Origin of the sequence: Crenobacter intestini, assembly GCF_004919095.1 — a bacterium.
Classification (GTDB): domain Bacteria; phylum Pseudomonadota; class Gammaproteobacteria; order Burkholderiales; family Chromobacteriaceae; genus Craterilacuibacter; species Craterilacuibacter intestini.
The window spans coordinates 53,699-108,626 of the sequence record NZ_STGJ01000011.1 but is presented as its reverse complement, the minus strand read 5'-3'; the positions used below and the strand labels follow the sequence as shown (position 1 = coordinate 108,626).

56 protein-coding genes and 3 tRNA genes (2 of these 59 cut by a window edge) are annotated in these 54,928 nt (G+C 66.9%); 8 read left to right on the top strand and 51 right to left on the bottom strand.

Annotated features, from left to right (window positions below; genetic code table 11):
* Both rimO and phaR read right to left on the bottom strand, forming a co-directional pair.
* Positions 1-56, bottom strand: partial view of a 30S ribosomal protein S12 methylthiotransferase RimO gene (gene rimO / locus E5K04_RS11075; protein ID WP_136554012.1) — the beginning only. The gene continues 1,270 nt to the left of window position 1, outside the view; 56 of the gene's 1,326 nt are visible here — the first part of the coding sequence; the start codon lies at positions 54-56; its stop codon lies beyond the left edge, outside the window.
* 108 nt (positions 57-164) lie between these two features.
* Positions 165-731: a polyhydroxyalkanoate synthesis repressor PhaR gene (phaR, locus tag E5K04_RS11070; RefSeq protein WP_136554010.1), complete on the bottom strand. Its 567-nt coding sequence runs from the start codon at positions 729-731 to the stop codon at positions 165-167.
* 251 nt (positions 732-982) lie between these two features.
* On the opposite strand from phaR, the gene E5K04_RS11065 reads away from it, so the two are divergent.
* Positions 983-1,531 (top strand): phasin family protein, encoded by a 549-nt coding sequence (locus E5K04_RS11065; RefSeq protein ID WP_136554056.1) that lies wholly within the window; start codon positions 983-985, stop codon positions 1,529-1,531.
* A 125-nt stretch (positions 1,532-1,656) separates the two neighbouring features.
* Entirely contained in the window at positions 1,657-2,784 is a 1,128-nt protein-coding gene (locus tag E5K04_RS11060; RefSeq protein ID WP_136554008.1) for a M14 family metallopeptidase, read from the top strand.
* A 60-nt stretch (positions 2,785-2,844) separates the two neighbouring features.
* Here E5K04_RS11060 and E5K04_RS11055 read toward each other — a convergent pair whose 3' ends face one another.
* The 3 genes from E5K04_RS11055 to ygfZ all read right to left on the bottom strand — a co-directional run bounded on the left by E5K04_RS11055 (position 2,845) and on the right by ygfZ (position 6,087).
* The gene (locus E5K04_RS11055; RefSeq protein ID WP_136554006.1) at positions 2,845-4,536 is read right to left on the bottom strand and encodes a hypothetical protein; all 1,692 of its coding nucleotides are present in this window, start codon (positions 4,534-4,536) and stop codon (positions 2,845-2,847) included.
* Between the two features lie 159 nt (positions 4,537-4,695).
* Positions 4,696-5,001 (bottom strand): H-NS histone family protein, encoded by a 306-nt coding sequence (locus tag E5K04_RS11050; protein WP_136554004.1) that lies wholly within the window; start codon positions 4,999-5,001, stop codon positions 4,696-4,698.
* A 78-nt stretch (positions 5,002-5,079) separates the two neighbouring features.
* Positions 5,080-6,087 carry a CAF17-like 4Fe-4S cluster assembly/insertion protein YgfZ gene (gene ygfZ / locus E5K04_RS11045; protein WP_168929211.1) on the bottom strand — a complete coding sequence of 336 codons (1,008 nt, stop codon included), beginning with the start codon at positions 6,085-6,087 and terminating at the stop codon, positions 5,080-5,082.
* A 172-nt stretch (positions 6,088-6,259) separates the two neighbouring features.
* On the opposite strand from ygfZ, the gene E5K04_RS11040 reads away from it, so the two are divergent.
* From E5K04_RS11040 to E5K04_RS11030, 3 genes are all read left to right on the top strand, one after another.
* A tRNA-Asn gene (locus E5K04_RS11040) sits at positions 6,260-6,335 on the top strand.
* A 139-nt stretch (positions 6,336-6,474) separates the two neighbouring features.
* Positions 6,475-6,933: a large-conductance mechanosensitive channel protein MscL gene (gene mscL, locus E5K04_RS11035; protein WP_136554000.1), complete on the top strand. Its 459-nt coding sequence runs from the start codon at positions 6,475-6,477 to the stop codon at positions 6,931-6,933.
* 222 nt (positions 6,934-7,155) lie between these two features.
* Positions 7,156-7,713, top strand: coding sequence for a TMEM165/GDT1 family protein (locus tag E5K04_RS11030; RefSeq protein ID WP_136553998.1), 558 nt, complete (start codon positions 7,156-7,158; stop codon positions 7,711-7,713).
* A gap of 170 nt (positions 7,714-7,883) precedes the next feature.
* Here the strand turns inward: E5K04_RS11030 and E5K04_RS11025 are convergent, their stop codons facing one another.
* The 28 genes from E5K04_RS11025 to uvrB form a co-directional block, all read right to left on the bottom strand.
* Positions 7,884-9,677 (bottom strand): methyl-accepting chemotaxis protein, encoded by a 1,794-nt coding sequence (locus E5K04_RS11025; RefSeq protein WP_136553995.1) that lies wholly within the window; start codon positions 9,675-9,677, stop codon positions 7,884-7,886.
* Between the two features lie 146 nt (positions 9,678-9,823).
* Entirely contained in the window at positions 9,824-11,434 is a 1,611-nt protein-coding gene (locus E5K04_RS11020; protein ID WP_136553993.1) for a methyl-accepting chemotaxis protein, read from the bottom strand.
* A 155-nt stretch (positions 11,435-11,589) separates the two neighbouring features.
* Positions 11,590-11,847: an acyl-CoA-binding protein gene (locus E5K04_RS11015; protein ID WP_136553991.1), complete on the bottom strand. Its 258-nt coding sequence runs from the start codon at positions 11,845-11,847 to the stop codon at positions 11,590-11,592.
* Between the two features lie 78 nt (positions 11,848-11,925).
* On the bottom strand, positions 11,926-12,630 hold the full coding sequence (locus tag E5K04_RS11010) for an energy transducer TonB (RefSeq protein WP_136553989.1): 705 nt from the start codon (positions 12,628-12,630) through the stop codon (positions 11,926-11,928).
* 3 nt (positions 12,631-12,633) lie between these two features.
* Positions 12,634-13,389 carry a DsbC family protein gene (locus E5K04_RS11005; RefSeq protein ID WP_136553987.1) on the bottom strand — a complete coding sequence of 252 codons (756 nt, stop codon included), beginning with the start codon at positions 13,387-13,389 and terminating at the stop codon, positions 12,634-12,636.
* Positions 13,390-13,400: 11 nt separating this feature from the next.
* Positions 13,401-14,558 carry a UbiH/UbiF family hydroxylase gene (locus E5K04_RS11000; RefSeq protein ID WP_136553985.1) on the bottom strand — a complete coding sequence of 386 codons (1,158 nt, stop codon included), beginning with the start codon at positions 14,556-14,558 and terminating at the stop codon, positions 13,401-13,403.
* Positions 14,555-15,700: an FAD-dependent monooxygenase gene (locus tag E5K04_RS10995; RefSeq protein ID WP_136553983.1), complete on the bottom strand. Its 1,146-nt coding sequence runs from the start codon at positions 15,698-15,700 to the stop codon at positions 14,555-14,557. Before E5K04_RS10995 ends, E5K04_RS11000 begins: the two co-directional genes overlap by 4 nt.
* Positions 15,697-16,992, bottom strand: a complete 1,296-nt coding sequence (locus E5K04_RS10990) for an aminopeptidase P N-terminal domain-containing protein (RefSeq protein ID WP_136553981.1) — start codon at positions 16,990-16,992, stop codon at positions 15,697-15,699. Before E5K04_RS10990 ends, E5K04_RS10995 begins: the two co-directional genes overlap by 4 nt.
* Positions 16,993-17,018: 26 nt before the next feature.
* On the bottom strand, positions 17,019-17,387 hold the full coding sequence (locus tag E5K04_RS10985) for a VanZ family protein (protein WP_235844347.1): 369 nt from the start codon (positions 17,385-17,387) through the stop codon (positions 17,019-17,021).
* Between the two features lie 71 nt (positions 17,388-17,458).
* The gene (locus tag E5K04_RS10980; protein ID WP_136553979.1) at positions 17,459-18,184 is read right to left on the bottom strand and encodes a YebC/PmpR family DNA-binding transcriptional regulator; all 726 of its coding nucleotides are present in this window, start codon (positions 18,182-18,184) and stop codon (positions 17,459-17,461) included.
* Between the two features lie 84 nt (positions 18,185-18,268).
* Positions 18,269-19,060: a flagellar biosynthetic protein FliR gene (fliR, locus tag E5K04_RS10975; protein ID WP_136553977.1), complete on the bottom strand. Its 792-nt coding sequence runs from the start codon at positions 19,058-19,060 to the stop codon at positions 18,269-18,271.
* A 4-nt stretch (positions 19,061-19,064) separates the two neighbouring features.
* Positions 19,065-19,334 (bottom strand): flagellar biosynthesis protein FliQ, encoded by a 270-nt coding sequence (fliQ, locus tag E5K04_RS10970; protein WP_136553975.1) that lies wholly within the window; start codon positions 19,332-19,334, stop codon positions 19,065-19,067.
* Between the two features lie 19 nt (positions 19,335-19,353).
* Complete coding sequence (gene fliP / locus E5K04_RS10965; protein ID WP_136553973.1) at positions 19,354-20,091, bottom strand: flagellar type III secretion system pore protein FliP; 738 nt, start codon at positions 20,089-20,091, stop codon at positions 19,354-19,356.
* Positions 20,088-20,516, bottom strand: a complete 429-nt coding sequence (gene fliO / locus E5K04_RS10960) for a flagellar biosynthetic protein FliO (RefSeq protein WP_136553971.1) — start codon at positions 20,514-20,516, stop codon at positions 20,088-20,090. Before fliO ends, fliP begins: the two co-directional genes overlap by 4 nt.
* Complete coding sequence (gene fliN / locus E5K04_RS10955; protein WP_136553969.1) at positions 20,513-20,968, bottom strand: flagellar motor switch protein FliN; 456 nt, start codon at positions 20,966-20,968, stop codon at positions 20,513-20,515. The genes fliO and fliN overlap by 4 nt, the downstream gene beginning before the upstream one ends.
* Complete coding sequence (gene fliM / locus E5K04_RS10950; RefSeq protein WP_136553967.1) at positions 20,946-21,956, bottom strand: flagellar motor switch protein FliM; 1,011 nt, start codon at positions 21,954-21,956, stop codon at positions 20,946-20,948. Before fliM ends, fliN begins: the two co-directional genes overlap by 23 nt.
* Positions 21,957-21,962: 6 nt before the next feature.
* Positions 21,963-22,451, bottom strand: coding sequence for a flagellar basal body-associated FliL family protein (locus E5K04_RS10945; protein ID WP_136553965.1), 489 nt, complete (start codon positions 22,449-22,451; stop codon positions 21,963-21,965).
* 99 nt (positions 22,452-22,550) lie between these two features.
* Positions 22,551-23,459: a flagellar hook-length control protein FliK gene (locus tag E5K04_RS10940; RefSeq protein WP_136553963.1), complete on the bottom strand. Its 909-nt coding sequence runs from the start codon at positions 23,457-23,459 to the stop codon at positions 22,551-22,553.
* Positions 23,460-23,526: 67 nt separating this feature from the next.
* The gene (gene fliJ, locus E5K04_RS10935; protein WP_136553960.1) at positions 23,527-23,967 is read right to left on the bottom strand and encodes a flagellar export protein FliJ; all 441 of its coding nucleotides are present in this window, start codon (positions 23,965-23,967) and stop codon (positions 23,527-23,529) included.
* Positions 23,968-23,971: 4 nt separating this feature from the next.
* Positions 23,972-25,360: a flagellar protein export ATPase FliI gene (gene fliI / locus E5K04_RS10930; protein WP_136553958.1), complete on the bottom strand. Its 1,389-nt coding sequence runs from the start codon at positions 25,358-25,360 to the stop codon at positions 23,972-23,974.
* Positions 25,353-26,204 (bottom strand): FliH/SctL family protein, encoded by an 852-nt coding sequence (locus tag E5K04_RS10925; RefSeq protein ID WP_136553956.1) that lies wholly within the window; start codon positions 26,202-26,204, stop codon positions 25,353-25,355. The genes fliI and E5K04_RS10925 overlap by 8 nt, the downstream gene beginning before the upstream one ends.
* Complete coding sequence (gene fliG, locus E5K04_RS10920; protein ID WP_136553954.1) at positions 26,194-27,192, bottom strand: flagellar motor switch protein FliG; 999 nt, start codon at positions 27,190-27,192, stop codon at positions 26,194-26,196. The genes E5K04_RS10925 and fliG overlap by 11 nt, the downstream gene beginning before the upstream one ends.
* The gene (gene fliF / locus E5K04_RS10915) at positions 27,185-28,906 is read right to left on the bottom strand and encodes a flagellar basal-body MS-ring/collar protein FliF (RefSeq protein ID WP_136553952.1); all 1,722 of its coding nucleotides are present in this window, start codon (positions 28,904-28,906) and stop codon (positions 27,185-27,187) included. The genes fliG and fliF overlap by 8 nt, the downstream gene beginning before the upstream one ends.
* Before the next feature lie 49 nt (positions 28,907-28,955).
* Complete coding sequence (fliE, locus tag E5K04_RS10910) at positions 28,956-29,276, bottom strand: flagellar hook-basal body complex protein FliE (protein ID WP_136553949.1); 321 nt, start codon at positions 29,274-29,276, stop codon at positions 28,956-28,958.
* Between the two features lie 15 nt (positions 29,277-29,291).
* The gene (locus E5K04_RS10905; RefSeq protein WP_136553947.1) at positions 29,292-30,608 is read right to left on the bottom strand and encodes a sigma-54-dependent transcriptional regulator; all 1,317 of its coding nucleotides are present in this window, start codon (positions 30,606-30,608) and stop codon (positions 29,292-29,294) included.
* Positions 30,605-31,303: a chemotaxis protein CheB gene (locus E5K04_RS10900; RefSeq protein ID WP_136553945.1), complete on the bottom strand. Its 699-nt coding sequence runs from the start codon at positions 31,301-31,303 to the stop codon at positions 30,605-30,607. The genes E5K04_RS10905 and E5K04_RS10900 overlap by 4 nt, the downstream gene beginning before the upstream one ends.
* Complete coding sequence (locus tag E5K04_RS10895) at positions 31,300-31,779, bottom strand: low molecular weight protein-tyrosine-phosphatase (RefSeq protein ID WP_136553943.1); 480 nt, start codon at positions 31,777-31,779, stop codon at positions 31,300-31,302. The genes E5K04_RS10900 and E5K04_RS10895 overlap by 4 nt, the downstream gene beginning before the upstream one ends.
* A gap of 5 nt (positions 31,780-31,784) precedes the next feature.
* Positions 31,785-33,803 (bottom strand): excinuclease ABC subunit UvrB, encoded by a 2,019-nt coding sequence (gene uvrB, locus E5K04_RS10890; protein WP_136553942.1) that lies wholly within the window; start codon positions 33,801-33,803, stop codon positions 31,785-31,787.
* A 119-nt stretch (positions 33,804-33,922) separates the two neighbouring features.
* On the opposite strand from uvrB, the gene E5K04_RS10885 reads away from it, so the two are divergent.
* A complete protein-coding gene (locus E5K04_RS10885; RefSeq protein WP_136553939.1) occupies positions 33,923-34,783 on the top strand; it encodes a serine hydrolase in 861 nt (286 codons plus the stop codon).
* Positions 34,784-34,961: 178 nt separating this feature from the next.
* On the opposite strand, the gene E5K04_RS10880 is transcribed toward E5K04_RS10885, so the two are convergent.
* From E5K04_RS10880 to E5K04_RS10850, 7 genes are all read right to left on the bottom strand, one after another.
* Positions 34,962-36,011: an ABC transporter ATP-binding protein gene (locus E5K04_RS10880; protein ID WP_136553937.1), complete on the bottom strand. Its 1,050-nt coding sequence runs from the start codon at positions 36,009-36,011 to the stop codon at positions 34,962-34,964.
* Positions 36,008-37,621: an ABC transporter permease gene (locus tag E5K04_RS10875; RefSeq protein WP_235844345.1), complete on the bottom strand. Its 1,614-nt coding sequence runs from the start codon at positions 37,619-37,621 to the stop codon at positions 36,008-36,010. The genes E5K04_RS10880 and E5K04_RS10875 overlap by 4 nt, the downstream gene beginning before the upstream one ends.
* A 129-nt stretch (positions 37,622-37,750) precedes the next feature.
* Complete coding sequence (locus tag E5K04_RS10870) at positions 37,751-38,743, bottom strand: extracellular solute-binding protein (RefSeq protein WP_136553932.1); 993 nt, start codon at positions 38,741-38,743, stop codon at positions 37,751-37,753.
* Positions 38,744-38,839: 96 nt separating this feature from the next.
* The gene (locus E5K04_RS10865) at positions 38,840-40,111 is read right to left on the bottom strand and encodes a flagellar assembly protein T N-terminal domain-containing protein (RefSeq protein WP_136553930.1); all 1,272 of its coding nucleotides are present in this window, start codon (positions 40,109-40,111) and stop codon (positions 38,840-38,842) included.
* Between the two features lie 2 nt (positions 40,112-40,113).
* Positions 40,114-40,836, bottom strand: coding sequence for an LPP20 family lipoprotein (locus E5K04_RS10860; protein WP_136553928.1), 723 nt, complete (start codon positions 40,834-40,836; stop codon positions 40,114-40,116).
* Positions 40,837-40,911: 75 nt separating this feature from the next.
* Positions 40,912-41,538, bottom strand: a complete 627-nt coding sequence (locus E5K04_RS10855; protein WP_136553926.1) for a response regulator transcription factor — start codon at positions 41,536-41,538, stop codon at positions 40,912-40,914.
* Positions 41,520-44,174, bottom strand: coding sequence for a PAS domain S-box protein (locus E5K04_RS10850; protein WP_136553924.1), 2,655 nt, complete (start codon positions 44,172-44,174; stop codon positions 41,520-41,522). The genes E5K04_RS10855 and E5K04_RS10850 overlap by 19 nt, the downstream gene beginning before the upstream one ends.
* A 131-nt stretch (positions 44,175-44,305) precedes the next feature.
* Between E5K04_RS10850 and E5K04_RS10845 the strand changes: the two genes are divergently transcribed.
* Positions 44,306-45,496: an ABC transporter substrate-binding protein gene (locus E5K04_RS10845; RefSeq protein ID WP_235844344.1), complete on the top strand. Its 1,191-nt coding sequence runs from the start codon at positions 44,306-44,308 to the stop codon at positions 45,494-45,496.
* Positions 45,497-45,550: 54 nt separating this feature from the next.
* On the opposite strand, the gene E5K04_RS10840 is transcribed toward E5K04_RS10845, so the two are convergent.
* From E5K04_RS10840 to E5K04_RS10790, 11 genes are all read right to left on the bottom strand, one after another.
* On the bottom strand, positions 45,551-46,219 hold the full coding sequence (locus E5K04_RS10840; protein WP_136553920.1) for a GntR family transcriptional regulator: 669 nt from the start codon (positions 46,217-46,219) through the stop codon (positions 45,551-45,553).
* 213 nt (positions 46,220-46,432) lie between these two features.
* Positions 46,433-46,509 (bottom strand) — tRNA-Pro (locus tag E5K04_RS10835).
* 29 nt (positions 46,510-46,538) lie between these two features.
* Entirely contained in the window at positions 46,539-46,886 is a 348-nt protein-coding gene (locus E5K04_RS10830; protein ID WP_136553918.1) for a MerR family transcriptional regulator, read from the bottom strand.
* Complete coding sequence (locus tag E5K04_RS10825; protein WP_136553916.1) at positions 46,873-47,169, bottom strand: integration host factor subunit alpha; 297 nt, start codon at positions 47,167-47,169, stop codon at positions 46,873-46,875. Before E5K04_RS10825 ends, E5K04_RS10830 begins: the two co-directional genes overlap by 14 nt.
* Before the next feature lie 78 nt (positions 47,170-47,247).
* Complete coding sequence (gene pheT, locus E5K04_RS10820; RefSeq protein ID WP_136553914.1) at positions 47,248-49,608, bottom strand: phenylalanine--tRNA ligase subunit beta; 2,361 nt, start codon at positions 49,606-49,608, stop codon at positions 47,248-47,250.
* Positions 49,609-49,626: 18 nt separating this feature from the next.
* Positions 49,627-50,610: a phenylalanine--tRNA ligase subunit alpha gene (pheS, locus tag E5K04_RS10815; RefSeq protein WP_136553912.1), complete on the bottom strand. Its 984-nt coding sequence runs from the start codon at positions 50,608-50,610 to the stop codon at positions 49,627-49,629.
* 114 nt (positions 50,611-50,724) lie between these two features.
* Positions 50,725-51,081, bottom strand: a complete 357-nt coding sequence (gene rplT, locus E5K04_RS10810; protein WP_136553910.1) for a 50S ribosomal protein L20 — start codon at positions 51,079-51,081, stop codon at positions 50,725-50,727.
* Between the two features lie 10 nt (positions 51,082-51,091).
* A complete protein-coding gene (gene rpmI, locus E5K04_RS10805; protein ID WP_136553908.1) occupies positions 51,092-51,289 on the bottom strand; it encodes a 50S ribosomal protein L35 in 198 nt (65 codons plus the stop codon).
* 156 nt (positions 51,290-51,445) lie between these two features.
* Positions 51,446-51,970 carry a translation initiation factor IF-3 gene (gene infC, locus E5K04_RS10800; protein ID WP_136553906.1) on the bottom strand — a complete coding sequence of 175 codons (525 nt, stop codon included), beginning with the start codon at positions 51,968-51,970 and terminating at the stop codon, positions 51,446-51,448.
* A gap of 32 nt (positions 51,971-52,002) precedes the next feature.
* A complete protein-coding gene (gene thrS / locus E5K04_RS10795) occupies positions 52,003-53,904 on the bottom strand; it encodes a threonine--tRNA ligase (RefSeq protein ID WP_136553904.1) in 1,902 nt (633 codons plus the stop codon).
* 176 nt (positions 53,905-54,080) lie between these two features.
* Positions 54,081-54,157, bottom strand: a tRNA-Val gene (locus E5K04_RS10790).
* Positions 54,158-54,314: 157 nt separating this feature from the next.
* On the opposite strand from E5K04_RS10790, the gene tgt reads away from it, so the two are divergent.
* On the top strand, positions 54,315-54,928 hold the 5' portion of the coding sequence (gene tgt / locus E5K04_RS10785) for a tRNA guanosine(34) transglycosylase Tgt (RefSeq protein ID WP_136553902.1). 499 nt of this gene lie beyond the right edge of the window; 614 of the gene's 1,113 nt are visible here — the first part of the coding sequence; the start codon lies at positions 54,315-54,317; its stop codon lies off the right edge, out of view.

Here is a 54,928-nt window from a genome sequence, read left to right as displayed (position 1 = left end):
AGCGCCTTCGGGCAACCGAGGCTGACGAGGCCGACTTTTGGGGAGGATTGAGACATGGGCGGGTCCGCAAACATTCAAACGCAAGCGGCCGGGAAAAACCCGACCGCTTATGGAAACAAGGCGCTGAATGATAAACGAAAACCTTGGCGCAGGTAAGCTTGCCGCTAGCGCTTTTCGTCGCTGTCCTTGCCGCCTGCAGGCGGGGTCGGGAAGGAGAAGCCGGCGAACAGCTGCTTGGTCTGTTCCTGCATGCGGTTTTGCATGTCGAGGAACATGCCGGTGCTCTGTTCCATGTAGTTGGACATCATGTTCTGCATGGCCGGCCCCTGGAACTTCATGTACTCGCCCCACAGGTTGGAGCCCAGGTTCGGGTTGTCGCCGTACAGCGCGCGGCTCTGCTCCTGCATCTTCTTCTGCAACTGGCCGAAGATCTCCAGGTTCTTCTCGAGGAAGGGCCCCATCATGCCCTGCATCGCCTGCCCGTAGAAACGGATGAACTGGGTCAGCACCTCGTAGCTGAACATCGGCGAGCCGTTGCCCTCCTCTTCGAGGATGATCTGCAACAACACGCTGCGCGTGATGTCTTCCTGCGTCTTGGCATCGACCACCTGCAGTTCGACATTCTCGAGCACCAGCTTCTTGACGTCCTCGAGCGTGATGTAGGAACTGGTCGCCGTGTCATACAGACGGCGGTTCGGATACTTCTTGATGACCCGTTTTTCGGTGTCCATTGGTCTCTCCCCCTTGATTGCGCAGTGCAGTGCCCTTGGCCCAATAATGTACGCGCACGATTACCTTAGCATAAAAACAACATTCTAGAGCAAGACTTCTAGCCGCATGCTGCACTGCGTGATAGATTGAAACTCGATTGTGCACAGCACCATCCCATCCCGCAACAGCTTGCCTTGTAGACAAAGACAGCCCGGATCAACGGGCGGCGACTTCCGTGACCAAATCCAACCCCGAACGGCAAAGGACGATCATGAACGCGACGACCGAACAGATCAGCAAATTCTCCCTGGGCAACTACGAAGCCGCCCTGCGCATCGCCCAGATCACGCTCGACAGCACCGAGCGCCTGGTGAAATTCAACCTCGAACTGTCCAAGCAGTCGCTCGAGGACAACGCACGCTTCGCGCGTGAACTGTCGGGCTGCACCGACGCGCAAGGCGCGTCGCAGCGCTTCAAGGAACTCGCCGGCGACGCCGTCGAGAAGGGCGTGGCGAACGCGCGCGGCTACTACGAACTGGTCTCGCAGACGCAGGGCGCGCTGACCCAGCTGGCCGAAGAGAGCATGGGCGAATTCAACAAGCGCCTGATCAGCCAGATCGAGACGCTGGCCAAGGACGCGCCGGCCGGCAGCGACGTCGCCGTCAACGCGGTGAAGACCTCGATCGCCGCGACCGCCGCGACGCTCAACAGCGTCGCCAAGAGCGCGCAGCAAGTGGTGCAGTTCGCCGACAGCAGCGTCAAGAACGCGGCCGAAGTGACGGCCGAAGCGGTCAAGGCCGGCGGCAAGCGCTCGGCCTGATCGCCCCCCAGTCCTCCCGCACACCCTGCCGACGGCAGGGTGTTTTGCTTGCGGGGTGCCCCCGGACGCGCGCAGGCAGTACAATTGGCGTTTATACCCGTCTTTTCGCCCGAGGTTTTATCCGGATGAACATCAGCAGCCAGTTCGACGCCGGCAGCGTCGAAGTCGTGAAGTGCGACGATTTTTCAGACATCCAGCTGAAAATCCGCCAGGACAACGCGGCCTCCTTCGCCCAGTGGTTCTACTTCCGATTGCAAGGCGCGGCGTACCAGCCGTGCACGCTGCGTTTTCTCAACGCGGCCGCATGCACCTACCCGGAAGGCTGGCAGGACTATCAGGCCGTCGCCTCCTATGACCGCAGCAACTGGTTCCGCGTGCCGACCCGTTTCGAGAACGGCGAGCTGATCATCGAGCATGTCCCGCTGTCGGGCAGCGTCTACTACGCGTACTTCGAGCCCTATTCCTACGAGCAGCACCTGAACCTGGTCGGCCAGGCGCAGGGCTCTGGCCTGTGCCAGGTCGGCAGCCTGGGTTCGACCGCGGAAGGGCGCGACATCGACCTGCTGACCATCGGCCACGAGGTCGAGTCCGACCTGAAGATCTGGGTGATCGCCCGCCAGCACCCAGGCGAGACCATGGCCGAATGGGCGGTCGAGGGCCTGCTCAACCGCCTGCTCGACCCGCAGGACGCGAGCAGCCGCCTGCTGCTCGACGCTGCGACCTTCTACATCGTCCCCAACATGAACCCGGACGGCTCGGTGCACGGCAACCTGCGCACCAACGCGGTCGGTGCCAACCTCAACCGCGAGTGGAACGCGCCGTCCGCCGAGCGCAGCCCTGAAGTGCTCGCGGTGCGCGAAAAGATGCGGGAAACCGGTGTCGACCTCTTCATCGACCTGCACGGCGACGAGGCCCTGCCTTACGTGTTCGTCGCCGGCACCGAAGGCGTGCCCGCGTACAGCGAACACATCGAGATGCTCGAGGACCTCTTCAAGGACCAGTTCCAGCTGGCGTGCCCGGAGTTCCAGGACGAAGTGGGCTACCCGAAGCGCGAGCAAGGCAGCGCCGACCTGTCGTGGGCAACCGCGTGGGTCGGCCAGGAATTCAACTGCCTCGCCTTCACGCTGGAGATGCCGTTCAAGGACAACGCGAACCTGCCGGACGACGACTACGGCTGGAGCGCACAGCGCAGCCTGCGTCTGGGCGAGGCGCTGCTCACGCCAATGCTCGCCGTGCTGCGCTACCTGCGCTAAGCATTCGGCACACCAAAAAGCCACGCTTTCGCGTGGCTTTTTTACTGGACGGCTAGCGGATCAGGGCTTGGGCAGCGCTTCGACCGGTCGGATCAGCTCGATCTCGCACAGGCACCAGTCGGCGCCCTTCTCCAGCACCCGCCCCAGCGCGATCAGGAAATGCTTGCCGCGCGCCGACATGTACTGCTGCTTGCCCAGCGCGTACGAGGCGCTGGCGAGGATCAGGGCGTTGACTTTGCGCCCCTCGCGCACGCAACCGACGAACAGCGCGATCTCGCCGCCTTGCCACACCCTTTCGGCCGGCATCTGGGTCTCGGCGACCACCGGCCGGCCATCCTCGGCGCGCAAGGAAGCCGCGACCGGACGCTCGCTGACGATTTCCAGCCCGACAAACAGCTTCTCCGGGGCCGGACGCTTGATGCGGCGCACGATCCCCAACCCCCACGTGTCCGCCTCCCGGTAGCCGATCAGCGAACCCAGGTTGACCCACTCGCTGCCGGTCGAGGCCAGCGACAGGCCAAGACCGGTCGTGCTCTGGTCTTCGACATGCCAGGTCGGCAAGCTATCGGCCAGCGTGGCCGTCGCCTCCGCAGCCGGCGAGGCAGGCGCCTGGCGCAACCGGCTGCGGCTGGTGACAAAGCCGTAAATGCGCAGCGCACCCGCGTCGTCGAACGATGCATCGTCCTGCTTGGCACGTACCTCGTCGGGCTGGCGGATCAGCTTGTGCAACACCGCCAGGCGATGCGCAACCTCGAAAGAACGGCCATTGACCGACTGGCGGTCCGCCCGCTGGTAGGGGGTCGGCCGATCAGCCCACTCGTGCACCAGCCTGTGCAGCAAGCCGCCGTCCAGTCCGTCGATATTCAGCCGCCGCAATTCGTCAGGCATGCGCCCGCTGTCGTAGACGATGCGCCACGCGTTCATCGGCTCGCAGATATCGGCCGTCCGCCAGTAGCGCTGCTGCCCCTGCGCGCCGCCGGCACGCGGCCGCGCAGGCGGCGCCCCGCGGGCCAGATCAACCATAAAGCTTGCTTCGGCAGGATCATTCAGCAGATGGGTACGGTTGGCCAGCCTCAAGGCAAGCTGGTGCGCGGCGTAGACCTGCCGTGCAGAGAGGTTGCCCGCGTCAAGCAGCGCCGTCATCAGCAGCGCGATGTACTCGTCCTGGATCGTCGTACCGGCACGGTCGTCGTACAGCACCAGCGGCAGGCTTTCCAGCCCGGCCCGCTCGGCCCATGCGTACAACTGGTTGACGTTCAGCCAGAACACGGGGTCGGGCGAGAAATGGCGGAAATACAGCCACAAGGCGTGGTCGGCGCGGAACGCCAGCACCCGCGCCACCGCAAGCGGCAACAGGGGACGCACCGACGCGTCTGCGAGCGCGTCGGCACAAAAGAAACGCTGGTAGGCGGTACTGAACACCTCGGCATAGCGGAGAATTTGTACGCGCAACTGCTCTTCGAGCACCCGGGGCATCCGGTTATTGAGCAAATATTGTGCGCGCACGGCCTGCAACTGCGGCCAGGACAGGCTGTTGAGCGCCAGCAACGACTCGAGCTCGGCCAGCCCCAGCCTTGCATTCGCGCTTTCAGCGCTAAACAGCGCGATGCGGGCGCACAAGGCTTCGACGAGCGAGCCGCCTTGCTGGGGCGCCCACTCCTCGTACCAGTCTGAGGCCGCCTGCGCTCCGCCGAACGGATCACCGGCCTTGCGTTTTGCGGCGCCGAACGACAGGAAATCAAGCTTACTCAAAATGCCACCTCCATTACCCTTATACCCCGACAATGATAGACAAATCCCGTGTCAATGATAGCAACTTCGCTTGCCGATAGCTTAAGCAGGGTCAAGCCTGCCCGTAAAAAACAAAAGCCGCGACCGAAGCCGCGGCTTTTTGGCAAATACCCGGTCCGATCAGATCGCCAGTTGCTCCAGCGTCTTGCCTGCGGCCAGTAGCTCGACCACCCATACCGGCTTGCGGCCGCGACCGGTCCAGGTCAGCGATGCGTCTTCCGGATGGCGGTATTTGGCCTCGACCGGCTTGCGGGTAGCTGCCGGTTTGGACAACACGTCTTCAACGCTCAGACCGAAATTGCGAGCAATTTCAAGGATCTGCTTGCGGGCTTTCGCCTTTTCTTCCTGCTCGCGGCGGGCAATTTCTGCCTCGACGTCGGTTTTCAGCTGGACGAGTTCGACATAAGACAGCGAATCGAGCTGCATATTGGTTTCCTTTGGTGAACAACTCATATATCGACAAATTAGCGAGCAGCTTCAAAAAGGTCAAGAACCCCCGCCAAATTAATTCTCCAAATCCGGAATTTCGTACGGCAATTGCAGCCTTGTCAAAGCTGAATCAACACTTGCGCAAATGATTCCCTTCTCCCAAGCGGAAACCATCACCACGACCAGGGCTTCACACCCCTGATCGGGTAATTCGGCCGCGTAGGCAACTTGACCGATTTCCGTTTCCGGAGAATCCACGCACTGCAACGCCATGCCTGGCGCCAGCGCAGCGGCGGAATATACCCGAAACAGTCGCCGCTTGGTTTTACCCAGATACTGCATGCGGGCGACGATTTCCTGCCCCGGGTAACAGCCCTTGCGGAAATTGACCGCACCCAACAACTCCATATTGGCCATTTGCGGCACAAACGCTTCCTGGGTCGCCTGTACGATCCAGGCAAACCCCGACGCAACAAACCGTGCGTCAGCCCAGTTGCACCCCGCCACGCCTATCTTGCTATTTTCAAGCGCAGAGGACAAAAGCCTGCCGTCACCCTCCGTAGCGACGACCAGTACGCCGGCGTGTGGCAGGCGGATCACGGCCACGCCATCTACGCCGGCTTGCTGCATCGGATCGGCAGGCATTACCAAACCGAGCGCCGTCGACAGGCGTTCCGCCCCCGGCTCGTCGAGCAGCAAGGGGAGCGTATCGAGCGCCTGGAAATTGACACGCGAGCGCATTACGAACATGCGCAAGCGGCGTACCACCTGCTCAGCCAGGTCGGCAGCCAGCATCATGTAAAAACCGTCGCCGTCTCGCCAGAGCAGCATATTTGCCAGCATCCGGCCCTTGGCGTTCGAGTACGTCGTATATTGCGCGCGTGCGCCGTCCAATTGCCGCACATCATTGGAGAGCTGCCCTTGCAGAAAGGCCTCCGCGTCCTCGCCGACAATCTTGTACAGGGCAAAATGTGCAAGCGGCGCACACTGCCCCGCATCGCCGCCCTCATTTGTCCCCAACCATTTCCCGTCGACCTTGCGGGCGCCCAGAGCCTCAAGACAGGCCTCGATCAGATTTGCCATTGTCGCCATCCTTTGTCTGCGCGCGGCGGAAAACCCGCCCGCACTTTGCATCGCACTAGTAAAACAAGATGCCACACAGATGCGGGCGGGTGCCGGCATTTCAATCACCCGGCAGCCGGCACGAGGGGGTTGACAGTGCAAGCCAGCGCCAGTATAGTTCGCCTCCACCAATTCCCTGATAGCTCAGTTGGTAGAGCGACGGACTGTTAATCCGCAGGTCGCAGGTTCGAGCCCTGCTCGGGGAGCCAGATTCAAAAAGCCGCGCACACCAGCGCGGCTTTTTTCATGCCTGCGTGCAAAGCTTGCTTGCCGCCAGACCGGATGCCCCACTACGATAGGGAAGTTTCAACCCTATCTTGCATCTGATCCCTGCGGAGATTTCAAATAATGGCCATCCTCAAGGAATTCCGTGAATTCGCCGTGCGCGGCAACGCACTGGACCTGGCTGTCGGCGTGGTGATCGGTGGCGCCTTCGGCACCATCGTGAAATCGCTGGTCGACGACATCATCATGCCTCCGATCGGCATCCTGCTCGGCAACGTCGACTTCTCCAACCTGTTCTTCGTCCTGAAGGAAGGCAGCAAGCAGGCCGGCCCGTACGTTTCGGTCGCCGCGGCGAAGGAAGCCGGCGCCATCACGCTGAACCTCGGCCTGTTCATCAATGCGGTGATCAGCTTCACCATCATCGCCTTTGCCGTGTTTGCGCTCGTCAAGGTGATCAACCAGTTGCGGCGCGAGAAGCCGGCCGAAGCCCCGGCGCCGGACACCAAGGCCTGCCCGTACTGCTGCTCGCAGGTCCCCGTCGCCGCGACGCGCTGCCCGCAGTGCACATCGGCCCTCGATTGAGGCGCTTGCCGCGGATGCGGCTTTCAAATATCATGCGTCCCGTTCTGGGGGAGTAGCCTCGGCGCGAACGCGACGCCGGCCGGTATCAACAGACTTGGCGCAAGCCATGGTACCGGCAACCTGATCCAGGTCTGGCAAGACCCATGACGCCACGGGGTGCCCATGCGGGGCTGCCACGCCGTCGCGTCATGGCCTACCTGCAGCCCCCTGGACCCCTCCTCCATGGAAGCCCTCTTCTTCTCCACCGGCATCGTCGCGCTGGCCGAAATCGGCGACAAGACGCAACTGCTCGCGCTCCTGATCGCCGCCCGCTACAAGAAACCCGTCCCCATCATCCTCGGCATCCTGGTCGCCACCGTGCTCAACCATGCCGGCGCCGCCGCCCTGGGCAGCTGGATCACCGCGCTATTGGGGCCGGACACGCTGCGCTGGATCCTCGGCGCGTCGTTTATCGCGATGGCGCTGTGGATGCTGGTCCCCGACAAACTCGACGACGACACCCGCCTGAGCGAGCGCTTCGGCGTGTTCGGCGCGACGCTGATCGCATTCTTCCTCGCCGAGATGGGCGACAAGACGCAGGTCGCCACCGTCGCGCTGGCCGCCCGTTACCACGAGACGGTGATGGTCGTCCTGGGCACCACGCTCGGCATGATGATCGCCAACGTGCCGGCCGTACTGCTGGGCGAAGTCGCCGCCAACAAGCTGCCCAAGCATGTCGTCCACCGTTTCGCGGCCGGGCTGTTCGCGGTACTGGGCGTGGTCACCCTCGCGCTGCGCTGAGCCTTGCAGGCAAAGAGCCCCGGCGTCGTCGGGGCCCGGATGGCTGGCATGGCCAGCCCCACTCAAGCGGCGCCCCCGCCCTTCCTCTGCGCAAAAAAACCCTGCTTGCGGGACAAGCAGGGTTGAGCATCCTTAGCCACGGCAAGCGCCGGGCAGCTTGGGGGCCGGTGTCAGTCGCCCAGCAGGCGCTGCGGGTCGAAACCGATGCGCAGCGCGCCCCAGTGCCGGCCGGCGACACGCACCGGCAGCGCAAGCTCGGACAGTACCTCGCCGGTGTCGCGCGCGTAAGTCTGCATCAGCAGCGGCGCTTCGTTGCGCGCCGAGCGCAGGCCGACTTCGTCGCCAAAGATGCGCTTGTCGCGGCTATGCACGAGGTCGAGCGCAGCGTCGCCGCTGGGCGGCCGCGAGAAGGCGGCATTATGCGTCGGCGCGTAGCCGTTGGCGTCGACCAGCAGGCAGTAGCAGGCGCCCCGGTGGCCGGCGAGCAGGGCGTCGAGCAGCCCCTGCAATTCGCGCTCGATCTGTGCGTCGTACGCGGTGTGGTACTTGACCGGGTTGGTACCGGCGATCGGCCGGTACTGCCTGTCGTCGATGGCGACGCCGGCCGTGCGCCACAGCGCCAGCCGTGCTTCCAGCGTCTGGCGCAGCGCCTTTCCGGCACCCACCAGCGCGTCGAGCGCGCCCTCGCCCAGCACGAAACGCGACACCAGCGCCTGCACGTCCTCGGCGGCGCCGGAAAGCTGGCGCGACACCTGCGTCGATTCACCCAGCTGACGGCTGACGTCTTCGCTCAGCGCGTGCACCGTCATCACGTTGTGGTTGACCTGGGTGTTGGCGACCGAGAAACGCTCCATGGTCACCGCGATCTCGGCGAGGCTCCGCGTCGCGCCCTCGAAGTCGCCGACCATCTTGCCGAAATGGCTGGACGCCTTGTCGACCGCCTCGCGGGCGTTGACCGTGTCCTGCGAGATCAGGCGCGTCTCGTCCAGCGTGCGGCCGACCAGGTTCAGCATGCCGTCGATATTGCCCGAGATGTCCTCGGTGGCGACACGCACCTTCTCGGCGAGCTTCCTCACCTCGTCGGCGACCACCGCGAAGCCGCGGCCGGACTCGCCGGCGCGCGCCGCTTCGATCGCCGCGTTGAGCGCCAGAAGGTTGGTCTGGTCGGAAATGTCCTTGATCAGGGTGACCACCTGCAAGATGGTCTGCGAACGCTCGTTCAGGCTGCCGACGGTCTCGCTGAATCGGCCGACCTGGCCGTTGATCTCGCCGATGCGCTGCGCGACTTCGCACAATTCCTGATAGGACGCGCGGGCGACGGCAAGGTTGTCCTGCGTGGTCGTCGAGATCGCCATGGTCTGCCCGCTGACCTGCTCGATGCCGACCGCGTTCTGCGCGCTGACCGACTGCACTTCGGCGGTCAGCGCGTCCTGCTCGCGCGCGACCGCGAGCGACGCGCCCAGATTATTGCGCGTACGTACCGAATCGACCGCGATGCGGATGGTCGTCGCCTGCACCTTGCCGATGATCTCGCGCATCTTGTGCAGGAACTGGTTGTGCGCGTCGGAGAGCTCGCGGATCTCGTCGTAGGTGGTCGCCGGGATGCTGCCGGAGAGGTCGCCCTCGCCGGCGGCGATCTGGCGGAAGATGCCGATGATCATCCTGAGCGGGCGCACGATCAGGTAGCGCAGATACCACACCATGAAGGCGGTCAGCACGAAACACAGGAGCCAGGTCGCGAGCGACAGCCACTGCGTGCGCTCGATCAGGGCGAGCGCACCGGCGCGCGCGTCGCCGGAAAGCCCGCTGCCCACCAGCGCGCGGATGTCCTCCAGCGCAAAGTAGAGGTAGGCGACCATCGCCAGCTGGAACAGGCTGACGAAGAAGAAACTGCACAGCTTGCGCCCGAGCGTGAACCAGAAGGTCCGCTCGACCCATTCGTACGCGCGCATCCAGAATTGCATGGTATCTACGCTCCCCTTTTATAGCTTTCCATGCATAAAGGCATGGTGCCCGCCGAGTGTATATCCAAATTGGATTAGCTGCATCCCGAGGAAATACCTCGCGGCGGAACACGGCCGCCCAACATCTTCCGGACGCGCAACGCCGCTCAGACCCGGTAGCGCGCCGCCTCGGCGCGCATCTTGCCGGCCAGGGCCTCCAGCGCCTGCGAACGCGCGGCAGCCTGGGCCGTCGCCGCCGAATTGGCTTCGGCCATCTGCGCGACCTGCTCGACCTGGCGGGCGATGCTGGCCGTCGCCTGGCTCTGCTCGCCGATGGCGACCGCGATCTCGCCGACCAGCCGCCCGCTTTGCGTCGCGGCAGCCAGCACTTCGTCCATGCGCGTGCGGGCGCCGCCGGCGCCCGCCAGCCCGCTCGCCACCTGCAGCTCGGCCGAGCGCATGCGCTCGAGCGCACCGCCGGAGACGCGGCGCACTTCGTCGATGATTTTCGCGATATGGCTGGTCGAGCCGGCGGTACGCTCGGCCAGTTTCCTCACCTCGTCGGCGACCACCGCGAAGCCGCGCCCCTGCTCGCCGGCGCGCGCCGCCTCGATCGCCGCGTTGAGCGCCAGCAAGTTGGTCTGCTCGGCGACGTCGCGGATGATGTTGACCACCGCGATCACCTCGCCCATCTGGCGGTCGAGTTCGGCCAGATGCCCGCCCGCCTCGCCGACCGACACGGCAACCGCCTCGACACCCGCCGCCGTCTCGCCGATCGCCGTGTGGCCGTCCCCCGCCTGCTCGCCCACCTGGCGGCACAGGGTGTCCGCCTCCTGCGTGCGCTGGGCGACCATGCCGATGCTGACCGTCACCTCTTCCACCGCAGCCGCCATTTCGGCGGCCGACGCGCTTTGCTGGCTGGATGCCGTCGACACCGCGTGCGCGCCACCTACCAGTTCGCCAGCGGCAGCCGACACCTCATCCGCGCCGCTGCGCAGCGTCGCCAGGCTCTGCTGCAACTGCCCGAGCAGGCCGTTGAGCGCGGCAAGCATCGCAGCGACCTCGTCGTTGCCCGACACGTCGAGCCTGCGGGTGAAGTCGCGCGTGTTGGCGATTTCGCACACGTCCTGCCCGGCACGGCGCAGACTGCCGGCAACCTGCCGGCCGAGCAAGGTGCCGATCACGCCCAACAGCAGCAAGGCCGCGACGAAGGCGCCGCCTACCAGCCACTGCGCCTGGCGGTACGCAGAAGCCGCGTCGGCCTTGCCCACCGCCACCCAGTCAAGGTTGTACTTCAGATAGTCGGCCATCACCTTGTCGAGCGCGTCGGACTTGGCAATCGACCCCAACAGCAAGGCGGCAGCCTCCTCGTCCCGGTGCTGCCGCGACAGATCCCGCACCTGGTCCAGCACCTGATCGAGCGCGGCGAGCTGCCGTTTGAGCTCGGCGTACAAGGCGCGGTCCTGGTCGTCCCACAGCAAGGGCTCGTACGCGGCAAGCTGCTGTTGCAGGTCCTGCTCGAGCTTGGCAATCTCCGACTCGAGTCCGCTCATCTGCGCGTCGTCCTGGCTCATCAGGTGGAACTGGGTATGCTGCTGCAGCGCCAGATAGTCGGCCCGCACATTGCCGAGGATGGCGACACTCGGCAGCGTGCTGTCGAAGGCATCATCCACCACCTTATCCATTTTGGAGAGCTGGTACAGCCCGATGGAGCCGGTCAGCGCGGTGGCCGACACGCCGACGGCGACCAGCGCCGCGAGTTTGCTTACGATCTTCATGCTGCGAAATCCCCTGATTATTTATTAGGTCTGGTGCGATCATTCTACCTTCAATGACAATGACAAAGCACGCCGCCGCAGCGCTACTTGAGCTGGATCAAGCCCATGCAAAACGGCCCCTCGCGAGGGGCCGTTTTGCATGGGGTCTTACCGGATCAGGCCTTCAGGCTTTCCACCAGGTCGACGTATTTCTGCATCGCCTCGTCGGCGGTCAGGCCCTTGCACTTCTCCCACGCCTCGAACTTGGCGCGGTTGATGAAATCCATCATGCCCGGCTTCTCGCCCTGCACGTCACCGCTGGTCGCCTGCTTGAACAGCGAGTAGAGCTGCAGCATGGTCGCGTTGTCCGGACGCTCGGCGAGCGAGGTCACGTCTTTTTGTGCTTGTTCGAAAATGTTCTTCAGATCGGACATGGTGTTTCCTCGTGAGTCTGCATTATTGATGCGCGGCGGTGATCCGCCTGCGTGCTGCCATCTTAACCCAACCATCAATTACATGGACATACCCACCGCGATCCGCTTGTAGTGGCGGACCGCGACGCCACCCTTGATGCCCGGCTCGAAACGCGCGCGGCCGAACACGTCGAGCGCCACCGCCTCGAGCACGCCCGGCGGCGACGCACTGACCACCTCGACGGCGTCGACGCTACCGTCGGCGGCGACGTACACCAGGAGTTCGAGCCGTGCGCCACCTTCGGGTGTTGCGGCCGGCGTAGGCAGCTCGATCGGCGAGAGCGGCTGCGAGGGCGCATCGAGCAGGCGCGCGGGCCAATACTCGACGGCACCGAAGCCGCGCGGCGCGTCCGGTGCTGCAGGCGCGCCAGGCGGGTCGGCCACCGCGGCTTCTTCGCCAGGCTGCGAAACCGGCGGCAAGGCGTCCGTCCCGGCAGGCGCGTCTCGGGGTTCTGCGGGCTGCACGGCGTCCGGCGCCTGCGCTTCCGGCGGCAAGGCCGCGTGGGAGGACGACAAAGCGCCCGCCCGCTCAGGTCTAAGCGGCGCTGCGGGCAAAGGCTCGACCGCCGCTTGAGTCGCCGCGGCCGGTGCCGGCACGGGCGCGGGAGGGAGAGGCGCAAGCACGCGCAAGGGCGCCCCCGGCGAGCCGCTGGCCGCCTGCGGCGCCGCCCACAGCCGGACGACGGCCCAGTGCACGGCCAGCGACGCGGCCAGCGCGATCAGCAGCCCCCTGCCCTCAAGCACGCGTCACTTGCGCGCGAGGCGCTTCTCGATTTCCTCGGCGGGGATCGCGCCGGCGACCAGCTCGCCGCTCTCGAACACCAAGGCCGGCGTGCCGGAGATGCCGTACTGTTCGGCCAATTGGGCGACTTCGGCGATCGGCGCTTCGCACTTGCCGTCGCCCTCAGGCTGCTTGCCCTCGCGCATCAGCGCAGTCCACGCGGCGGCCGGGTCGGCACTGCACCAGACCGCGCGGCTCTTGCGCTCGGCGTCCGGGTGCAGCTGCGAGAGCGGCATCAGGAAGGTGTAGACGGTCACGTTGTTAAGCTTGGCGATGCTGTCCTTCTCCAGGCGCTTGCAGAACGGGCAGTCCGGGTCGGAGAACACCACCAGCTTGCGGCTGCCGTCGCCGCGCACGTCCTTGACCGCCTTGGCAAGCGGCAGCTTGGCGAAGTCGACGCTCACCTTGTTGAGCGCCTCCATGCGCGCCTCGGTCAGGCTCTCGCGCTTCTTGGCGTCGATCAGGTCGCCGACCAGCAGGTAGTCGGCCTTGCCGTCGCTGTAGACGACGGTGAACGCGTCGCGGCCGCGGTTCTGCCCCTTGATCACCACCTCGTAGAGGCCGGCGACCGGGCTGGGCGCGACGCTGACCACTTCGCGGTCGGGGAAGCGCGCGGTGAACGCCTTCTTGACGGCGTCGGCGCTCGGCGCGGCGTCGCTGGGCGAGCAGGCCAGAAGCGGCAGGGTCAGCAGCAGGGTGCTCAACAGGCGGGAAGGGCTCATGCAGTATCCTTTCAGAAGCCGACCGCACGGCGCGCGAGTTCGCGCCGCACCATCGGCAGTTTGTCGGTCAGGGTCAGCCCGGTATTGCGCAGCCAGGAGAGGCCGGGCAAGTCACGGGTGGTAAACAGGGTGAACAGGCCGTCGCAGGTGGCCTGCATGGTGCGCACCGCCTCGCGCCGGCTGCGCTCGTAGCGGCGCAGCAACAGGTGGCTGCCGGCGTCGGGCACGCGGGACAGCAGCGCTTCAAGGGCGATCGCGTCGCCGAAGCCGAGGTTGACGCCCTGCCCGGCCAAGGGGTGGACGGTGTGCGCGGCGTCGCCGACCAAGAGCGCGCGGGTGCCGATCACCCGTTCCGGGCGGATCAGGCGCAAGGGGAAGGCGGCGGCCGGCGTCAAACGCTCGAACGCGCCCAGCGCATGGCCGCCGGCGGCGGCGACCCGCTCGCATAGTTCGGCGGCCGGCAGCGCGGTGAGCGCGTCCGGGTCCGCGCTCGACCACACGATGGAGACGCGCTTGCCCGCCATCGGCAGCCAGGCGAGCACGCCGTCGCCGGTGAACCACTGGCGGGCGACGCCGCCGTGCGGCTTCTCGCACGCGAAGTTGGCGACCACCCCGCTGTGGCCGTAAGGCTTGACCGAGGCGGCGATGCCCAGTTGATCGCGCAGCCACGACGACGCGCCGTCGGCGCCGATCACCAGCCGCGCTTCCCGCGCGCTGCCGTCGGAAAAGCCGACGCGGGCGCTGCGGGCGTCGGAGGCGAACGACACCGGCGAGACGCCGGTCAGCCGCTCGACGCCGGCCGCGTCCAGCGCGCGCCACAGCGCGGCGAGCAGCCAGCGGTTCTCGACGATCCACGCCAGCGCATCGGTGTCGGCGTCGCGCGCGTCAAAGCCGATGCGCCCGCCGGCATCCCCCTTCACGTCCATCGCCGTGATGGTGCCGACACGCGCCATGTCCGGCCACGCGCCAAGCGCCTGCAGGAAGGCGCGGTTGGCCGGGCTGACCGCGTAGATGCGTGCGTCCCACCCCTCTTCCAGCACTGCAAAGTCGGGCGCGCGCTGTTCGATCAGCGCGACGCGCTGGCCGGCGCGGGCGAGCGCCAAGGCGCTGGCGGCGCCGACCAGGCCGCCGCCGATTACCAGGATGTCTTCATTGTGCATCGTGTTCATACCCCGAAAACCAGATGGCCGGCGAAGCGGCGGCGCAGGCCGGGCAAGGCGTCGATCAGCGTCATCGCCGTGCCGCGCGCGAGCGACACCGGCGCGCCCGTGCCGTCGAACACGCGCACCAGGCTGTGGGTGAAGCCGACCACCGCGTGGCTGTCGACGCGCCGTGCGGCCGCGTAGCGGGAGAGCAAGGCCGCCTCGCCCGGGTCGGCGGCGCCCGACAGCAGCCCTGCGAGCGTCGCCGCGTCGCGCAGGCCGAGGTTCAGCCCCTGCGCGGCGACCGGGTGCATGGTCTGCGCGGCGTTGCCTATCATCACCGCGCGCCGGCTCACCACCCGGTTGAGCTGGCGCAGCACCAGCGGGAAACGCGCCGTCCCGCCCACTTCGCGCACGCGCCCCAGCCGCCCGCCGAACGCCTGCTGCAACTCGGCCGCCAGCGCCAAAGGATCGGCCGACAGCCGCTCGGCGTCGGCCGGGCTGCGCGTCCACACCAGCACGAAGCCGTCGCCGTGCGGCAGCAGCGCGAACGGGCCGGCCGCCGCGAAGCGTTCAAAGGCGACGCCCGCGGGCGGCTGCTCGAACTTCACGCCGGCGATCAGCGCGCACTGGCCGTAGTCGTGCGCGCGGCGCACCACACCGGGCAGGCGCTCGGCGAGCGGCCCGCCGTCGGCGAGCACCGCCAGGCGCGCGGTCAGCGTGCCGCCGTCTTCCAGACGCAGCCGCGCGTAGCGCGACAGGGTGTCGATGCCTTCAACGCGGCAGCCGTATTGCACGGCGACGCCGGCCTCCTCAAGCGCAGCCTCCAGCGCGGCCACCAGCACCGGGTAGTCGACCACCGCCCCCAGATGGGCTAGCCCGAGGTCTTCGCCGTCGATGCGGGTGCGCCCGGCAAAGCCCTGCTGCGACACGTGCACGCGGTCGATCGCCGTCACCGCGCCCGGCGGCAGCGGGCAGACGTCCTCGAGCATGGCGAGCGACGCGGACGAGAGCGCCAGCGCGCGCGCGTCGCGCGGCACGCCATGCCGCGCGCGCGCCTCGAGCACCGCCACCTGGCGGCCCTCGCGGGCGAGGCGCAGGGCCAACAGGGCGCCGACCGGGCCGGCGCCGACAACCGCCACTTCGGCGTGTGCATCCCTCGTTTTCATCGCATCCCCATCAAGGCCTCGATATCGGCGACCGCCTTGGGCACCGCGTCGGTGTACACCTCGCGCCCGGCCGCCGTCACCAGCACATTGTCTTCGATCCGCACGCCGATGCCGGCAAGCGCGGCCGGCACGTCGTCGGCCGCGTTGATATAGAGGCCAGGTTCGATCGTCGTGCACATGCCCGGCTCGAAACGCCGCCATTCGCCATCCTGCCGGCGGCTGCCGACGTCGTGCACGTCGAGGCCGATATAGTGGCCGACCCCGTGCATGTAGTAGCGCTTGTACGCGCCTGACTCGATCGCGCCGTCGACCGTGCCGTCCAGCAGTTTCAGGTCGATCAGCCCGCGGGCGAGGCAGGCGAGCGCCGCGTCGGCCGGCGCCGACAGCGGCACGCCCGGGCGCACCGCGTCGATCGCCGCCAGTTGCGCGGCGAGCACGATCTCGTAGACGTCGCGCTGCGCGCCGGAGAAGCGGCCGTTCACCGGGAAGGTGCGCGTGATGTCGCCCGCGTAGCCGCCCAGCTCGCAGCCGGCGTCGATCAGCACCAGCTCGCCGTCGGCGAGCCGCGCGTTGTTCGCGGTGTAGTGCAGCGTGCACGCGCGCGCGCCGCCGGCGACGATGCTTTCGTACGCGGGCGTGCGGGCGCCGTGGCGGCAGAAGGTCGCCAACAGCTCGGCCTCGAGCTCGTACTCGTAGCGGCCCGGCCGTGCCGCGTGTATCGCGGCGATATGCGCGTCGGCCGAGATGCGGCCGGCGCGGCGCAGCAAGGAGAGCTCGGCCGCGTCCTTGATCAGCCGCATCTCGTCGAGTGTCGCGGCGAGGTCGGCAAAGCGCGCGGGGGCGCGGCGGCCGCGCGGCTCATTGTTCCTGAGCACGGCGAGCGCCGCATTCACCGTCGCATCCAGCGCCGCGTCGCGCCCGACCGGCCAGGCGACGCAGGCGGCACCATCAAGCAGGGCCGGCAGCCGCTCGGCGAGCTCGGCGATCGGGTAGGCCTCGTCGAAGCCGTAGAACTCGATAGCGCCTTGCGGGCCGATGCGTGCGCCCGTCCAGCGCTCGGCGTCTTCGTCGCGCGCGCGGCAGAACAGCACGCTCTTGCCGCTGCGCCCATCGACCAGCGCCAAAGCCTCGGGCTCGTTGAAGCCGGTCAGGTAGTAGAAGCTGCTGTCCTGGCGGAACGGATAGCTGTTGTCGCCGTTGCGCGACACTTCATGCGCGGCGCCGATCAGCGCGACGGCGTCGCCCAGTTGGCGGGCAAGACGGGCCCGGCGGCCGGTAGGGTTGGCGTACATCGGGTCCCCTTGCAAAAACGGTGGATTCAGCGGCCAATCAATGACAAAAGTTTACCCGAACGGCCGAGCACTGCCCACCAAAGCGCCAGCGCACAGGCGCCGCCGGCCATATCCGCGAGCGCGTCGAACGGGTCGGCCATGCGGTCCGCCGTGAATGCGCCCTGCGCAAGCTCGGAGAGCACGGCCCACAGCGCGAGCGCCAGCATGAGCCGCCACGCGCGGGCGCGCCAGGCCGGCACCAGCAGCAGGCCCTGCACGAAAAACAGCAGGAAGTGGCCGAGCTTGTCGTAATGCTCGAACGGCGGCGGCTCGCCCGACGCCGGCTTGAACAAAAACCACCAGGTCAACCCCCACCACGCGAGGGCCAGCGCCCGCCACGGCACGCTTGCCACCATGCGCCCTCCTTGCCTTGCGGCACAAAAAAGGCCTGCGCGATGCGCAGGCCGCTTGTCGGTCGCTAACCGGCTTACTCGTCGAACACGGCCGAGGTGTACACGTCCTGCACGTCGTCGAGGTCTTCGAGCGCGTCGATCAGCTTCTGCATGCGCAGCGCGTCGTCGCCGGCAAGTTCGGTCTCGTTGAGCGCCTTCATGGTCACTTCGCCCATCTCGGCCTTGAAGCCCTGCCCTTCGAGCGCCGCCTGCACGTCGGAAAACTCCCACGGGCCGGTGACCACCTCGATCGAACCGTCGTCGTTGCTGACCACGTCCTCGGCGCCCGCCTCGAGCGCAGCTTCCATCAGCGCGTCCTCGTCGGTGCCCGGCGCGAACAGCAGGTAGCCGCAGTGCTTGAACTGGAACGCGACGCAGCCGTCGGTCCCCATATTGCCGCCGTACTTGCTGAACGCGTGGCGCACGTCGGCGACCGTCCGCGTCTTGTTGTCGGTCAGGCAGTCGACCATCACGGCCGCGCCGGCAATGCCGTAGCCTTCGTAACGGCATTCCTCGTAGGTGACGCCCTCAAGCTGGCCGGTGCCGCGCTTGATCGCGTTCTCGATATTGTCCTTGGGCATCGACTCGGCCTTGGCCTTGTCGACAGCCAGACGCAGGCGCGGGTTGGCGCTCAGGTCGCCGCCGCCCATCTTGGCGGCAACGGTGATTTCCTTGATCAGGCGGGTGAAGACCTTGCCGCGCTTGGCGTCCTGGCGCCCTTTGCGATGCTGGATGTTCGCCCATTTGCTGTGACCTGCCATAGTTGCCTCGGTATGCGTGGCGGGGCGTACGGCCCCGCGGTGGTAACAAGAATCTCAGGCGCGGATTTTAGCAAAAAGCGGCGGTTAAGGCTTGGGCGGCAACCACAAGGCCCGCGCGAAGGCGAAAGACTCGCCGTACAGCGTCTCGATCGCCGGCAGCAACAGGGGCAGCGACAGGTAGAGCATCACGAAGCCTATCATCAGCGTCAGCGGGAAGCCGAAGGCGAAGATGTTGAACTGCGGCGCGGCGCGCGTCATCACCCCGATCGCGAGGTTGGTCACCAGCAAGGCGGCGATCACCGGCAGCGACAGCCACAAGCCCCAGCTGAACAGGTGGCGTCCCCACAGCGCGAGCGCCTCTAGGCTGCGCCAGGGGAAAGGCGAGCCGACCGGCAGCACGCTGAAGCTGTCAACGAGCACCGAGAGCACGATCTGCGGCCCGCCGAAGGCGAGGAACAGCAGCGTGACGAACACCGAGATCACCCGTCCCAAGGCCGGCACCTGCGCCGACTGCGCGGGGTCGAAGAACATCGCGAAACCCAGGCCCATCTGCATGCCGGAGAGCATGCCGGCCATCTCGACCGCGGTGATCGCGATGCGCAGCACGAAGCCTATCATCGCGCCGATCAGAAGCTGCTGGACCAGGATGGCGACGCCGGCAGCCGACACCAGCGGCACCGCCGGCAGGGGCGGCAGCATGGGAGCGATAAGCACGGTGATCGCCAGCGCGAAGCCCGCCTTGAAGCGGCGCGGGATCGCGCGCGAGGAGAACACCGGCTCGGTCAGGAACAGGCCGAAGATGCGCGCGAACGGCCACACGAAATAGGCGACCAGCGCGTTGATCTGGGCGTCGGTGATGACGAGGGTCGCCGCCATCCGCCTAGCCGATCGCGCCGGGAATGCTGCGGTAGAGGCGGATCGTGAAGTCCATGATGGTGTTGAGCATCCACGGCCCGGCGAGGATCAGCACGATAAAGAGCGCGATCAGCTTGGGGATGAAGGTCAGCGTCATCTCGTTGATCTGCGTCGCCGCCTGAAGGATGCTGACCAGGAGGCCGACCAGCAAGGAGACGCCGAGCACCGGCGCCGCGATCAGGATCAGCGTGAACAGCGCCTGCTGCACCAGGTTGATGACTAGTTCCGGACTCATGGCTTACCCCCAAATTGCGTCAGCGCTGCGCGAAGCTTTGCACCAGCGAGCCCAGCACCAGCGTCCAGCCGTCGACCAGCACGAACAGCATGATCTTGAACGGCAGGGAAATGATCACCGGCGACACCATCATCATGCCCATCGCCATCAGGATGCTGGCCACCACCAGGTCGATGATCAGGAACGGGATGAAGATCATGAAGCCGATCTGGAACGCAGTCTTCAATTCCGAAATCACGAACGCCGGCACCAGCGTCTTCAGGGGCACGTCGGCCGGCGTCGCCGGCTTGGCGCTGCCGGACACCTCGATGAAGAACGCGAGGTCGGTCTCGCGCGTCTGCGTCAGCATGAACGCCTTCATCGGGCCGGCCGCCTCGTCGGCCGCCTGCATCATGGTGATCCTGTCGTCCGAGAACGGCACCCACGCCTTCTGGTACACCGTCTCCAGCGTCGGCGACATGATGAACAGGGTGAGGAACAGCGACAGGCCGACGATTACCTGGTTGGGCGGCGACTGCATGGTCCCCAGCGCCTGGCGCAGCAAGGAGAGCACGATGACGATGCGGGTGAACGAGGTCATCATCAGCACCATGGCCGGGATGAACGACAAGCCGGTCATGAAGAGCAGCATCTGCAGCGACAGCGAGTAGCTCTGCGCGCCGCCCGGGCCCGGCGTGCTGCTCATCAGCGGCAGGCCGGCCGCGAGCGCAGCGCCCGGCAGCGTCAGCAATAGCGCCATCAGCAGCCGGCGGCTCATTGGCCGCCCCCCTTGCGTGCCCTGGCAAGCGTATTCGCGAGGATGCGCGAGAACGACTCGGGCAGCGCCGTCTGCGGCGCCTCGGGCGCGTCGTCGGGCTTGGCCTGCTTGTCGAGCAGGGTCACGCTGCCGGCGGTCACGCCGAGCACCAGCCACTGGCCGCCCTGCTCGACGATGACCACCCGCTCCTTCTGGCCGACCATCACGCCGCCGACCACCCGCAGGTGGCGGCTCGCGCCCAGCGCGCCGCCACCGAGGCGGCGGGTCAGCCACGCCGCGCCGACGATCAGCGCGAGCACCAGCGCGAGCGAGAGTAGCACCTGCAAGAGGCTCGCCCAGCCGGACGGCGCCGCCTGCACGGCGTTCGCCTGCGCCCAAGCGGTGGCCGGCAACGCCGCCGCCAGCACTATCGGCAACACCCTCATTTTTGCAGGCGCCGGATGCGTTCAGTCGGCGTGATGATGTCGGTCAGGCGGATGCCGAACTTGTCGTTGACGACGACCACCTCGCCCTGCGCGATCAGGCAGCCGTTGACCAGTACGTCCATCGGCTCGCCGGCGAGCCCGTCCAGCTCGACGATAGAGCCTTGCGCCAGCTGCAACAGGTTGCGGATCGCGATCTTGGTGCGGCCAAGCTCGACGGTCAGCTGCACCGGGATGTCGAGGATCATGTCCAGGTTCTGCGACAGCGCGCCGCCGGCTTGCGGGGCGGCCTGCGAAAATTCCTGGAACAGGCCGCTGGCAGGCTGTGCATCCGGCTGCGGCGACACGCTGGCCGTCGCTTCGGCCTGCTCGGCGAACGCCGCCGCCCAGTCGTCCATCACGTCGTCGGCGCTGTCCTGCGTCGAAGCGTTTTCACTCACGTTCGGAGCCTCCATTGTCACTTTCGGCCAGCTCGTGCGCGCCGGCCAGTATCTTGTCCACGCTCAGCGCGTAATGTCCGTCGACCGTGCCGTACCGCCCCTCGAGCACCGGGATGCCCGACACGTCGGCGACCACTTTCTCCGGGATGTCGACCATCACCACGTCGCCCGCCTTGAGCCCGAGCACGTCGCCCAGCGTGATGCGCGCGCTGGCCAGCGTCGTCGAGAGTTCCACCTCGGCAGCCTGCACCTGGCGCGACATCAGGCTGACCCAGCGGTTGTCCACCTCGGTGCGGTCCGCCTGCATGGTGCTCGAGAGCAGGTCGCGGATAGGCTCGACCATCGAGTAAGGCAGGCAGACGTGGAAGTCGCCGCCGCCGGCGCCCAGTTCGATATGGAAAGATACCGCGACGACCACCTCGGTCGGCGTCGCGATATTGGCGAACTGGGTGTTCATCTCGCTGCGCAGATAGGTGAACTCGATCGGATGCACCGGCTCCCACGCCTTCTGGTACTCGGTGAACACTACTTGCAGCATGCGCTGGATGATGCGCTGCTCGGTCGGCGTGAAGTCACGCCCCTCGACCCGCACGTGAAAGCGCCCGTCGCTGCCGAACAGGTTGTCGACCACCAGGAACACCAGGTCCGGGTCGAAGATCAACAGGCCGGTGCCGCGCAGCGGCTTCACGTGCACGAGGTTGAGGTTGGTCGGCACCACCAGGTTGCGGATGAATTCGCTGTACTTCTGCACCCGCACCGGCCCCACCGAGATCTCGGCGTTGCGGCGGATGAAATTGAAGAGGCCGATGCGCAGGTTGCGCGCGAAACGCTCGTTGATGATCTCGAGCGTCGGCATCCGGCCGCGGACGATGCGCTCCTGGCGGCCGATGTCGTAGCTGCGCACACCACCCGCGTCGGCGCCGTCGCCCTCGTCCTCGGAGTCGCCGGTCACCCCGCGCAGCAGCGCGTCGACCTCTTCCTGCGACAGGATGTCGTCAGCCATCGCCGCTTATTGCTGCTGGATGATGAAGGACGTAAAGAGAACGGTCTCGACCGGCTCGGGTCCGGGCTGGCCGATCGCCTCGTTCATGATCTTCTTGACCTGCGCCTTCAGGCGCACCTTGCCGTCCGCCGTCGACAGTTCTTCGGCGCTTTTGGACGACAAGAGCAGGATCAGTCCGCTACGGATCTTAGGCATGTACTGGACCAGGGGCTGCTTGGCTTCGGCGTCGTAGAGCTGCGCCTGCAGCTCGACCTGCAACAGCGCGTCGCCGCCGGCGAGGTTGACCACGAAGGGTTCCATCTTCTCGAATACCGGAGGGCCGTCTGGCCGCTTCTTCTCGGGCGCGGCCTGCGCTTCCGCGCCTGCGGGCTGGTGCAGGAACATATACGTCCCCAGCCCACCGACCGCCGCAATCAGGATCACCAGCAAGGCGATCACGATCAGCATCAGCTTGTTGCCGCCGCCACTGACCGCCTTCTTCTTTTCTTCTGCCATGAATTAGGGTCTCGCGCCTGAAATCAATACGAAATCATGAAAATAATGAACGCATTGTCCCAGAAACGACCATCAACTGGCCAGCCGATCGACACAAAATCAGGCGCGAATGCTCAGCCCCGATGCAATTGCGTGCGCGGACTGCACAGCGGCATCCAGTTCGGCCACTGCAAAGTCACCGCCTTCACCCCGGCCACGCCCCTTGCCCGGCGCCTGATCCTGCTGTTGACGACGGTCCCCGTAGGAGACCTGCGCGTCGGTCAACTGGATGCCGCTTTGCGCGAGCATGCCGGAGAGCCGAGCCAGCCCCTGCTCAACCGCATCACGCGCCTGCGGGGTCGCGGTGACGAAGGTCAGCTGCGCCTGGTCCTGGCCGAGCTTGAGCGACACCTCGATCGGCCCCAGATTGGCGGGGCTGACCTGGATCTGCGCGCTCTCGGCCTTCATCTGCACCAGGCCGCCGACCTGGGTCGCGAACGCGCGCTGCCACGCCTCGTCGCGACCTAGCGGCGTGGCGATCGACAGCGATACCGGCACCCCGGAATGCTCGCCCCTTGCGCCGGCCACTGCGACGGATGCGGCACCGGCCGGCAAGATTTGCTGCTCGGCCGCCGCCTGTTGCGGCAACTTCTTGCCGCCCTGTCCTGCGCCATGTTCGAGCTGGCGCGTCAACTCGAGCAGGGTCTCGGCCGCGGCCGCCCCTTCGTCCGCAGAGAGCTCCGTGGACAATCCGGGCTGCGGCAAGGCTTGCAGCTGGACGGCCTGCGGCAGCACCGCCAGCATGGGTACGGCCTGCGTGTCTGCCTGCAACGAGGCGGCGTCAAGCAAGTCTCCCGCCGGCTTGCGAGCCGGACGCCCATCCGGCGCCGGCGCGGCGGCGGTCAGGCTTCCGACCTGCATGTCGAGCAGGTCGGCAAACAAGCCGCCGGGCAAGGCGGCGGCGCGGGCAACGCCCGGCAAGCCAGAACGGCCGGGCAACATGGAAGCAAGCGTTACGGGAAGCGTCATCGAAACAGAACCGGTTCAACTCGGGATTTACACCAAAAAAGCAAGAATGATGCCAACGACAGAATACTCAGGAGGCACCCGGGCGCAGGAAGTTGCGGGTAGCGAATTCGTCGACCAGCTTCTGTTCGCGCCGCCGCTGGGCGAGCTGGCCACGCGCCGCCTCGCGCTCGGCAAGCGTCTGGTAGGCCTTGAGCTTGCGCCGCTGGGCAAGCCAGGCTTCGCGCTCGAGCACAAAACGCTGGCGCGCGCGGTCGACTTCACGCTCCTGCGTCTGGCGCGCGTCGGTCAGCTTGCCGAGGAAGGCGCGAAAGTCGAGGTAGCGCTCGACCCCCATGCCGCCGCGGCCGGCGTCGACCAGGCGGCCCTGATAATCGGCAATGAAGGCGTCGACCTGCGCAAGCCGTTCCTCCTGCGCCGCCAGCTGCACCTGCGCCGCCTGCATGCGGTCGGCGGCTTGCTGCTGAGCCTTTTGCGCGAGGTCGATCAGGAAGTCGAACTTGCCGGCCATGGCGTCAGCCCGCCAAGGACTGCGTCAGCTGCTGGAAGGAAGAGGCGAAGTCATGCGCCTCGTGCTGCGGCTGGGTCAGGAAGGCCACCTGCTGCAACTGGCGGCGGATCGCCTCGTCGAGCAGGGGGTCGGAACCCGGCACGTAGGCACCGACGCTGATCAGGTCGCGGCTGCGCTGGTAGCGCGAGAACAGCTGCTTGAAGCGGCGCGCCGCGTCCAGATGCTCACGGCTGACCACGTCGACCATCACCCGCGAGATCGACTGCTCGATGTCGATCGCCGGGTAATGCCCTGCCTCGGCCAGCGTGCGCGACAGCACGAAGTGGCCGTCGAGGATGGCGCGCGCCGAGTCGGCGATCGGGTCCTGCTGGTCGTCCCCCTCGGAGAGCACGGTGTAAAAGGCGGTGATCGAACCGCCGCCCGCCTCGCCGTTGCCGGCCCGCTCGATCAGCTGCGGCAGCTTGGCGAACACCGACGGCGGGTAGCCCCGGGTGACCGGCGGCTCGCCGATAGCCAGCGCGATCTCGCGCTGCGCCATCGCGTAGCGGGTCACCGAATCCATCAAGAGGAGCACGTCCTTGCCTTCGGCGCGGAAGTGCTCGGCCAGCGCGGTCGCGTAGGCGGCGCCGTGCAGGCGCATCAGGGGCGGGGTGTCGGCCGGCGCGGCGACCACCACCGAGCGCGCAAGCCCCTCCTCGCCCAGGATGTTCTCGATGAAGTCCTTGACCTCGCGACCCCGCTCGCCGATCAGGCCGACCACCACCACGTCGGCGCGGGTGAAGCGGGCCATCATCCCCAGCAGCACCGACTTGCCGACGCCCGAGCCGGCGAACAGGCCCAGGCGCTGGCCGCGCCCGACGGTCAACAGGCCGTTGATCGCGCGCACGCCGACGTCGAGCACGTCGCGCACCGGTGTGCGCGTCAGCGGGTTGAGGGGGTCACTGTAAAGCGGCGCGGTCGCGTCGAACAGCGCCGGGCCACGGCCGTCGAGCGGACGCCCGAGCGCGTCGAGCACGCGTCCGAGCAGACCCTCGCCGACCGGTACCTGGCGACCGCTGCCGGCCCCCTGGCGCGCGGCAGGAACGCCGTAGCGCAAGGGTGGCAACTGCTCAAGCGGGATCACCGCCGTGCCCGGCAGCAGGCCCTGGATCGGGGCCAGCGGCATCAGGAACAGGCGGTCGGCCGAGAAGCCGACCACCTCGGCCTCGATGCGTTCGCCACGGCCGCAGTCGATCAGGCAGGCGCTGCCGACCGGCAGCCGCAGGCCGGTCGCCTCCATCACGAGGCCGGTCACCCGGGTAAGGAAGCCCTGCCGGCGGCCGAGCGGCACGCCCTGCAGGCGCTGCCGGCAAGCGTCGAGGTAGTCCTGCTGGCGGGCAAGCCAGTCAGCCATGAATGTCCAGCCCCAGCGCCTCGCGCAACTGGGCGGTGCGGGTCTCCAGCGAGAGGTCCAGCCTGACCACCGGCGCGTCGATCACGCAGCCGCCGCGCGCGAGCGACGCGTCGCCCTGCCAGCGCACCGCCAGTTGCGGGTAGTTCTGCGACAGGAAGGACTCCAGATGGGCGGCGTCGTCCGGATGCACGCGCACGGTCAGGCGGGCCAGTTCGGAAGAAAGCGGCGCGAGCGCCTCGTCGACCAGCCGGCCAAGTGCCTGCGGGTCGGCCTGCAACTGCTCGCCGGCGAGCCGCTGCCCGATCTCGAGCGCGAGCGCGGCCAGTTGCGGCGCGAGCGTGCCCTGCAAGGCGGCCAGACCGTCCGACCAGTCGTCGAGGGTCGCCTGCAGCGGTGCCCACATCGCAGCGAAGCGTTCCGCGGCCTGCGCCTCGGCCTGGCGCTGTCCTTCCGCCAGCCCCTGCTCCAGCCCCTGCTGTTCCCCCTCGGCGCGGCCGGCAGCAGCCCCCTCGCCGTGCCCCGCCTCGAAACCGGCCTGCCACGCCTCCTGGTGGATCGCCTCGAGCTCGGCGGCGGTCGGGTAGCCGACAGCAGGCGCCGCCTCGGCCAGCACCGGCTCGGGCGTTTCGACAGGAGCTTGCGGCGCATCCGGAACGGCGACGGCGGCAGCCGCCCCGTCCAGCGCGCGCACCAGCGCCTCGGCGGATACTCCGGACAGCAAGGCACGCGCGTCCTGCGGCGCACCCTGCACCGCCTTGCCGCGGCCGGCGCCGCCCAGCTCGCCCATGGTCCAGCGCTGCCAGGCACCGAGTTCGTCGGCGCCGATGATCGGATTACTCGACAAGGCCCTCGTCCCCGCCCTTGCTCGCCAGCACGATCTGGCCTTCGTCGGCCAGCTTGCGCACGACCTTCAGGATTTCCTTCTGCTCGGCCTCGACTTCGGAGAGCTTGACCGGCCCCTTCGCCTCCAGGTCGTCGCGCAGCATCTCGGCGGCGCGCTGCGACATGTTCCGGAAGATCTTCTCGCGCATCTCGGGGCTGGTTCCCTTGAGCGCGATGACCAGCGAGTCGGACTGCACCTCGCGCAGGATGGTCTGGATCGCGCGGTCGTCGATGTCGAGCATGTTCTCGAACACGAACATCTTGTCCTGGATACGCTGCGCGAGCTCAGGATCGTACTCGCGGATATAGCCCAGCGCGGACGCCTCGACGTTGGAGCCCAGGAAGTTGAGGATGTCCGCGGTGAGGCCGACCCCTCCCGCCGCGCTCTTCTTGATGCGGTCGGAGCCAGACAAGAGCTGGGTGAGCACCTCGTTCAGTTCACGCAGCGCCTGCGGCTGCACGCCTTCCAGCGTCGCGGTACGGATCAGCACCTCGTTGCGCAGGCGCTCGGGGAAGTTGGCGAGGATGCCGCTCGATTGGTCCGGCTCGAGGTGGACGAGGATGGTCGCGATGATCTGCGGGTGCTCGTTGCGGATCAGGTCGGCGGCCGAGCTCGCGTCCATCCACTTGAGGCTCTCGATGCCGCTGTGGTCGTTGCCCTGGGTGATCTTGTCGAGCAGGTTGGCGGCCTTGTCCGGCCCCAGCGCCTCGATCAGCACGTTGCGCAGGTATTCGTCGGTCGCGCCGATGCTCGCGCGCGCCGCGCACTCCTCGCGGAACTTGCCAACCACGTCCTGGATTTCGCCGTGGCTGACGTTGTTGACCTGCGCCATCGCCAGGCTCAGCTTCTGCACTTCCTTGGGACCGAGGTACTTGAACACCTCGATCGCCTCGTTCTGGCCGAGGCCGAACAACAGCACGGCACTACGGCGGATGCCTGCTTCACTCATCGGCAATCCACTCCTTGATGATCTGCGCCGCCATTCGCGGGTCGGTCTTCACCAGTTCACGCGCAGCCAGCAAGGCGGCGTCGTAGTCGAGACGCTGCTTCTCCTGCGGCGAGAGCTCGGCACCAGCCGGACGGCCCTCCCCGTCCTCGTCGTCGCCGGCGACCGCCAGCAGCTTGCCGCCGCCGACGACCGCCGCCTCGGCACTACCCCGCTCGGGCACGGGCGGCACCGGCGGGCGCACGATGTCGCGCACGATGGGCCGCACCACACCCAGCAGCAGGTAGGCCAGCGCGATGGCCAGCAGCGCGTACTTGAACAGTTCGCCGCCGTTGTCGCTGACGTAACCGACGACCTTGTCCTGCAGCGTCGGCGGCAGCACCGCGTCGGCGAATGCGGCGTTGACGACGTTGACCGAATCGCCGCGGTCGGCGTTGTAGCCGATCGCCTCGCGCACCAGCGCGTTGACCTGCTCGATCTCGCGCGCGGTCAGCGCGGTCGGCTTAAGCGCGCCGTCCTTGTCCGGCACCAGCTTGAAATTGACGACCACTGCGGCCGACAGCCGCTTGACCTGCCCCTTGGGCTGGCGCAGGTGCTGGATGGTCTTGTCGACTTCGTAATTGGTAGTAATCTCGCGGCGTGTCGCGCCAGTGGGCGTCAAGGGCTGTCCCGACAGGGTGACAGTGCCGGGCGCAGCGCCCGGTGGCAGCGTCAGCGGCGCCGACGCCGCCGACGGCGGCTGGTTGGAGAGCGCGCCGGGCACACCGGACGGCGTGGGCGCGCCATTGCCCAGGCTTTCCATGATCTGCTGGCTGCGCGTCGCCGACGGGTTGGGCGACGAATTCGGGCGGTAGGTCTCGGAGGTCTGCTCGAGTTCGGAGAAGTCGACCTGTGCGGTCACCTGCGCGTGCGCGTTGCCCTTGCCGAAGATGGGTTCGAGGATGGACTCGACGCGCTGCGCGTAATCCTTCTCGATCTGGCGCACCAGCCCCAGCTGGCGGCGGTCGAGACCCGAGCCGTTTTCAAGCTCGGTCGCGCCTGAGATCAGGTTGCCGTCCTGGTCGACGATGGAGACGTTCTTCAGCGGCAGGTTGGGCACCGAACTGGAGACCAGGTGCATGATGCCCGCGGTTTGCGCGGCGTCCATCACCCGCCCGGGATGCAGCGTCAGCATCACCGACGCGGTCGGCAGCTCGCGCTCGCGCACGAACACGCTTTGCTTGGGGATCGCCAGATGGACGCGCGCCTGCCGGACGGCGGACACTGATTCGATGGTGCGCGAGAGCTCGCCCTCGACCGCTCGCTGGTAGTTGACCTGCTCGGAGAACTGGCTGATGCCGAATTTCTGGCCGTCCATCAGCTCGAAGCCGGTACCGCCGGCCTTGGGCAGGCCCTGTGCGGCAAGCTTGAGGCGCACGTCGTACAGGCGGTCGGCCGGCACCGAGATCACGCCGCCCTCGCCCAGCTTGTACGGCACGTTCATCTGCTGCAGCGCGGCGGTGATCTGGCCGCCGTCGCCGTCGGACAGGTTGGAGAACAGCACGCGCTCGTCCGGCGCGCGGTTGAACAGCACCAGCGCGACGACCAGCGAAAACACCGCGGCGAGCGCGGCGAAGAAGAGCAGCTTCTTGTTGTTGGGCAGCGCCTTGAAGCGGTTTGCCGCCTCGGCTACCCGGCCTTTCCAGGCCGGCGTCGTGTTGTCGACCAATTCAGCCATATGGGAGAAGTTTCATCCGATGTCCCCAGCCATCGGAACGCCGACGACATCAGACCTGGGTGTTCATAATTTCCTGGTAAGCGGATACCAGCTTGTTGCGCGCCTGCGTCATCGTCTGGAAGCTCAGGCTGGCCTTCTGCATCGACACCATGACGTCCTGCACGTTGACCGACTCGTCGCCCAGCTCGAAACGCTTCTGCAAGTCCTGCGACGCCTGCTGCACGCTATTGACCTGCTCGAGCGTCGCCTTCAGCACGTCGCCGAACTCGACTGCGGGAGCGGTCTGGGGAGCGGCAGTGCTCTTGCCCGCCGCCAGCGCCTGCATTGCGCGCATCTCGCCGAGCAACTGGTTGATTCCCTGCGCCGACATGCCCTGACTCCTTAATTACTCGGACCCTTCGCGGTAGCGTTGCAGCTTGTAGCGCAGGGTCCGTTCACTGATTCCCAGCCTTTCGGCCGCCATTTTCCTGACACCGCCCACCTGCGAGAGCGTCTCGAGGATGTGGCGCTTCTCCAGGGTCTTGATGTCTGCGTCGTCACCGGCGCTTGCGGCAGGAAGGGAATCTACGGCAAAACCGCCACCCAGCATCAATTCGGCGGCAGTTACTTCCGCCGAACCGGCAAGAATTGCCGCCCGCTGCATGGCATTGTCGAGTTCGCGGATGTTACCGCCCCAGTCATAGCCCGTCAAATGACGGGCGGCGTCGGCCGACAGCGCGACGCGGGGCAAACCTTCCTGTTCGCGATGTTTATCCAGCAAGAAGCGCGCCAGGGGCAGGATGTCGTCCCGCCGCTCGCGCAAGGCAGGCACCCGCAACGGGAACACGTTGAGGCGGAAATAGAGGTCTTCACGAAAACGCCCGGCCCCCACCTCGGCCGCCACGTCCCGGTTGCTGGTCGAGAGCACGCGGATGTCGAGGCGGATGGTGCGCGTGCCGCCGACCCGCTCGAGTTCGCGCTCCTGCAGCACGCGCAACAGCTTGGCCTGCAGCGCGAGCGGCATCTCGGTGATCTCGTCGAGCAACAGGGTACCGCCCTGGGCCTGCTCGAACTTGCCGGGCAGCGCCTGCGTCGCACCGGTGAACGCGCCCTTCTCGTGGCCGAACAGCGTCGACTCGAGCAGGTTCTCCGGAATCGCCGCGCAGTTGACCGCGACAAACGGCCCGTCGGCGCGTTTCGAGTGGCGGTGGATGTAGCGGGCCAGTACCTCCTTGCCAGAGCCGCTCGGGCCGCTGACCAGCACCGACGCGTCCGAGCGCGCGACGCGGTCGGCGATCGACAGCAACTGCCGCATCGCGGCAGATTCGGCGACGACGCCCTCGTCCATCCCGCCGCCTGCAGTGAGCGCGTGCTTCTCGACTTCGGCGATCAAGGCGGCGGGTTCGAAGGGCTTGAGCAGGTAGTGCGCGGCGCCGGCGCGCAACAGCTCGATCGCGCGCTCGATCACCCCGTACGCGGTCATCAGCACGAAGGGCACGCCGGGGTGGCGCTCGGCGATCCGGGCGAACAGGGTGTAGCCGTCCATCGGCGCCATTTGCGCGTCGGACACCACGAGGCCGACCGCCTCGTGCGAGAGCACGTCCAGCGCCGCCTCGCCATCGGCGGCCTCAAGCACCGGGTAACCGGCCAGCGACAGGGTGTCGACGATGGCTTCACGCAGGTCGGCGTCGTCCTCGACGACCAGGATGGGCAAGGTATTCATGGAGCCGTTCTGACAGGGATGCGCTGGCGGCACAGCGCCGTCAGCCGGGGGGCGATTTCGGACAGGGGCAACACCTCGTGCGCAGCGCCGCGCAGGATCGCCTCGCGCGGCATGCCGAACACGACGCAGCTTTTCTCGTCCTGCGCGAGCGTGTACGCGCCCGCCTCGCGCATCTCGAGCAGGCCCTCGGCGCCGTCGCGCCCCATGCCGGTGAGGATCACGCCGAGCGCCTGGCGCCCGGCGACGTTGGCGACCGAACGGAACATCACGTCGACCGACGGCCGGTGGCGGTTGACCGGCGAGCCGCGGTCAAGCTGCACCGTGTAGCCGCCGGCGGGCGTCGCGCGCAGCAACAGGTGGGAGTGGCCGGGCGCGACGTAGGCGACGCCGGCTTGCACCGGCTCGCCCGCCTCGGCCTCCTTGACGCGGATCCGGCACAGCGAGTCGAGCCGCTCGGCGAACGAGCGGGTGAACATTTCGGGCATGTGCTGCGAGATCACGATGGCGGGCGAACCTGCCTCCAGCGCCGAGAGCACGACGCGCAGCGCCTCGGTGCCGCCGGTCGACGCGCCGATCGCGATCAGCGGCTGCCGGCCGGGTGCCGGGACGCGCGCGCGCGCGAGGATCGCGTCGGCGCTGAGGCTGGGCGACACCTCGATCGGGGGCAGCATGGTGCCACTCGGCCGCGCGCTCATGCCAACACCCCTTCGGACCTGAGTCTGGCGATCCAGCGTTCTGCGGCAGCCTCGGCAAGGTCGAGCACCGCGTCGAAGCCCTCGCCGCCGCCGTAGTAGGGGTCGGGAATTTCCATGCCCGGCTCGATCACCGACAGCGCGAGCTCGACGCGCGCGCGCGCGCGCGCCGGACGCAGACGGGCGAGCGCGGCGAGGTTGGCCGCGTCGGCGGCGAGGATCAGGTCGAAGCGGCTGAAGTCGGCAACGGTAACCTGCCGCGCGCGCTGGTCCGACAAGTCGTAGCCACGGCGCGCCGCCGCCTGCTGCGAGCGTCTGTCTGGCGGCTCGCCGGCGTGGTAGCCGTGGGTGCCGGCCGAGTCGACCGTCACCCGCCCGGCGAGGCCGGCTTCGGCCAGGCGCGCGCGCAGCACCGCCTCAGCGGTGGGCGAGCGGCAGATATTGCCCATGCAGACAAACAGGATCGCGTAGTCGGTCATCGTCGTTACAGGTCGTTGACAAAAGCCAGTTCGCGCAGCGCCTTGAGCTGGTCGCGCAAGCCGGCGGCCTTTTCGAATTCGAGGTTGCGCGCGGCTTCCTGCATCGCCTTCTCGAGGTCGCGGATCTCGCGGGCGAGCGCCTTCTCGTCCATCATCGCGACGCGCGCCTCGGCCTCGACATGGCCGCGCTCGCGCTTGTCCGGTGCATAGACGCCGTCGATGATGTCGCGCACCTTCTTCTCGATGCCCTTGGGCGTGATGCCGTGCTCGAGGTTGAACGCGATTTGCTTGGCGCGGCGCCGTTCGGTCTCGTCGATCGCGCGGCGCATGCTGTCGGTGATGCGGTCGGCGTACAGGATCGCACGCCCCGCGAGGTTGCGCGCCGCGCGGCCTATGGTCTGGATTAGGCTGCGCTCGGAGCGCAGGAAGCCTTCCTTGTCCGCGTCGAGGATCGCGACCAGGCTCACCTCCGGGATGTCCAGCCCCTCGCGCAGCAGGTTGATGCCGACCAGCACGTCGAACATCCCCAGGCGCAGGTCGCGGATGATCTCGACCCGCTCGACGGTGTCGATGTCCGAGTGCAGGTAGCGCACCTTCACGCCGTGTTCGGTGTAGTAATCGGTCAGCTGCTCGGCCATCCGCTTGGTCAGCGTGGTCACCAGCACGCGCTCGCCGCGCCCCTGGCGCAGGCGGATCTCGGACAGCAGATCATCGACCTGGGTCGCGACCGGACGGATCTCGATCTCGGGGTCGACCAGGCCCGTCGGGCGCACCACCTGCTCGACCACCTGGCCGGCGTGCTCGTGCTCGTAGGTCGAGGGCGTCGCCGACACGAACACCGCCTGCGGCATCAGCCGCTCGAATTCGGGGAACTTCAGCGGCCGGTTGTCGGCCGCCGAGGGTAGCCGGAAGCCGTACTCGACCAGGTTCTGCTTGCGTGCGGCGTCGCCCTTGTACATCGCGCCGATCTGCGGGATGGTTACGTGGCTCTCGTCGATGAACATCAGCGCGTTCTTCGGCAGGTAGTCGATCAGCGTCGGCGGCGCCTCGCCCGGGCCGCGCCCGGAAAACAGCCGCGAGTAGTTCTCGATGCCCTTGCAAAAGCCCATCTCGTACAGCATCTCGAGGTCGAAGCGGGTGCGCTGTTCGATGCGCTGCGCCTCGACCAGCTTGCCTTCCTTCTGGAAATGCGCGACGCGCTCGGCCAGCTCGACCTTGATGCGCTCGCACGCGGCGAGCACCTTGTCGCGCGGCGTCACGTAGTGGCTGGACGGGAACACCGTGTAGCGGCCGACCCGCTGCCGCGTCTCGCCGGTGAGCGGGTCGAACAGCGACAGCCCCTCCACTTCCTCGTCGAACAGCGAGATGCGCAGCGCGAGCTCGGCCGATTCGGCCGGGAACACGTCGATCACGTCGCCGCGCACGCGGAAGCTGCCGCGCGAGAAATCGACGTCGTTGCGGTCGTACTGCATGGTGGTCAGCCGGCCGATGATCTCGCGCTGGGCGAGGCGCTCGCCCTCCTTAAGGTGCAGGATCATCTGGTGGTAGGACGTCGGGTCGCCGATACCGTAGATCGCCGACACCGTGGCGACGATCACGCAATCCGGCCGCTCGAGGATGCTCTTGGTCGCCGACAGCCGCATCTGCTCGATATGCTCGTTGATGCTCGAGTCCTTCTCGATGAACAGGTCGCGGCTGGGGACGTAGGCTTCGGGCTGGTAGTAGTCGTAGTAGGAGACGAAGTACTCGACGGCGTTTTCCGGGAAGAACTCGCGCATCTCGCTGTAGAGCTGCGCGGCCAGCGTCTTGTTGTGTGCCATGATGATCGCGGGGCGCCCGGTGCGCGCGATCACGTTGGCCATGGTGAAGGTCTTGCCCGAGCCGGTCACCCCCAGCAGCGTCTGGTAGGCGAGGCCGTCGTCCAGCCCCTCGACCAGCTGGCTGATCGCCACCGGCTGGTCGCCCGCCGGCGCGAACGCCTGGTGCAGGCGGAACGGGCTGTCGGGAAAGGTTTGCACGCTCATTTTCGTCTCCGGCGAAAGTCTGTCGCAGCCGACCTATAAAACGGCTGCGCAGCAACGGGTTTTACGCTTAAAATCGCGCACATACGCAATCGACAACCCGTCACATGGAGTCCCACGGGATGCTGAAACTCATCTCCGCCCTCGCGGCTGGCGTGTTCGCCCTCTCCCCGCTCGCCCAGGCAGCACAGCCAGTTTATCATCTTGCCGCGTTCCAGCAGAGCGCGCCGCACCTCAGTTCCAACTCGGTGCTGGTCGTCAACACGAGCACCGGCGACACCCTGTACCAGAAAAACGCGACCGCGCGCGTGCCGATCGCGTCGATCACCAAGCTGATGACGGCGATGGTGATGCTGGACGCCGGCCTGCCGATGGACGAAACGCTGACCATTTCCGACGCCGAGATCGACCGCTTGAAGAACACCAGCTCGCGGCTGGCCGTCGGCACCTCGCTGACCCGCCGCGAGATGCTGCTGCTCGCGCTGATGTCCTCGGAAAACCGCGCCTCGCATGTGTTGTCCCGCTACTACCCGGGCGGCACGCAGGCCTTCGTCGCGCGCATGAACGCCAAGGCCAGGGCGCTGGGCATGCGCGACACGGTGTTCTACGACCCGACCGGGCTCGACATGCGCAACAGCTCGACCGCGCAGGACCTCTCGCGCATGGTGCGCGCGGCGTACGGCTACCCGCTGATCCGCCAGTACAGCACCTCGACCGAGCACGACGTGTACGGCCGGGGCGGCCGCGCGCTGCACTACCGCAACAGCAACGCGCTGGTGCGCGAAGGCGAGTGGAATATCGGCCTGTCCAAGACCGGCTACATCCAGGAAGCCGGCCGCTGCGTGGTGATGCAGGCGACCGTCGGCGGCCAGCCGCTGGTGATCGTGCTGCTCGACGCCAACGCGCCCAGCGCGCGCACCAACGACGCGCGCACCATCAAGACCTGGCTCGAGGCACAGCCGGGCCACTGGCTGGCCGGCTAAGAACCTGTTCACGATCTGCTGCGCATCGACGATACGGCGTTGAAATCGGCTTCGAAATGCTCATGTACCACCTGTACATTCCGCTTTCTCAGCCGTTTTCGCCTTGTCTCGCTCGCGAGAGCGTGAACACGCTCTAAGCCTTGCACCATCAAAGAAGCCCCGCAATGCGGGGCTTCTTTTATTGGCGCTTGAACGCGATCAGGTGGTCGAGCTCCAGGCGGATGCCGATCGGCTCGCCCAGCGCGTGGTCGTGGTGGCTCGCCACCTGCGAGAGCACCCGCTGGCCAGACGGCAGCGCGAGCGTGTACAGGAAGTCGGCGCCTCGGAACACGCGGGCGACCACGGTCGCCTGCACCGGGCTTGCGTCGTCGTGCACCACGTCGTCCGGCCGCAACAGCACGTCGACGTCGTCGCCGGTGGCAAAACCCAGCGGCAACAGGCCGCAGAATTCGCCCAGTTCCATGCTCAGGCAGCGCGGTGCGGTCACCCCGCCCGGCACCAGTACCCCCTGCCCGATGAAGTCGGCGACAAAGCGTTCCGCCGGCTCGTGGTAGAGCGTGTACGGCGTCGCCCACTGCAGGAGGCGTCCGCCCTGCATCACGCCGACCTTGTCGGCGACCGCGAACGCCTCGTGCTGGTCGTGGGTGACCAGGATCGCGCTGACGCCTTCGTGCTTGAGGATGTCGCGCACCTCGCGGCCGAGCCGCTCGCGCAGGTCGACGTCGAGGTTGGAGAACGGCTCGTCCAGCAGCAACAGGCGCGGCCTCGGTGCGAGCGCGCGGGCGAGCGCGACGCGCTGCTGCTGGCCGCCGGAGAGTTCGTGCGGGTAGCGGCGCGCCTCGGCGCCCAGCCCGACCAGGTCCAGCATCGCCGCGACCCGCGCGCGCCGCTCGGCGCGCGGCAGCGCGGACAGGCCGAAGCCGACGTTATCCTCGACATTCAGGTGCGGAAACAGCGCGTAGTCCTGGAACACCATGCCGATCTCGCGCTCGTGTGCGGGCACGCTGACGCCGTCGCCGGCGAGCAGCCGCCCGCCCAGCCGGATGGCACCCGAGGCGACCGGCTCGAAACCCGCGATACAGCGCAGCACCGTCGTCTTGCCGCAGCCCGAACTGCCGAGCAGGCAGCCGATCTCGCCGTCCTGCAGCGTGAAACGCATGTCGTCGATCACGCGCTGCTCGCCGTAGGCGTGGCTGACCGACTCGAAAACCAGCAGATCCTTCGTCATCCTTTGTTTTCCTCGCGCGAGAGCAGGATCACCGGCAGCAGGCCGGAGAGCACCAGCAGCACGGCCGGCAAGGCGGCACGCTCCCACTCGCCTTCGCTGGTCAGGGTGAAGATGCGCACCGCCAGCGTGTCCCAGCCGAACGGGCGGGTCATCAGCGTGATCGGCATCTCCTTCATCACGTCGACAAATACCATCAGGAGGGCGGTAAACAGGCCACCCTTAAGCAGCGGCAGGTGCAGGCGGGCGACGAGGCGCGCGCCGGTCAGCCCCAGGTTGCGCGCGGCCTCCTCCTGCGAGCGGCTGATCCTGTGCATCGCGGCGTCGACCGGCGCGTGACCGACCGCCATGAAGCGGGCGACGTAGGCGAGCAACAGGACCGCGAGCGAACCCTTCAGGATCGAGCCGGTGCCCTCGGGCAGCCACGCGCCGAAAAGCGCGATCAGCTGGTTGTCGAGCCACGCCACCGGCACGAACACGCCGACCGCGAGCACCGTGCCGGGCACCGCGTAGCCGAGCGTCGCGACGCGCGACATGAGCCGGTTGAAGCCGCCGCCGTCGCGGCGCACCGCGTACGCGAGCAGCAGCGCGGCGGCGCCGACCAGCAGCGCCGCCATCGCCGAGAGCATGAGCGAGCGCAGCGCGTTGTCGACGAGCACCGCGTTCGCTTCCTCGGCCCAGCCCTGGTACGCCCACCACAGCACCTGGCCGAAGGGCAGCACGAAGGCCATCATCAGCACCAGCGTCGCCCAGGCCGCGGCCGCCCACCCCTGCGCGCCGGCAAGCGCGATCCTCGGCTGCTGCCCGCCGCGCGCGTTGGCGGTGTACGCGCGCCGACCGCGCGCGCGCTGCTCGAACACCACCAGCACGAATACGATGAACACCAGCATCGACGCGAGCTGCTTGGCGGTGTCCAGCGAGAAGAAGCTGAACCACGCCTTGTAGATCGCCGAGGTGAAAGCGTCGAAGTTGAACACGGCGACGGTGCCGAAGTCGGCCAGCGTCTCCATCAGCGCGAGCATCAGCCCGCCCATGATCCACGGCCGCGCCATCGGCAGCGCGACGCGCCAGAAGCCCTCGGCGCGCGACAGGCCGAGCGACTGGCCGACCTCGAGCGCGCGCCGCCCCTGCGTCGCGAACGCGCCGCGCGCGAGCAGGTAGACGTAAGGATAGAACGCCAGCGACAGCACCAGCACCACGCCGCCGCTGGAACGCACCGACGGCACCCACGCCGACGAGCCGGTCAGCGCGCGCGCGAGCGTCTGCACGGGCCCGGTGTAGTCGAACAGGCCAAGCTGCGAGAAACCCAGCACGTAGGCGGGCATCGCCAGCGGCAGCATCAGCGCCCAGTTGAAGAAGCGCCGCCCCGGAAACTCGTACACGGCGACCAGCCACGCGAGCGTGACGCCGATCGCGAGCACGCCGGCGCCGACGCCGACGAGCAGGATCGCCGTGTTGGCGAGCAGTTGCGGCAGCAGGTAATCGATCAGGTGCGCCCAGATCTCGGGGTCCGGGTTGAACAAGGCAGGCAGCAGCACGCCCAGCGGCACCAACGTGCACAGGCTGAGCAAGAGCACCGGCACGCGCCAGCGCCAGGCGGCGGCAGTTTTCAAGACAGGCAAAGCAGACATCTTGGGCAGGCGCCGGCAACGGCGCCCGGGTTCCGGGCATCATCAGGGCTGACGATTATACCCGCATAAAAACGACGGCGGCCTCGCGGGCCGCCGCCGGCACGTCACGGCTTAACGGTAACCGGCACGGTCCATCAGCATCACGGCCTCGGCCTGGCGGCTGCCGGCGTTGGAGACGTTGATCAGGTTCTGCTTGAACGGCCCCCACGCGGCCACCTTGGCGTCCGGCTTCACCTTGGGGTTGACCGGATATTCCATGTTCACGTCGGCGAACAGGTTCTGCGCCTTGGTCGACGACAGCCACTCGAGCAGGCGGGTCGCCGCGGCTTCCTTCTTGGTGTAGCGGGCAAGACCGGCGCCGGAGATGTTGACGTGGGTGCCCTTGCCCTTCTGGTCAGCCCAGAAGATACCCAGCGGCAGGTCCGGCTTCTTCTCCATCAGGCGGCCGTAGTAGTAGGTGTTGGCGATACCGACGTCGCACTGGCCGGCGGCGATCGCCTCGAGCAGCTTGGTGTCGTCCGGGAAGACGTCGGTCGCCAGGTTGTCGACCCAGCCCTTGACGGTCTTCTCGGTGGCGACCTTGCCCTGCTCGGCCAGCATCATCGCGACCAGCGACTGGTTGTACACCTTCTTCGAGGTGCGCAGGCACAGCTTGCCCTTCCACTTCGGGGACGCGAGGTCGGCGTAGCTGGCAAGCTCGGCCGGCTTGACCTTCTGGGTGTTGTAGAAGATGGTACGCGCGCGGATCGACAGGCCGGTCCAGTTGTGCGCCGGGTCACGCAGGTGGGCCGGCACGTTGGCGTCGATCAGCTTGGACTTGTACGGCTTAAGGAGGCCCATCTGGCTGGCCTGCCACAGGTTGCCCGCGTCGACGGTCAGCAGGATGTCGGCCGGCGAGTTCGCGCCCTCGGCCTTCATCCGCTCCATCAGCGGGCCTTCCTTGTCCATCACGTAGCGGACGCTGTCACCGGTTTCCTTCTGGTAGGCGTCGAACAGCGGCTTGACCAGCTGCTCGCCACGCGCGCCGTAGACGACCAGCTCTTCGGCTTGTGCAACACCTGCCATGGCGGCCAGCACCGCCCCCATCATCAGCGTCTTCTTCACGTTACAACTCCCGGTTATCGGATCAGGTGCGGGAATGGTAATCGCAATGATAATGGTTATCAAGTATCGTCTGCATGCCCCATGCCTACCGACCGCTCAACGCCGCGGAAAACGCAGCAGGTCGCCGGTCTGCGCCGCGCCACCGCGCATCACGCCGATGGCGAGGCGAGGCTGAACCTGGCTGAGCATCAAGTCGCCGACCAGCACCTCGCTCATGCCGATATCGCGGCCAGCCGCGTCGCGCACCTCGCTCGCCGGCTGCGGCCGGTACACCATAAGCCGGTCGCCGGCCTTCAGCCCGTCGACCGCGCCGGCGTCGACCACCACCTGTCCGCCCTCGGCGCGCGCGACGCGCGCGGTAAACGGCAGGCAACCGATATTGAGCGCCACGCGCCCGACCGCACGGTCGAGCACGGCGGACACCATGCGCCCATAGTCGCTATTGTCCAGTTGCCAGGGCGTGAACGCGCGCGCCGACGACGGCGCGACGTCGCCGCGCGCCTCGCCCTCGAAACGCTCGTCCATCAGCAAGGCGCCGGTCAGCCCGTCGTACAGCCAGACGTCGAGTGCGAAGCGGCGTGCAGTGGGCGCCACCTTCAGGCTGCCGCCGACCAGCCCGGCAAACGGGCCGGTGTAGTCGGCCGCGCCGGCGGTAGTCCCCGGCGCGCCGAACAGCGAGAAGCGCGGCGCTTGGCGCACCACGGCGGTGTCGACGATACGCCCGGCGAGCACGAACTGCGCGCCGCTGCGCTCGGCAAAGCCGCGGGCGGCGGCGCGGCCGGCTAGCGGCGACGCTGTCTGGCCCGCAAACAGGGTGTAGCGGCTGCCGTCCTCGACGCTGGCGACGTCGCGCATCGACAGGCGGCGTGCCAGCTCGGCCGGCAGCCAGGTGGAGATTTCGCCCAGCCCCGCCGCGTCGCGCGGCACGTCCAGCGGGAAAAAGGTCGCCAGCGCGCGCCGTCTGAGGAAACGACCCTCCGGCAAGGCGGTTCCGGCGCACGCCGGTGCGACGCTGGCCGGGGCGGCCGCAGGCACGGCGGCGGGGGCTACGCTGGCCGGCTCGTCGTCGACGACCACGCGCAGGTAGAGCAGGCCGTCCGCCTCGCGCTCGCCGACGACGCGGACCGTCCCCTGCACGGGCGGGGCAGACAGCATCGACGACTCGGCGAGCACGCCGGACGCCGACTCGCTCTGGCCGGCGTAGCGCCCTCCCTGCTGCACCGCGATCTGGCGCCTGGCGTCGTCCAGCGCGAGTTCGCGCGCCGCACTGCGTCCGGCGCCGAGCGAGGCGATTCCCTCGGCCTCGTAGCGCGCGCCGTGCGCGGCCGTGGCGAGCACGCATGCCAGCAGGCAGGTCAGGCGCCGCATGCTCATTTGGACAGGTAGAAGTCGCCGCCCCAGGCGCAGCCGTTGCCGGTGCACGCGGAGAGCTTTTGCGGTTGTGCGGGCGCGGGCATCGCCTCGGCGGCGCGCTGCACCGGCGCAGCCGCCAGTGCGCCCTGCTGACGCAGCGCGTTCTGGTACGCCTTGTAGAACGACTCGTCGAGTACCAGTTCGGCGACCGTCTCGGCGCTGCCGTCGACCTTGACCTGGGTGGAGACGATGCGCACGCCGCGCAGGTAGGCGTCGACGTAGACGCGGAAGATGTCGTTGACCGCGATCAGGTTGGACACCGCGCTGCTGCCGGTCAGGCGGAATCCCTGCACCTCTTCGGCGATCGCGCGGTAGGCGTCGAGTTGCGACGCGCGGATCGCCAGCAAGCGGCGCTGCGGCGCCGACAGCGAACTGGCGAACGGCGGCGCCCCGCGGCCGGTCACCCGCACGCGGTACGCGTCAAAGGCTGCGACAGGCGCAGCTTCGGTCTTGACGACGACTTTCTCCTGTACCACGACGCGCGGCGGCTCGCCGACGCCGGCGTAGCCGCCACCGAGCAAGGTGCCGCCCCGCCCGGGCGCAGGCTGGCTGGTGACCCCGGCCGGCGCCTCGGCGACGACCATCCAGCCGCCCGTGCGTGCGGCAGGCAAGCCGCCGGCCGCCGCGAGGCCCGAAACACCGGCGAGCACGCCGGCGAGGATAGATTTGCAGACTTTCATCGGTTTTACCGCGTGGACGATGGGGGAATGATACTTTATCGACCAAGACGGCACATGCTTTATGGCCGGCGGCGCTCAAGGCAGCACGCGTTCGTCCGCCACGCTCATCACCGCGTGGATAAGCTCGGCGACCGAACGCACCTGCATCTTGTCCATCATCTTGCCGCGGTGCACCTCGACGGTCTTGATGCTGATCCCCAGCGCGTCGGCGATCAGCTTGTTCATCTTGCCCTGCACCACCAGATCGAGCACCTCGCGCTCGCGCTGGGTCAGCGACTCCAGACGCGCATCCACCCGAGCCCGCGATTGCGCATGCGCCTGCTGCTGCGCGGCCAGCGCCAGCGCGCGGTCGACCGACGCGAACAGCGCCGTCTGGTCGAACGGCTTCTCGTGGAAATCGAACGCGCCTTGCCTGAGCGCCTGCACCGCCATCGGCAAGTCGCCGTGCCCGGTGATGAAGATCACCGGCCAGCGCAAGCCTTGCGCACGCATTTCATCGAGCAGTTCGAGCCCGGAGAGGCCGGGCATGCGCACGTCGGCAACCAGGCAGGCCGATTCGGCAGGCGAGATCGCGCCAAGCAAGGCCTCGGCGCTGTCGTGGCCGCGCGTGGGGTAACCGTGGCTATCGAGCAGCCACAACAGGGAATCGCGGAAGGCTTCGTCGTCGTCGACGACGTGGACGGTCAGGGCGGGCTTGGACATATCGTTTCGGCGATCGGCAAGGTGAGGTGAAAGACGGCACCAGCGTCGGCCTGCCCGAGCCACAAGTGGCCGCGGTGTTGCTCGACGATGGTACGGCAGATATTGAGCCCCATTCCCATGCCGTCAGGCTTGGTGGTGAAGAAGGCGTCAAACAGCGAAGCGCGCAGCGGCTCGGGCACGCCCGGCCCCTGATCGGCGACGGTCAGCTCGACCTGGCGCGCGCCGGCCGTCGCGCTGACCACGACGACGCGCTGCTGGGCGGGCAAGGCGCGCATCGCGTCAAAACCGTTCCTGATCAGGTTGAACAGCACCTGCTCGATCAGCACCGCGTCGACCTCGACCGGCGGCAGGCCAGTCGGCAGCCTCACCTCGACCCGCGCCGACTGCCGCCTCGCCTCGATCTCGGCCAGCGCCAGCGTGGCGTCGACCAGGTCGGCGAGCGCGTGCGGCGAGCGCACCGGCGCGCTCTGTTTGACGAAGTCGCGCACGCGGTGGACGATCTGCCCGGCCCGTTCGGCCTGCACGGCGACCTTTTCCAGCACCGGCAGCAGCGCGGCGGGGTCGGTGCGCCCCTGGCGCAGCCGCTCGATGCAACCGCGCTGGTAGTTGGCGATCGCAGACAGCGGCTGGTTCAGTTCGTGCGCGAGGGTGGACGCCATCTCGCCCATGCTGATCAGGCGGCTCTTGGCCTGCATGCGCTGCAACTGCTGCGCGTACTCTTCGCTCGCCAGGTGTTCGCGGGTGGTGTCGAACACCATCACCATGCGCGCGTCGCGCCCGTTGACCCAGCGGATCGCGCGGCGGCGCACCGACAGCCAGCGCTCGCCCCCCTCCGCCGGCCAGCAAAGTTCGTAGTCGTCGTCGGACTGCCCGGCCTGTAGCCGCGACAGCGTCAGGTCGCAGCAATGCTCGCCCTCCACGCCGCCGATCAGCTCGTGGTAGCGGACATTGCTGAAGTAGCGCTCGGCGCTGTCTGCGTCGACCACCGCGACGGCCGCACCCAAGCCCTCGAACACCGCGACGAAGCGCTCGTGCTCGGCCAGCAGGCGTCGCCGCGCCTCCTCGCGCTCGGTGATGTCGGTCATCGCCGCCATCCAGCCGGTCTGCACGCCGTCGGTACCGATCAGGGGCGACATCAAGAGGTGGCCATAAAACAGCGCCCCGCCCTTGCGCTGGTAGACCTGCTCGTACCCCTCTTCGGCAAAGCCGCCGGCCATCGCCTCGCTGAGCGCACGCATGCAGCGCTCGCCCTCTTCGCCCGGCAGCCAGTAAGGATAAGGCGGCAGCTGGCCGACCAGCTCTTCGGCCGCGTAACCGGTAATCCGGCAGAACGCCGGGTTCACGTGCAGGATGCGCCCGTCAAGGTCGATCGCCCGCACACCGACCGACAGCGAATCTTCCATCGCCTTGCGGTAGGCCGACTCTGCGCGCAAGGCCTGCTCGGCGCGCCGCGTCGCGGTCAGGTCGCGCCCGGACAGGAAAAGGGTCTGGCTGCCCGACAAGGGGCTGACCGCCCACAGCACCCAGCGCTGCCGGCCGTCCCGCCCGGTGACCACCGTCTCGACCATGCGGTCGTTCAGCGTGTATGCAAGGATCTGTGCCAGTTCGGCGCGCACCGCTTCGCGCGCGTCTGGCGCAAGGTAGCTGAGCAGGGAGGTGCCCAGCAGGCGCGCCTCGTCGTAGCCGAACAGTCGGCACAAGGCAGGGTTGAGTTCGGCGAGCGTCATGTCCGCGCGCACGACGGCCAGCATCTCCTGCGACAGCCGGTATATGCGGTTGCGCTCGTGCTCGGCGTCGGTCCGCGCGCGGATATGGCGAGACAGGGAAAGCAGGCTGACCAGCGTCAACAGCGCCAGCCCGCCGATGGCCAGAAGCTGCAGGCTGGGCAGCGGGGTCAGCGGCTGGCGCAGCGGACGCGCCTCGACGCGCATGCCGGTGCCAGGCAAGGCGAGCCTCGCCACAGCGCCGGACAGCAAGGTCCGCTCGCCGCTCTTGGCAACCTCGGTGTCTTCGCCGCCAATCAGCGACAGCTGGTATTTCTTGGCAAACCACGCCGGCGGCAGCCGGCGCAGGAAACCCTCGGCATCGAAAACCGCGACCAGCGCGCCCTGGAACACCCCGCCTTCGCGCAAGGGCAGCAGGATGGGAATGCCCCAGCGGCCGTCGGCGTCCTGGAACGGCCCGATAAACTGCGCCCCGTCATGCTCGGGCAATTCGGCCCAGGCCCGCGCACCGTCGATTTCACGCATGAAACCGAGCCGCGCATCGCTCGACCGTGCGCCCCACTCCGGCTCGCCATCCCGGCCCAGCCGCGCCACCAGTGCAAGCTCGGGCGTATTGGCGACCAGCTCGGCGATCTGCGCCTCCATGCCGCCCCCGCCGGCCGGCAAGGCCTGCGCGAAGGCGTACAGCAGCGACAGGCTATCCTCCAGACGCAACTGCAGGGTCTGTTCGGCCCACTGGCTGTCGCGCATGAGTTCCCCCGAACGCACCCTCGCCTCGCGCTCGTCGAGCATCCACACCGCCGTCCCCATTGTCAGCACGAACAACAGGATCAGGGTGTTCGGGATCAGGCGCAGCCAGCGGGTGTCGAGCCGCGAAAACAGCGCACCGTTGGGCGGGTACAGCCTCGGCATGCGAATAGGATGGATGGTGGAGCCTTGATTCTAACCGAGCAGGCACGTTGGCGTGCAGACAGAATATACAAAATGCATTCACTGGCCGGTAAATTCGGGCGACAATGGCGCCATCCAACACCGGAACCGTCATGCTTCGCCTCGCCCTGGCCCTCTGCGTGCTGGCCGTCGCCAGCCCCGCCCACTCTACCCCGCCCCCGCTGCGGGTCGGCGTGATCGGCGCGTTCACCGGCGGTTCGGCGCCGATGGGGCTGGCGATGCGCGCCGGCGTGCGCCTGGCCGCCGAGCAGGTCAACCGGACGGGCGGCGTACTCGGCCGCCAGGTGGAACTCGTCGAGCGCGACGACGGCGGCGTACCGGCCATTGGCGCAAGCCACGCCCGCGCGCTCAGCGCCCCGCCCGCCGTCGACGCGGTCATCGGCTTCGTCAACACCCCGGTGGCGCTGCCCGCGCTCGACCAGTTGCAGGCGCGCAAGATACCGACGCTGATCGCGGTGGCGACCGCCAGCGAACTGACCCGCCGCCACGCCGGCGAAGCCACCCACTACATCTTCCGCGTTGCCACCCCGGACACCCTGCAGGCCGAGCTGATCGTGCGCGAGGCCATCAGCGAGCGAGGGCTCAGGCGGGTCGCCATCCTCGCGGACAACTCGGCGTACGGCGCAGGCGGCGAGCGCGAGCTGACGCACGCGCTCGCCCGACGCGGACTCACCCCGGTACTCGTGCAGCGTTTCGGCGCACACGAGCGCGACTTGGGCGGCGCGGTGCGCGCCGCCCGCGAGGCCGGCGCCGAACTCGTCCTCACCTACGCGCTGGGCCCGCAGCTGGCCGCGATTGCCGACGCGATGGCCCAGCAGGGCTGGCGGGTCCCGCTGATGGGCAGCTGGACGCTCGCGCTGCCCAACTTCATCGACCATGCCGGCCCGGCGGCGGAAGGCGCCCGCATGGTGCAGACCCTGATCGAAGACGGCAGCGACCCCGCTCAGCAGGCCTTCGTGGCGACCCTGCGCACGCGACAGCACACCCGCCGCTTAAGCTCGCCGGTCGCGGCGGCGCAGGGCCACGATGCCCTGCTGCTATGGGCGGCCGCCCTCAGGCAGGCCGGCAGCAGCCAGCCCGACGCGGTCGTCACGGCGCTGGAGCAACTGCGCGAACCGGTCGACGGCGTGCTGGCGCGCTACTACCGGCCGTTTTCCCGTCACGACCACGAGGCCGTCGACGCGCGCATTCCGCTGATCGGCGTGGTGCGCGGTGGTCGGGTCGGCTTCGCCCACCCGCAGGACAAGGCAAGGCTGCGCCCTGACCTGACGCGCACACCATAGCCGACAGGCCGGTCAAGCCGGCCTGTCGGTGGTTTCAGCCAGGGTGTCAAACGCTCAGGCGGTCTGTTCCTGCAGGTATGCTTCGAGCGCGCGACCGGCCGACAGGATATGGAAACGGATGAATTCGGCCGCCTCTTCGACCTTGCGCTCCCGGCACAAGCGCAGCAGCCGGCTGTGCTCTTCGTGCGCGCGCGCCATCGTCTCGGTGAACAGGATCTGCATGCGGGTATAGCGGTCAGTCTTGTTGTGCAGCGACTCGATCAGCGCCAGCGTGTTCGGGCGCTCGGCCGAGCGGTACAGGGCAAGGTGGAAGCGCGAGTTGAGTTCGCCCCAGTGGCGCACGTCGCCGCTTTGCAGCGCCTCCTCGAACTCGTCGAGCGTGGCCTGGGCAAGCGCCAGATCGTCTTCGGTCTGGCGCGGAATCGACGCGGCGAGCAGCGCGCTCTCCAGCTGCGAACGGATCTCCAGGAACTCGAGCACGTCCTCGAACGACAGCTTGGAGACCAGCGCGCCCTTGTGGTCGATGATCTGGATCAGCCCTTCGGCCTCGAGCTGGCGCAGCGCCTCGCGAACAGGGACGCGGCTGACGCCGTATTCGTTCGACAGCGCCTCCTGGCGCAACTGTTGGCCGTCGGCGAACTCGCCGGACAGGATGCGCTTGCGCAACGACTCGGTCACGGCGCTGGTCAGGGTCTGGCGCTTGATCGGCTGCATGATGGTCATCGGGAATCCGGATCCTGCCCTATCGTATACATGATAATTGGATTGATTATACGAAGACTGAACGAACGCACAAGCCCACCATATGACATAAAAGTAACAGTCTTGCCGGCGGCTTGCTACGCCAAGGTTGCCGCGCACAAAGGGCAGCTTGGGCAGCGGATAGCATGCAAAGAAAAAGGCCACCGTTACCGGTAGCCTTTTTCTTTGAAACTGTGGTCGGGGCGAGAGGATTCGAACCTCCGACCCCCTGCACCCCATGCAGGTGCGCTACCAGACTGCGCCACGCCCCGACCGAAGAGAGCGCATTATATTTGCAAACTCAGCTTTTGCCAAGCCCAAGATCGAGCCAGTCGAGGATGGACTGCAATTCCTTGCGCACTTCCTGCGCGGTGACGGGCAGCGGCAGCTCGCCCTGCTGCGCCAGGCGCTGGCGCGCCCCCTGGATGGTGAAACCGTCGTCGTACAGCAAGCCGCGAATCCGGCGCACCATCAACACCTCGCGGTGCTGGTAATAGCGGCGGTTACCGCGGCGTTGCACGCGCGAGAGCTGGGAGAACTCCTGTTCCCAGTAGCGCAGGATATGGGGCTTGACCCCGGTCAGCTCGCTGACTTCACCGATGGTGAAGTAGCGCTTGGCCGGGATCGCCGGCAGTTCAGCGGCCTTCATGGTTTTGCTCGACCATGCCTTTCAGTTTCTGACTCGCATGAAAAGTTACCACACGGCGAGCGGTGATGGGAATTTCCTCCCCGGTCTTGGGGTTGCGACCGGGACGCTGCGGCTTGTCGCGCAGCTGGAAGTTACCGAAGCCGGACAGCTTCACGCTGTCACCGACCTCCAACGCGACACGGATTTCCTCGAAAAAAGACTCCACCATGTCCTTGGCTTCGCGCTTGTTCAAACCAACCCGATCGAACAGCAGGTCAGCCAACTCGGCTTTTGTCAAAGTCATGCAATACCTCGAAACGGCCAACTCAAAAATGATCCCCCGCCCAAGGCGGGGGATTCGTGTTTAAAAAACAATAGGATATCAGAAGCGCAACACGGCGTGGTGCTCTTCGGCAGCCGCGGCGACCATCGCAGCGATCACCGCCTCGACGTCCTCATCGTTCAGCGTGCGGTCCATCGCCTGCAGCTGCACGCGCAGCGCGAGGCTCTTCTTGCCCTCTTCCACGCCCTTGCCGCGGTATACGTCAAACAGCGCGACCTCGGTCACCAGTTCGCCCGCGACCTTGCGCAGCGTCGAGAGCAGCGCAGCGGCTTCGACCGACTCGGCGACGACGAAAGCGAGGTCGCGCCGCACGCCCTGGAAACGCGACACCGCACGCGCCTTGACCGGCGTGCGCGATTGCAGCGAGGCAAAGTCGAGCTCGAACAGCACCGGCGCCGACGGCAGGTCGTACGCCTGCACCCAGCGCGGGTGCAGCTCGCCCAGCACGCCGACCACCACGCCGTCGACCAGCACTTCGGCGGCGCGCCCCGGGTGCAGCGCGGGATGCGCGGCGCGGCGGAACTCGGCCACGCGCGGGAACAGCAGCGCCTCCACGTCGGCCTTCACGTCGTAGAAGTCGACGCGCTCGGCACGCTCGGCCCACTGTTCGGGCACACGCGGCCCCCACGCCAGCGCGGCGACCTTCTCCGGCTGCGCGAAGCCTTCATCCGCCTTGTTGAACACGCGGGCGATCTCGAACACGCGCACGCGCGGCTGCTTGCGGTTCAGGTTGCCGCACAGGGTGTCGACCAGGCCGCCGATCAGCGTCGAGCGCATCACGCTCATCTGGCTCGCGATCGGGTTGATCAGGCGCACCGGGTCGGCGTTACCGGCAAAGTCTGCTTCCCAGCGTTCGTCGACGAAGGCGTAGCTGACGATTTCCTGGTAGTCGCGCGACGCGACCAGCTGGCGCACCACCTCGCGCGGACGCAGTTCTTCGGGCTGCGCCAGCATGCGCTGGCCGCTCTTGGGCGCGTCGGCCGGGATATTGTCGTAGCCGTAGACGCGGGCGACTTCCTCGATCAGGTCTTCCTCGATCCGGATGTCGAAGCGGAAGCTCGGCGCGGTGACGACAAAACCGTCGTCGACGGCGCGCGCGGGCAGCGCCAGGCGCGCAAGGATGGTGGCAATCTCGTCGGCCGACAGGCGAACGCCGAGCACGCGCGCGACACGCGCGGTACGCAGCTTCACTTCGGCGCGCTCGGGCAGTTCGGCAACCGCCTCGGTCAGCGGGCCTGCTGCGCCACCGCAAATCTCCAACACCAGCGCTGTCGCGCGTTCGATCGCTTCACGCTGCAGCATGAAGTCCACGCCGCGCTCGTAGCGGAACGAAGAGTCGGAGCCGAAGCCCAGGCGGCGCGCCTTGCCGGCGATCGCCTCGGGCGCGAAGAACGCGCTCTCGAGGAAGATGTCGCGGCTGGCAGTGGTGACCCCGCTGTCGAGGCCGCCCATCACGCCGGCGATCGCCAAGGCCTTCACGTCGTCGGCGATCACCAGGGTGTCGGCCGACAGCGTCACTTCCTTCTCGTTCAGGCAGACCAGCGTCTCGCCCTCGCGTGCGAAGCGCACGGTGACGCCACCTTCGAGGCGGGCGAGGTCGAACGCGTGCATCGGCTGCCCCTGCTCGAGCAGCACGTAGTTGGTGATGTCGACGATGGCCGAGATCGAGCGCAGGCCGGCGCGCTCGAGGCGCTCGCGCATCCAGCGCGGCGTCGGCGCGGCGGCGTCGACGCCCTTCACCACACGGCCGATGTAGCGGCCGCAGGCCTTGCCCGCGTCCAGTTTTACGGCCTTCGCGTCGCCGATACAGGGCGCCACCGGCTGCGGCACGAGCGGATCCAGCTCGCTTCCGGTCAGCGCGGCCACTTCGCGCGCAAGGCCGCGGATCGACAGGCAGTCGGCGCGGTTGGGGGTGATCTTCAGCGTGAACAGCGTGTCGTCGAGCGACAGGTAGTCGCGAATGCTTGCGCCGACCGGCGCGTCCGCGGCCAGCACCAGCAGGCCGTCGACCTCGTCGGGCACGCCGATTTCCTTGCCCGAGCACAGCATGCCGTTCGATTCGACGCCGCGCATCTTGGTCGGCTTGATCTTGAAGTCGCCCGGCAACACGGCGCCAGGCAGCGCGCATGGCACTTTCAGGCCGACGGCGACGTTCGGCGCGCCGCACACGATCTGCACCAGCTCTCCGAGGCCGACATCGACCTTGGTCACGCGCAGGCGGTCGGCGTTCTCGTGCTTGGCGACTTCCTTCACTTCGGCGACGACGACGCCGCTGAACGCGGGCGCCGCCGGTTCGGTTTCCTCGACTTCGAGGCCGGCCATCGTCAGCAGGTAAGAAAGCTCGTCACTGGACAGCGACGGGTTGACCCAGCTTCTCAGCCACTTTTCGGAAAATTGCATGTTTGGTCTCCGCCGCGATCAGTTGAACTGTTTGAGGAAGGAAAGATCGTTCTCGAAGAAGAGACGCAGATCGTTCACGCCGTAGCGCAACATGGCGAAGCGGTCGAGGCCGATACCGAAGGCGAAACCGGTGTATTTTTCCGGGTCGATATTGACGTTGCGCAGCACGTTCGGGTGGACCATGCCGCAACCGCCGACCTCGAGCCAGCCCTTCTCTCCCAGCACGTCGATCTCGGCCGACGGTTCGGTGAACGGGAAGAACGAAGGACGGAAACGCACCTGCAGGTCGTCACGCTCGAAGAAGCGGCGCAGAAAGTCAGTCACGGTCGCCTTGAGGTCGGCAAAGCTGACACCCTCCTCGACCCACAGGCCTTCCATCTGGTGGAACATCGGCGAGTGCGTCGCGTCCGAGTCGACGCGATAGACACGGCCGGGGGCGATGATCTTGATCGGCGGCTCGTTGTCCAGCATATAGCGCACCTGGATCGGCGAAGTGTGCGTGCGCAGCACGTCGCCACCCTCGACGTAGAAGGTGTCCTGCATCGCGCGGGCCGGGTGATCGGCCGGGATGTTCAGCGCCTGGAAGTTGTGGAAGTCGGTCTCGATCTCGGGGCCGTCGGCGACCTCGAAACCCAGCGAGCGGAACAGCGTCGTGATGCGTTCGAGCGTCAGCGTCACCGGGTGCAGGCCGCCGTTGCCGGTGCCGCGGCCGGGCAGCGTCACGTCGAGCGCCTCGGCGGCGAGCTGGCGCGCCAGTTTTTCGGCGTTGATCGCGTCGCGGCGCGCGTTATGCGCGGCCTCGAACGCCTGCTTGGCGGCGTTGATCACCGCGCCGGCAGCCTTGCGCTCGTCGGCGCCGAGCGCGCCCAGTTGCTTGAGCAGGCCGGTGATCTCGCCGCTCTTGCCCAGGTAGCGGGCCTTGACCTGCTCCAGTTCGACCAGGTCGGACACGGCGGCCACGGCGGCCAACCCTGCCTGTAGAATCGCGTCCACGTTGTTCATTGCTGACACCCTGAGGTAAGAAAACTGACCGCACGCCCATGCGTCGGGTCAGCTCTCTTGAAAGTTTCACGAAAAAAAAGGGAGGCTCGCGCCTCCCCTTGCAGCGACCCGCGATCAGGCGAGCTTGGCTTTAGCCTGCTCGACGATCTGTGCGAAGGCCGGCTTGTCGAACACGGCCAGGTCGGCCAGGACCTTGCGGTCGATTTCGATAGCGGCTTTCTTCAGGCCGTTCATGAACTTGCTGTACGACAGACCGCATTCACGCGCAGCGGCGTTGATACGGGCGATCCACAGCTGGCGGAACTGGCGCTTCTTCTGGCGACGGTCACGGTAAGCGTACTGACCGGCCTTCATCACCGCCTGCTTGGCGATGCGGTATACGTTCTTGCGACGGCCGCGGTAGCCTTTCGCCAGAGCGAGGATTTTCTTGTGACGGGCGCGAGCGGTTACACCGCGTTTTACACGAGGCATTTATTACTCCTTAGGCGTAGGGCAGCATTGCACGAACAGAGGCCATATTGGTCGCATCCACCATGGTGGTGCCACGCAGTTGGCGCTTGTTCTTGGTGGTCTTCTTGGTCAGGATGTGACGCTTGAACGCGAAGGAACGCTTCACACCACCATTGCCCAGAACCTTCAGGCGCTTTTTGGCGCTCGATTTGGTCTTCATTTTCGGCATGGAAAATACCCCAGCAGAATTGAGTTAGATTAGATGCAGGGTGGACCGGCTTGCGCTGGCCGCTTGGGAACCGCTACATCACGCTTTTGCATGGCTTTGAGCCATAAAACCGACACGGCAGGTCGCCCTGCCGTGTCAAGAAACGATTATACCCGATTATTTCTTTTTCGGGGCAATCATCATGACCATCTGGCGGCCTTCGAGACGCGGGAACTGCTCGACGGTGCCAACCTCGACCAGATCAGCCTCGACGCGCTTCAAGAGCGCAAGGCCGATATCCTGGTGAGCCATTTCGCGGCCTCGAAAGCGCAAGGTCACCTTGGCCTTGTCGCCATCCTGCAGGAAGCGGATCAGGTTGCGCAACTTGACGTTGTAGTCGCCATCGTCGGTACCCGGACGGAACTTCACTTCCTTGATCTGGATCTGCTTTTGCTTGGCCTTGGCTTCCTGCCGCTTCTTGGACAGCTCGTACTTGTACTTGCCGTAGTCCATCAGCTTGACAACCGGAGGCTGCGCGTTCGGGGAAATCTCCACCAGATCAACGTCGCGCTCTTCGGCAAGTGCCAGCGCCTCCCGCATGCTCACAATACCGAGCTGCTCACCTTCATTCCCTACCAGACGGACCTCGCGAGCGGTAATCTCGCCGTTGATCCGTGGTTCGCGTTCCTGAGCGATAGCCAAATCTCCTATAGATAATCGATCGAATCCGGGGCTCAAGCCTGCGGAAGTTCCGCAGCCAGCCGGGCCGAGAAGGCGTCCAGGGTCAGCTGACCCAGATCTTCGCCGCGCGCCCGGACTGCCACCAGTCCGTCAGCCTTCTCCTTGTCGCCGACGATGATCTGGTACGGCAACTTTTGCAGGCTGTGCTCGCGGATTTTATAACCGATCTTCTCGTTCCTCAAGTCAAGCTCCACGCGGAAGCCTTGATTTCTCAGCGTTTGTGCGACTTCGGCCGCGTAATCCGCCTGCGCCTCGGAGATATTCATCACCACCATCTGCACCGGCGCGAGCCACAGCGGGAAGGCACCCGCGTGGTTTTCGATCAGGATGCCGATGAAGCGCTCGAGCGAACCCAGGATCGCACGGTGCAGCATCACCGGGCGCTTGCGGCCGTTGTCTTCGGTCACATACTCGGCGTCCAGGCGCTCGGGCAGCACGAAGTCAAGCTGCAGCGTCCCGCACTGCCAGGAGCGGCCCAGCGCGTCCTTGATGTGGTACTCGATCTTCGGACCGTAGAACGCACCCTCGCCCGGCAGTTCTTCCCACTCGACACCACAGGCGGAGAGCGCGTCGCGCAGGCCCTGCTCGGCCTTGTCCCACACCTCGTCGGAACCAGCGCGCTTCTCGGGACGCAGGCTCAGCTTGATCGCGACATTATCGAAGCCGAAGTGCTTGTACACCGCCATGGTCAGCTCGTTGAACGCACGCGCCTCCGAGTTGATCTGCTCTTCGGTGCAGAAGATATGTGCGTCGTCCTGCACGAAGCCGCGCACGCGCATCAGGCCGTGCAGCGCGCCGGACGGCTCGTTACGGTGGCAGGCACCAAATTCGGCCAGGCGCAGCGGCAGGTCGCGGTACGAACGCAGGCCCTGGTTGAACACCTGCACGTGACCCGGGCAGTTCATCGGCTTCACCGCGTAGTCGCGCTTCTCCGACTCGGTGGTGAACATGTTGTCGCGGTAGTTCTCCCAATGGCCGGACTTCTCCCACAGGGTGCGGTCCATCACCATCGGCGTCTTGATTTCCTGGTAGCCGGCGGCGGTCAGGGTGCGGCGCATGTACTGCTCGATGTTCTGCCACAGCGTCCAGCCCTTCGGATGCCAGAACACCATGCCCGGTGCCTCGTCCTGCAGGTGGAAGAGGTCGAGCACCTTGCCCAGGCGGCGGTGGTCGCGCTTTTCAGCCTCTTCGAGCATGTGCAGGTAGGCGGCGAGGTCTTCCTTCTTCGCCCACGCCGTGCCGTAGATGCGCTGCAGCATCTCGTTGCGGCTGTCGCCGCGCCAGTAGGCACCGGCGAGCTTCATCAGCTTGAACACCTTGAGTTTGCCGGTCGACGGCACGTGCGGGCCGCGGCACAGGTCGGTGAACTCGCCTTCCTTATAGAGGGACAGCACCTCGCCCTGCGGGATCGCCTCGATGATCTCGGCCTTGTAGTGTTCACCGATGCTCTTAAAGTAGGCGATGGCCTCATCGCGCGGCAGCGTGTAGCGCTCGACCGGGATGTCCTGCTTGGCCAGTTCGGCCATCTTCTTCTCGATGGCGGCCAGGTCTTCCGGCGTGAACGGGCGCTTGTAGCTGAAGTCGTAGTAGAAGCCGTTTTCGATTTCCGGCCCGATGGTGACCTGCGCATCCGGGAACAGCGTCTTCACCGCGTACGCCAACAGGTGGGCAGTCGAATGGCGGATCACCGACAGGCCGTCAGCGTCCTTCTCGGTGATGATCGAGAGGTCCGCGTCACGGTCGATCAGGTAGGAGGTATCCACCAACTCGCCGTCGACCCGGCCAGCCAGCGCGGCACGGGCGAGGCCAGCGCCGATCGAGGCAGCTACGTCGTGTACGGTCACGGCCTGTTCGTAGGAGCGGACAGAACCATCGGGAAGGCGGATATCGGGCATGACAACTCCAGCTTTTTGAAGGCGCACCACAGGGCACAAAAAAAGGACAAAAAAAAAGTGCGGCCCGAGCCGCACTTCTTTTATATCACATGAAAAACCACCGGGCCCGGTCAACGAGTTCGTGTGGTCTCGGTAGTTCGGAACATTTCCGCGGTCCTTCATGTGTTTCGGTATATTGGTAGGCACGATTGGACTCGAACCAACGACCCCCACCATGTCAAGGTGGTGCTCTAACCAGCTGAGCTACGTGCCTATTGATTTCGCCGCTTCGCTTCGTCTTGGAGTTCAGCGCCGAATCAGTGAGGCGAATAGTACAGACCCCCCTGCCGCTTGGCAAGCACTTTTTGCAAAAAACTTGAAATCCCTGCTTTGAGCTATACTGGCGCGTTGATTTTGCACGACATTTCCTCATGCTCAAGTTTACCGTACACAAGACTTCCGGCGGCGCACGCCGCGGCACGCTCGAACTGAACCACGGCACGGTCGAAACACCGGTGTTCCAGCCGGTCGGCACCTACGGCTCGGTCAAGGCGATGAGCCCGCTCGAACTGAACGAGATCGGCGCCCAGATCATCCTCGGCAACACCTTCCACCTGTGGTTGCGTCCGGGCCTTGAGGTCGTCGAGTCGTTCGGCGGCCTGCATGCCTTTATAGGTTGGGACAAACCCATCCTCACCGACTCCGGTGGCTTCCAGGTGTTCAGCCTGGGCGACCTGCGCAAGCTGACCGAGGAAGGCTGCACCTTCCAGAGCCCGGTCAACGGCGACAAGCTGTTCCTGTCGCCGGAGATCTCGATGAAGATCCAGACCGTGCTCAACTCGGACATCGTGATGCAACTGGACGAGTGCACCCCGGGCCAGGTCGACCACAAGACCGCCGAGGCGTCGATGCAGATGAGCCTGCGCTGGGCCGCGCGCTCGCGCCAGGCGTTTGACGACCTCAGGAACCCGAACGCGCTGTTCGGCATCGTGCAGGGCAACCTTTATACCGATTTGCGCCAGAAGTCGCTCGACGGGCTGATGGA

Excerpts from the sequence above, each read along its gene's own strand:
- E5K04_RS10850 (WP_136553924.1), bottom strand. The coding sequence starts at position 44,174 with ATGCCGAGGCTGTACCCGCCCAACGGTGCGCTGTTTTCGCGGCTCGAC.
- E5K04_RS10840 (WP_136553920.1), bottom strand. The coding sequence starts at position 46,219 with ATGACCATCATGCAGCCGATCAAGCGCCAGACCCTGACCAGCGCCGTG.
- fliG (WP_136553954.1), bottom strand. The coding sequence starts at position 27,192 with ATGAGTGAAGCAGGCATCCGCCGTAGTGCCGTGCTGTTGTTCGGCCTC.
- E5K04_RS11005 (WP_136553987.1), bottom strand. The coding sequence starts at position 13,389 with ATGAGCCCTTCCCGCCTGTTGAGCACCCTGCTGCTGACCCTGCCGCTT.
- E5K04_RS10865 (WP_136553930.1), bottom strand. The coding sequence starts at position 40,111 with ATGCGGCGCCTGACCTGCCTGCTGGCATGCGTGCTCGCCACGGCCGCG.
- E5K04_RS10995 (WP_136553983.1), bottom strand. The coding sequence starts at position 15,700 with ATGAAAACGAGGGATGCACACGCCGAAGTGGCGGTTGTCGGCGCCGGC.
- E5K04_RS11000 (WP_136553985.1), bottom strand. The coding sequence starts at position 14,558 with ATGAACACGATGCACAATGAAGACATCCTGGTAATCGGCGGCGGCCTG.
- fliM (WP_136553967.1), bottom strand. The coding sequence starts at position 21,956 with ATGGCTGACGACATCCTGTCGCAGGAAGAGGTCGACGCGCTGCTGCGC.
- fliP (WP_136553973.1), bottom strand. The coding sequence starts at position 20,091 with ATGAGCCGCCGGCTGCTGATGGCGCTATTGCTGACGCTGCCGGGCGCT.
- E5K04_RS10885 (WP_136553939.1), top strand. The coding sequence starts at position 33,923 with ATGCTGAAACTCATCTCCGCCCTCGCGGCTGGCGTGTTCGCCCTCTCC.
- E5K04_RS10895 (WP_136553943.1), bottom strand. The coding sequence starts at position 31,779 with ATGACCGACTACGCGATCCTGTTTGTCTGCATGGGCAATATCTGCCGC.
- fliJ (WP_136553960.1), bottom strand. The coding sequence starts at position 23,967 with ATGGCCGGCAAGTTCGACTTCCTGATCGACCTCGCGCAAAAGGCTCAG.
- pheT (WP_136553914.1), bottom strand. The coding sequence starts at position 49,608 with ATGCAATTTTCCGAAAAGTGGCTGAGAAGCTGGGTCAACCCGTCGCTG.
- E5K04_RS10940 (WP_136553963.1), bottom strand. The coding sequence starts at position 23,459 with ATGACGCTTCCCGTAACGCTTGCTTCCATGTTGCCCGGCCGTTCTGGC.
- E5K04_RS10845 (WP_235844344.1), top strand. The coding sequence starts at position 44,306 with ATGCTTCGCCTCGCCCTGGCCCTCTGCGTGCTGGCCGTCGCCAGCCCC.
- rplT (WP_136553910.1), bottom strand. The coding sequence starts at position 51,081 with ATGCCTCGTGTAAAACGCGGTGTAACCGCTCGCGCCCGTCACAAGAAA.
- uvrB (WP_136553942.1), bottom strand. The coding sequence starts at position 33,803 with ATGAGCGTGCAAACCTTTCCCGACAGCCCGTTCCGCCTGCACCAGGCG.
- E5K04_RS11020 (WP_136553993.1), bottom strand. The coding sequence starts at position 11,434 with ATGAAGATCGTAAGCAAACTCGCGGCGCTGGTCGCCGTCGGCGTGTCG.
- E5K04_RS10990 (WP_136553981.1), bottom strand. The coding sequence starts at position 16,992 with ATGTACGCCAACCCTACCGGCCGCCGGGCCCGTCTTGCCCGCCAACTG.
- E5K04_RS10945 (WP_136553965.1), bottom strand. The coding sequence starts at position 22,451 with ATGGCAGAAGAAAAGAAGAAGGCGGTCAGTGGCGGCGGCAACAAGCTG.
- fliN (WP_136553969.1), bottom strand. The coding sequence starts at position 20,968 with ATGGAGGCTCCGAACGTGAGTGAAAACGCTTCGACGCAGGACAGCGCC.
- rpmI (WP_136553908.1), bottom strand. The coding sequence starts at position 51,289 with ATGCCGAAAATGAAGACCAAATCGAGCGCCAAAAAGCGCCTGAAGGTT.
- E5K04_RS11060 (WP_136554008.1), top strand. The coding sequence starts at position 1,657 with ATGAACATCAGCAGCCAGTTCGACGCCGGCAGCGTCGAAGTCGTGAAG.
- fliE (WP_136553949.1), bottom strand. The coding sequence starts at position 29,276 with ATGTCGGCGCAGGGAATCAACCAGTTGCTCGGCGAGATGCGCGCAATG.
- fliQ (WP_136553975.1), bottom strand. The coding sequence starts at position 19,334 with ATGAGTCCGGAACTAGTCATCAACCTGGTGCAGCAGGCGCTGTTCACG.
- E5K04_RS10880 (WP_136553937.1), bottom strand. The coding sequence starts at position 36,011 with ATGACGAAGGATCTGCTGGTTTTCGAGTCGGTCAGCCACGCCTACGGC.
- fliR (WP_136553977.1), bottom strand. The coding sequence starts at position 19,060 with ATGGCGGCGACCCTCGTCATCACCGACGCCCAGATCAACGCGCTGGTC.
- E5K04_RS10855 (WP_136553926.1), bottom strand. The coding sequence starts at position 41,538 with ATGTCCAAGCCCGCCCTGACCGTCCACGTCGTCGACGACGACGAAGCC.
- mscL (WP_136554000.1), top strand. The coding sequence starts at position 6,475 with ATGGCCATCCTCAAGGAATTCCGTGAATTCGCCGTGCGCGGCAACGCA.
- E5K04_RS10830 (WP_136553918.1), bottom strand. The coding sequence starts at position 46,886 with ATGAAGGCCGCTGAACTGCCGGCGATCCCGGCCAAGCGCTACTTCACC.
- E5K04_RS10900 (WP_136553945.1), bottom strand. The coding sequence starts at position 31,303 with ATGAGCGCGCGGCCGAGTGGCACCATGCTGCCCCCGATCGAGGTGTCG.
- E5K04_RS10825 (WP_136553916.1), bottom strand. The coding sequence starts at position 47,169 with ATGACTTTGACAAAAGCCGAGTTGGCTGACCTGCTGTTCGATCGGGTT.
- ygfZ (WP_168929211.1), bottom strand. The coding sequence starts at position 6,087 with ATGGCAAATCTGATCGAGGCCTGTCTTGAGGCTCTGGGCGCCCGCAAG.
- E5K04_RS10905 (WP_136553947.1), bottom strand. The coding sequence starts at position 30,608 with ATGAATACCTTGCCCATCCTGGTCGTCGAGGACGACGCCGACCTGCGT.
- E5K04_RS11050 (WP_136554004.1), bottom strand. The coding sequence starts at position 5,001 with ATGCAGCTCGATTCGCTGTCTTATGTCGAACTCGTCCAGCTGAAAACC.
- E5K04_RS11065 (WP_136554056.1), top strand. The coding sequence starts at position 983 with ATGAACGCGACGACCGAACAGATCAGCAAATTCTCCCTGGGCAACTAC.
- E5K04_RS11030 (WP_136553998.1), top strand. The coding sequence starts at position 7,156 with ATGGAAGCCCTCTTCTTCTCCACCGGCATCGTCGCGCTGGCCGAAATC.
- fliF (WP_136553952.1), bottom strand. The coding sequence starts at position 28,906 with ATGGCTGAATTGGTCGACAACACGACGCCGGCCTGGAAAGGCCGGGTA.
- E5K04_RS11025 (WP_136553995.1), bottom strand. The coding sequence starts at position 9,677 with ATGCAATTCTGGATGCGCGCGTACGAATGGGTCGAGCGGACCTTCTGG.
- E5K04_RS11015 (WP_136553991.1), bottom strand. The coding sequence starts at position 11,847 with ATGTCCGATCTGAAGAACATTTTCGAACAAGCACAAAAAGACGTGACC.
- E5K04_RS10980 (WP_136553979.1), bottom strand. The coding sequence starts at position 18,184 with ATGGCAGGTCACAGCAAATGGGCGAACATCCAGCATCGCAAAGGGCGC.
- fliO (WP_136553971.1), bottom strand. The coding sequence starts at position 20,516 with ATGAGGGTGTTGCCGATAGTGCTGGCGGCGGCGTTGCCGGCCACCGCT.
- fliI (WP_136553958.1), bottom strand. The coding sequence starts at position 25,360 with ATGGCTGACTGGCTTGCCCGCCAGCAGGACTACCTCGACGCTTGCCGG.
- E5K04_RS10860 (WP_136553928.1), bottom strand. The coding sequence starts at position 40,836 with ATGAAAGTCTGCAAATCTATCCTCGCCGGCGTGCTCGCCGGTGTTTCG.
- pheS (WP_136553912.1), bottom strand. The coding sequence starts at position 50,610 with ATGAACAACGTGGACGCGATTCTACAGGCAGGGTTGGCCGCCGTGGCC.
- thrS (WP_136553904.1), bottom strand. The coding sequence starts at position 53,904 with ATGCCCGATATCCGCCTTCCCGATGGTTCTGTCCGCTCCTACGAACAG.
- E5K04_RS10985 (WP_235844347.1), bottom strand. The coding sequence starts at position 17,387 with ATGGTGGCAAGCGTGCCGTGGCGGGCGCTGGCCCTCGCGTGGTGGGGG.
- phaR (WP_136554010.1), bottom strand. The coding sequence starts at position 731 with ATGGACACCGAAAAACGGGTCATCAAGAAGTATCCGAACCGCCGTCTG.